Origin of the sequence: Nostoc sp. JL31 (assembly GCF_017114965.1) — a bacterium.
Lineage (GTDB): Bacteria > Cyanobacteriota > Cyanobacteriia > Cyanobacteriales > Nostocaceae > Nostoc > Nostoc punctiforme_A.
Window position 1 is genome coordinate 1 of the sequence record NZ_JABXKO010000035.1, and the last position, 57,344, is coordinate 57,344.

A 57,344-nucleotide genomic window follows, 5' to 3' on the forward strand; every position below is an offset into this window, starting at 1 on the left:
AGTTTACTTTGACGCATTCATTGACCTTGCTACAATTCATATCTGGATTAACAAAATATTATTAGTGGGATAGGTTCAAAAAAGAAGATATAAAAGAGCCACAAGACGGCATAGATGAATGGTGGGTTGATCATAGACAAGGCTATGTCAACCCACGACCTTTTGGGAGTTACTCGGTAGAACGTGATTTTGACAGAATTTTAAACACAGGGGGAGTCTTTGTAATTTTTGCAGATGCCCTTGAAATCCAAAATTATTACTTGGGTTACAAAAATTACTCAGTGTTTCAGCCTAAACTAGAAAGAAATTCTAATAATTGGAATTTTCTGACAATGCTTGGTGATCAAGCTCACTATAAAATTGGAAATGATCATGGTGCTATGCTCAACTTTCCTCAAGAGCTTTCTAAAAATTGGCCAATTATATTATTGCTATCGGAATATTTAGAAGAAGCAACTTATAATTGTACGCTTTCTTTAGGTTCATGGTTAAAAAAAGAATGGCTACCATTGTTAAAAAATAAATTTGGTAATGATGTCGCTGGCTTAATGTTCCCATCAGACGAAAGAAAAGGTTGGATTCTGATTTTACCTAATCTGAAGAGAAAAGCGGCTTTTACTACTGAATTAATTGAGCAGATATTACCCGATTTAGTACCATATCTATTTCCAGAACAAGAATATGCAAGTTGGATACATCGAGTTGAATATACTTTACCTCAAGTGAATAGATTACATCAAAAGATAGTTGAAATACGTGAAGAAACAAATTTAAAGGTAGCAGTTTTAGAACAAGAAATAGAAAATGAGAAAAATACTAATGCTTATCTATTTAATCTACTGACAGAAACAGGAGATGCACTAGTTCAGGCAATCATAAAAACTTTGCAAATATTAGGATTTCAACAAATTAAAGATGTTGATCAGGAATTAGCGGCGCAAGGTATTCAGAAGCAAAACAGGGAAGATTTGCAGATTCATGACTATGAAACAACGCTACTACTTGAAGTAAAGGGAATCAAGAACTTTCCTTCTGATGATGATGCTCTAGCAGTGCAAAAGTACGTTGTACTGCGGATGAGGGAATGGGAAAGCGTTAAGATTCAGGGTCTAACCATAATTAACCACCAGAGACATATTCCACCTCTAGAACGGGATAATGCTTTACCTTTTAGACAAGAAATTTTAGATGTAGCCAAAGAACAACAAATTGGACTTCTAACGACATGGGATTTGCATCGACTAGCAAGAAATTTTGTTCAGAATAAATGGAATCATAAACAAATAAAGGATTTATTCTACCAAGTAGGACGAATAAATATTTTGCCAATTCATTATGAGTTTATTGGCACAATAGAACGTTTTATAGAAAGTAAAGGAATTTTGGGTATAAAAATTGAAGCATCGTCCCTCAGACTTGGAGATAGGATAGCTTTTGAGCTTCCAGTTATCTTTGAAGAGCAAAAATGTGAGTCATTGGAGTTTGAAAAGAATCTTATTGAAGTTGCAGAAGCAGGAATGCTTGTTGGAACTAAAACCCATTTAACTAAGAAAGATGTTCGCATTGGTATGCACGTATACAGAGTTATCTACAACAAAATCGAAGAGTAATAAGTTCTATAACACCTGGGATGCGCTCGCCAATTAACCACAGGTTATCGGTAGATTGATAATTATTCAAATACAAGCGATCGCCATTTTCAAGAAATTCCCAGCCTATAATGACCCTAAACAGATCCAATAACAACCAAAAGGCAACAAAGAATCATGTTGGATTTGCTGATTCAAAACGGATTAATTTTTGATGGTTTAGGATCTGCACCTGTTCGCGGCGATGTTAGGATTGAAAATGGACAGATTGTGGAAATTGCTCCATCTTTATCTGTTGAAGCGCGTGAAGTAGTTGATGCTTCTGGGTTATGGGTTACGCCAGGATTCATCGATATTCATACCCACTACGATTTAGAGTTAGAAATTGCACCAGGATTGAGCGAATCAGTGCGTCATGGTGTTACCAGCGTGGTTATTGGTAACTGTAGCTTGTCTGTTGCGATCGCCCAACCCCAAATCCTGGCTGATATTTTTCAGAGGGTAGAGACACTTTCCCATCGGCTGATTGCAAAATGGTTGAAAAAGTCGGTTTCCTGGCAGACAGCAGCAGAATATTTACAGCATTTGCAACAGTTACCCCTTGGCCCCAATGTTTGGACACAGTGCCTTACGCGCTCATGTGATGGGATTAGAACGCAGTTTAACTGTTCAGCCAACAAAATTTGAACTAAATCTTATGCAGCGTATAGCCAGAGATGCTTTAGACGCTGGCTTTATTGGCATTTCTATTGATATGTTTCCCTGGCATCGGATGAGTGGAGAATGGCAAGGCTGTACAATTCCCTCTCAACACGCCAAATTTAAAGAATATGCAATGTTGGCGGATTTATGTCGGCGGTGCGATCGCGTTTTTCAAGTCACACCCAATTTACAACGACTTGTTTCCTTTGTGGATATTCTGCGTATGGGTTCAGGAATTGGACAAAAACCACTGCGGCTAACAGTCCTCTCAGCCTTAGATGCCGTACACGATCGCAAACTATGGCGAATATTTTCTCCCCTACTTTTTATTTGGAATCGGCTTCTAAATGGGAATGTGCGTTTTCAAACCCTAACTGAACCCTTCACCATTTACTCTGATGGATCTGTGACTCCCTTATTTGAAGAATTCTCCACAGGCGCACAACTCAATGGCTGTCAGTCACGAGAAGAAAGGCAACAATTATGGGCATCGGAAATTTTTCGTCGTCAGTTTCGCCAAGAATGGCTCAGTAAACGGCGTAAATCATTCCATCGTCAGTTAGATTTGATGGAAGTTATTCACTGTCCCGAAGCAAGTTGGCAAGGGTTAAGTTTTGCAGAGATTGCTCGTCAAAAGCAACAAGAACCACTAGATTTATTTATCCACGCATTACAAAAATACGATACAGATTTACGTTGGGTGGCGACAGGGGCAAACGATCGCCTAAAACCCCGTTTAGCGATGATGCAGCATCCCCATATTTTGCCTGGTTTTACTGATGCTGGCGCTCACGTCCGTAATCTGGGCTACTATGATGGAGCTTTATCTTTCCTCAAACAAGCAGTTGCAACGAAGTTTCTTTCACCTGAAGCTGCGATTTGCCGCGTTACCGGAGAACCTGCTGGTTGGTTTCGTCTTGATACGGGAGTTCTGAAAGTTGGTGCTAAAGCAGATATAGTTTTACTCGATCCCAATGCTTTAAATCAGCCAATTAGCCCGCAAGTGCAGATATCTGATCCCGTTTTAGATGGTGAACCTCGGATGGTTAAGCGTGGCTCGGATGAGATTGTACAAGGGGTTTATATTAATGGGGTTCAGGTTGTTTGTCGGGGTAAGGTGAGCGATCGCTTGGGGCGTGAAAAGTTGGGAACTGTTTTGTCTCCTTGTTGAATTATCTTATGCGGAGGCTTGAGAGGGGAGCATTGAATTGCTTTTACCCCACACCAGCAATCACCTGCCCAATATCTTGAGGAGTTGCACCTGTTGCTAACATTGCCCGAATCAACAATTCAATTGATACTGAAGCATCGCCATTTTCAGCTTTAGCAATCCGAGGTTGGCTGGAACTAATTTTAGCAGCGAGTTCACTTTGAGTCATCAGTTCTTGCCGACGGTCTTTCAAGTTTTGGCTGAGAGCTAGCTTAATTTCAACAAAGATAGTTTGTTCGGGTATTATGCCAGTTCTGTATGAAGATGCGCCTATGGTGTAAGAAATAAAGAACGAACCGCCATCGCGCAGCGTCTCGTTAGAGAAGAGCGCCAAGTACGCCTTCTCTACGAGAGGCTTCGCCAACGCGAAGCGTCTCGAAGAGAAGAAATAAGAAATTAAGAGATTTGGCGCAGCTTCACAAAGAAACGGTATTAACTCCAAAAAATCTGAAACTGTGCCAATTTTCCAGCCTTTAGATTCCAAACGTTCTCTCTTTGCTTGCTCCATCACGTTACTCCTGTTGATCGGTATCATATTTGCTCAGACGCTTTTTGCAAATCTCAATTATCTTCTTGGATGTTGTTCTTGTTGTTTTATTAAAAACTTCAACAATCAAAATTGCATCGTCATCTTTAATAACAAATACAAGACCCATTTTTTTCTAATAGTATAGGTTGCATTGATTGCCTCATAAGGCTTCTAGCGATCGCCTGGAGAGTGACAGAAGAGGGCTATCTTGCCCCTGATATCAGCTATGCTATATTTACGCTAATTGATACCTGCTTAGACAATCAATTTCAGGGTAAATAGGTAGAAAAAACTTAGAAAGTTTGTTGATAACTTTAAAGAAATCCTGCAAGACTATAACTAATTCATGATTTTTTTATAAATATTGTTTATATATATAAACACATGAAAAATATTGCATATTGAAAAGCTTGATAAATCTAGTAATAAAGACTATATACCGAATGAAATTCCATAGATTTACTTACTAAGCTTAGATCGGAAAAATAATCCAAATAAATACTGAATCAAGAGCAAAAAAATTGTTATGTTGGCTGCTATCTTTCATAAGTTGGATTGTCAAGTCTGTGTATATACATTCTTTTGGATTAATCTAATTAATAGTTAGAGCCAGAAAGAGTATGATTTTCTTGCTCAAGAGTTAACAAGTTAACCTTCGTATTTATTTATTTTGGAGAATAAGCATGTCTATTAACAAAAATCAAAGCCTAACAATTGAAAATCAAGAAGAATTGTTTGAAGTCTTATCAGATGAATGCTGCGAACAATTAGCAGGAGGTAAAAGTTGGTGGAAGAAAGTTACAAAAACAGTTTCACATGCCACAATAAAAACTTTGAATAATGCAGGCGGCGCAGTGACTCAGGCTGGAGGCATGACAGCACTTGGACTCTACACAGCAGGTGAGCTAGCTTTAGAAGCAACTGGAATGGTGGGAGAGAACCAATTAGACGGAAATTAGACTAATAAAAATTAAACAACTTATTTACCTCATTTCTCAACTCTAGCCGAGAAATCCAATTACTCAAGCTCTGCCTCCTTCAAACAACTAAAGGCAGAGCTTTTTGCTTACTACACTTCAAGTGCAACTGGAAAATTTATAGCTTCTAAAACTCGTCTTGTTCTACTTAACTATGACTAATATTGATATCTCTTTCATCCCAAATTCTCATTCCTTCCCCAAGGTAGAAAAAGTAATACCTCACCCAGAAGAAATTAATCTTAACTCTCTAGCTGCTGCTACTCCAGAAGATTTTTTACCTCCTATCGGTAAATGGACAACTATTGGCGGTTTGGTACTTATAGCTACCTTTGTTGCAGGCGTTACCCTTGCAAGTATCCTCAAATATAAAACCACAGTTAAAGTAGCTGCTACCATTCGTCCAACTGGAGAACTCCGTCTAGTACAAGCTGCTACGGAAGGGATAATAAAAGATATTTTAGTAAAAGGAAATCAGCAAGTTAAACAAGGAGATATCATCGCTATACTTGATGGCTCTCGCCTACAAACGAAGAAAAGCCAACTTCTTGGCAATATTCAACAAACTACCGTTCAATCAACTCAAATAACTGCTCAAATTTCTGCTTTAGATAAACAGACTCAAGCAGAAAGCGAACTAACAAAGCGTGCCACATCTGCTGCTCAAGCTGAACTGCAACGCACTCAAACGGAATATCACAATAGTCAAATTAGCACCACTACGGAAGTAGAAGAATCAGTAGCTAACTTAAAATTAGTTCAAAATGATTTAGAAACAGCCAAAGCAGAATTAAAGTCGGCTCAAGCGAATTCACTTGCAACCCAAGCTTCATTCAAAGCAGCGATAGTCAAAAGCGATCGCTATAAACCGATAGTCAAATCTGGTGCGCTTTCTCAAGATGCATACGAAGAAGTAACTCTCGCAGTTCAACAACAAAAACAAACACTCTTGTCTCAATTAGCAATAGTAGAAGCTCACAAGCAAACTGTAGAAAAGCAACAAGGAGCTGTTGAAGCAGCCCAATCAAGGTTAAACAAAGCCAAAACTACCCTTAACTCCATAGCAGGAATTGCGATCGCTCGTGAAAGAATCGCTCAAGAAAAAGCTAGAGGGGGAGCAACTTTATCTAGACTTCAGCAAGAAAGAGAACAGCTTATTCAACGACAAACAGAATTAGAAAACCAATTAAACAGCTTCAAAAAAGAACTCAAACAAATAGAAATTGAACTTCAAAATATCATAATTCGTGCTTCTGCCTCTGGCACAATAGCACAACTCAATCTACGAAATATCTCTCAAGTCATTGCTTCTGGAGAGATGATTGCCCAAATTGCTCCTAGTGAAGCACCACTGGAAATCAAAGCCGATATTCCTTCTGAGGAAATCAGTAAAATTCGGCTGGGACAAAAAGTGTATATGCGCGTATCTGCTTGTCCCTATCCCGACTATGGCTCTTTACAAGGTACAGTGAGCAGCATTTCTCCAGATGCAATAGAACCTCAATCTAATTTGAATTCTTCTAACTCTTCTTTAGGGATGGGGGGAATTTCACAAACAGGTAGTTACAAGGTGAATATTAAACCAGAAAACTATATATTGAAGATTGCAGGAAAAGAATGTGCTATCCAATTAGGAATGGAAGGAAGCGCTGATATTATCTCTAAAGAGGAAACTGTATTGCAATTTATTTTGAGAAAAGCAAGATTAATATCCAATATATGATACGTATAAGGCAGGAGCTAGAAGGAGAAAAGATAAACAATAATCATTCATAACTCCTCTAAAATAAAAACTTTTGCTTGAGAATATTAGGGAGTTAAAAATTTCAAGTGCTGACCAGGTAGCTGACGTAATTCATTGGGAGTACCAGTCAGCTTCAACTCTCCTGTTTCTAACAGAACAATGAAGTCAGCCCGCTCAATTACTCTAGGACGGTGACTAATCATAATAGTTGTTTGACCCTGACGCTCCGCTAATAAATTATCTAAAACTTTAGTTTCTAATACTGGGTCTAAAGCGCCTGTAGATTCATCTAAGATTAATACTGGTGGATTAGTAACAATTGCCCTGGCTATTGCTAATCTCTGCTTCTGTCCTCCAGAAATATTTGCACCAAATTCTCCTAATATAGTTTGATATTTATCAGGTAAATTGCTAATAAATTCGTCTGCACCAGCTATCTGACAAGCTCTAACGATTTGTTCAAAATTAACTGAAGGATAGGCAAAATGGAAATTTTCAATAATTGAACGACTCCAAAAGTGCGGTTCTTGAGGAATTAATATTATTTGTTGACGGCGGCATTCTAAAGATATGTCTTGCTGATTATAAATTCCATAACGAATATTACCAAATTGCAAGTCATATAATCCGGCTATTAACTTTACCAAAGTGCTTTTTCCACAACCTGATTGTCCGATTAAGGCTGTTACTTTTCCCCCAGGAATGGTGAGAGAGAAATCTTTTAATAAATCAATTCTACCTTGATGATGAAAGTTCAGATTAGTACAAACAACATCTGTATCAGCAGTAATTTCCGCCCAAGGTTTTTTACGATCTTTCTCATCCTCTGCTGTAGCATCTAGGACTTCTGTAAGGCGCTGAATTACTACTTGAGCAGTAATAAATTCATTAACTAAGCCTACCACCGAACTCAAAAAGCCTAAGAAATTTCCACTCATGCCGTTAAAAGCAAGTAATTGACCTATACTTAGGGTGCGATTAATTACAAAGTAGCTGCCTAACCAAAGTAAACCAATATTTGTCAAACTATTGAGTAGAGTTGTAACGGTGGTGCTGTAAAACCCTAGCTTCATGGTACTCCACTTTAAATTAGCGAGGCGACCGTAATTAGCTTGATACTCTTCCCAAGCTTGAGGAGTACCTTGGGTAGTCTTAAGTATTTGGATGCCGCGAAAAGTTTCTACAAGAAAACCTTGAATTTCTGTATTTAAAACAATAGAAGCACGGGTTTTTTGTTGTAAAGCTGGTAAAAACAGCCAATTAATACCCATAACTATCATAAAGACAAATAAGGAAGCTAAAGAAAGCTGCCAACTATAAAAAATCATTATTCCTAAAGAGATGACAGCGATAAAAAATTGACTGGGTAAACCTAAAACAATTTGAGAAACTAAGTTATGAACCCTTTCTATATCATCAATGCGGCTGACAACTTCCCCACTGCGACGGGCTTCAAAATAAGATAAAGGTAAGCGGAGGAGTTTATACCCGTAATCTAAAATTAATCCCAACTCTAGCCTTTGAGCGTATTGTCCTACTAAGTGAGATTGAACAATACCTATAGCAGCTCGAAAAATATTTAAAGTAATAACCGCAATGGCTACGGTAGTTAATAGCTGCATATCTCCCCTCACCAAAACATCATCTGTGAGGAGCTGCATCATTAAAGGAGCAGCCAGAGAAAGAAGTCCAACGACAATATTGATTGCGATCGCTTCCGCAAGTATTTTGCTATAGGGTAAAACTCTTTTGAGGAAACGTCCAAAACTGCCTATATTATCCGATCCCTGTTGATAAAAACGAGTTTCATCTGGAGTTAATAACAGCATGACACCATTCGCCCAACCCTCTAATAACTCTTGACGGTTGAGCTTGCGAATACCTACTGCTGGGTCGGCGATAACATATTTCTGATCTTTTTGTGCGTACAATACAACCCAGTGATATCCTTTCCAGTGAATGATGGCAGGGAGAGAAATTCTATCCAAGCGTTCTATTAATTCAGGAGTTGCTCTCACTGGACGGGCATTAAAACCCAAGTTTTCCGCCCCTCGTCTTAAACTAAGCAGAGTAGTGCCTTGCTTACCTGTACCTACTAATTCTCGCATTTTGTTGATGCCGAAGGTTCTACCGTAGTGTTGTGCTATGGTTGCAAGGCAAGCAGCACCACAATCTTCTTCACTATGTTGTAAAACCGCTTTCATGACAGAAAAATACCCAATTTTTTACTTTATGTTTCCCAATTGGGTTCTGAAATTAACACAACGCTTCCCCTAATTACCACTGCTATACGCACTTTCAATGCCTCCTTTCCCTCTCCCCCGCACAATTATCATTTTCAATAAGATTATTTTGAGTATTTTTACTGATTGACAAAAGATACTTTACCTTAACCTCTCACGGATGATATAGCAGTCACAAATGCAAAATTCTTCATCAGAAAGTCAATCAAACTCAGAATCCTTCAAAAATGACTTTCGTGGAGCAAACGTGGGCAATTTTGCAAACCAAGTTTCCGGTGACGCACGACAGCAAGCAAATCAGCATATCCATTTATCCGAATCGAAGAAGACTCTTGCGGAAGCAGCCGAGGAGATTCAGCAACTCTTGAACCAGTTAGAACAAACGAATCCGACTGCAACAGAGCTAGAAAAAGTGGCTTATGTTAACGATGAAACTACTCCAAGTTTCAAGCGTCGTGTCGCTGGTACGCTCCAAGCTAGTGGGGAAACAGCAATTGACGAGTTTATCTTAGAGAATAAGTATCTTAAAGTTGTCAAAGCGGCTATCAAGGGTTGGTTGCAGCCATATAGTTGAGTGCGATCGCTTTTCCTGTACGCTACCTTAACGAAACATAACGCACTATTTTTATAAGAGTAATACCTACGGCGGGTGGAGCGATCGCTGATTAGGAATGTTAGGCTTAATTCGGGATAAAAGTTAGTATCTCTTCAAGTGACTCTTGATCCCAAAGTGGGATCAAATTATCATAAATGCTATGCGTATTTTATCCCGCAGCGCCCTGCGAAATTTCTGGGAATCTCATCCAGATGCTGAAGAAGCACTAAAAACTTGGTACTATGAAGCCTCTCACGCCGATTGGCAGAGTCCAGTTGATGTTAAAGCCGCTCATGGTAATGCCAGTATTATTGCTAACAACCGTGTCGTATTCAACATCAAAGGCAATAACTATCGGCTCATTGTCGCAATTCGTTATGATATCGGTATTGTTTTTATCCGGTTTATTGGCACTCATATCGAGTATGACAAGATAGATGCAGAAACTATCTAAATAGAGGTTGATGTATGGAATTACGTCCAATTAGAACCCAAGCTGACTATCAAAACGCTCTTCGAGAAATTGAATTGCTGTTTGATGCCGTCCCTAATACACCTGAATGCGATCGATTAGATGTGTTGAGTACCTTAGTAGAAGCTTACGAAAAGGCACATTTTCCCATTGAAAAACCCGATCCTATCGAAGCAATTCAATACTACATGGATACCCGTGGCTGGTCTCGTCGTGATTTGGAGTTATGTCTTGGCAGTCGAGCGAGGGTATCTGAGATACTATCTCGTAAACGCTCCTTGACCTTGGAGATGATTCGGAAGTTAAATCAAGAGTTAGGTATTCCGGCTGAGATTTTGATCCAGCCTTATGATTCAGTGCAAACCTCTGCTTAATAACGGTCAGAAAAAAGCGACGAAATATTAAACCGTGAAAAATTCCTCTATTTTTATGAATGTCAAACTTCAGACTGACAAAGACAAGCTACAGGAAAGCACTAGTATAAACATAAATAAAGAAACAGAAAAAGAGAAGGTTCTATGTTCTCATTGTCAGCGCACTACTACGAATGGTATTAAATGTAAAGGTATTTGTGTAGCTGATAATGACTATTAAAGTATATTTGAGTAAAATTTTTGATGCAGCGAGGCGAAAATTTGTAAGGTTTTGATATGAATTATAATCCTCGACAAAGTTTGAGAAATAGGATTAATAATCAAATTATAGATCATCCTTTTATAGACTATTGGGATATTTTTATTCTTAAACACCAGCATCCAATTAATATTACTCTACACATTCTGGGAATATTCTTTTTTTACAGTTTACTCTTTTATACTTGGAAGTTGCAAAACTTTTGGTTGCTCTTGGGCTTACCGTTAACTCAATTATTGGGATTAACCGGACATTTTTTATTTGAGCGTAGCCATATTGATTTACAAGATGCTGTATTTTCTTGGCGGGCTTCTTATTGTTTAGGTAAAATGTTATTTAGAATTTTGACAGGTAAATATCGAGATGATATTCGCCAACAGCAAGAAATATTCAATAATTATCTATCAAACAATTATGCAAATATTCAATAATTGGAATGTAATTGCTCAGGGTTGGTATATTGCCTGTCCTAGTCATGAAATCCCTAAAAAAACAGCAAAATCTGTAGAAGTATGCGGTCATAAAATTACCATTTTTAGAGGTGAAGATGGGCAAGTACGGGCTTTGGATGCTTACTGCCCTCATTTGGGAACAGATTTAGGAATTGGGAAAGTTGACGGTAATTGGATTCGTTGTGCATTTCATCATTGGGCATTTGATGAAACAGGGCTTTGTCAAAATATTCCCTGTCAATCAGAAATTCCTACTCAAGCCAAATTGCAAGCTTATGCAACAGAGGAAAAGTATGGATTTATCTGGATTTATCCAGATGCTAAAGCACCAGAGGGAGTGGTTGATTTTGATGAATTGAAAGGTAAAAAAATTGTTGCACAAGCTGATATTGCATTTGAAAGAAGTTGCCATCATCATATTTGTATGATGAATGGGATTGATGCTCAACATTTAAAAACAATTCATCATTTAGACATCAAAATGGATCTGTCGCTACTTCGTAGCAAATTAGGGACGCAAATTGACTTTACAATGCGGGGACAATTCCCTCAAACTACTTGGAGAGAAAAGTTAGGTCAAATATTTCTGGGTTCTACATATCAGTATTCAATGCGTTATGCTCATGGTTGCATTGGCTTGTTAACAATGATGAAAGATGTTAGGCTTTTTCCGCCACTGTATATGATATATGCTTATACTCCAATTGCACCTGAAAGAACTATAATTCAACCGATTTATGTAACTGAAAAACGTCAAGGTATTGTGGGATATCTGCTTAGTCAGTTTTTGCTATTCTGTACTCGCTTGGCTTACTATATGCTCAGGGATGAGGATGGCAAAATTTACGACAACATTCGTTTTAATCCGAAGTTGCTCCTTAGTATTGATCAGCCATTAGCTGAATATATGGAGTATGTAAATCAGCTAAAACCGTCTCGATGGTCAAAAAATAGGGGTGTAGAATAGTAGGTTGGATTAGCGACAGCGTAACTTAACAAGAACTTTGGTAATCTTAGGTTTCTTAAGCTAACTACATCTTAATTCTTTGTAGAGTGGGCAATTTCTATCAAACCTTATTGAGAACGCGCAAGATGTGAATATGAGATTGTAGCGTAGATAACCATTTTGCAATCTGTCACATTACACCGTAAATTTACCAAATTGGTCGATAAAGTTTTAAATAAATACATCTTACCAATCGATTTTAGGTAATTTCCGAGTAATGAAGAGTTTGCTGATTCCTGTTCAAAAGTTGCAGCCAAGCGATCGCATCGCCATGTATGCGTTGCTGCAAAATCACTTCCAAGGTATAACCTGGGATGGGTTTCAAATGGATCTAGAGTGCAAAAACTGGGTTTTGTTGTTGAGAGATGAAACATCCAACGCACTCAAAGGATTTTCAACTCTCATGTTATGCCAAACGACTTTTTTGGGAGCAAAAATTAGTGTGGTGTATTCCGGCGATACTATTGTTGATCCTAGTGCTTGGTCGAGTACAACACTACCACGTAGTTGGATTGCCGCCATCAATTTTCTGCGTCAACACTATGCAGAAAATAAACTTTACTGGCTGCTAATTTGCTCTGGTTTTCGCACTTATCGTTTTCTCCCTACTTTTTGGCAAGATTTCTATCCGCGTTATGATGTTACAACACCTGCCGATGTAACAAATCTGATGGTGAGTTTAGCACGGGAATACTATGGTAGTTTATACCAAGAAGCGACTGGTATCGTCCATTTCCCCCATCCCCAAATTCTCTGTGAGGCGTTAATTGAAATCCCCACAGGAAGACAGACTAACCTCCATATCCAGTTTTTTGAAGAAATAAACCCCGGCTATCGATTAGGGGATGAATTGGTTTGTTTAACTGAAATTAACTATGACAATCTCACTCGTGCTGGAAAACGGATGTGGGAGTCAGAATCATCGTTACAATTTGTGCAAGATTGTGTCCTAATTTAACTTTTATGGTATCTACAAACCCAAAATCCAACTTTAACAATCCGACACAATTTATAGAGGGATGGTACTGGACATTACCATCAAAAAAATTAAAGCCTGGCAAAGTAAAAGCTATAACTTTGCTAGGTAGAAATCTGGCAATTTATCGGGGAGTTAGTGGTCAGGTAATAGCTATAGATGCTTATTGTCCACACATGGGCGCTCATTTAGCAGAAGGTAGGGTAGAAGGTGATGGAATTCGCTGCTTTTTTCATAATTGGAAGTACGATAGTCGCGGAATTTGTGTAGATGTTCCTTCTCTCGTAAAACCGCTACCTGTGTGTATTAAAACTTGGCACACAGCAGAAAAATACGGCATGGTTTGGGTTTGGGTGGGAGAAGAAAATCCCAGTTCGCTGCCTTTTGTACCAGAGTTAGAACAGGCAGATTGTGATTATATATTGGGGACTCGCTTTGTCAAAAACTGTCATCCCAATGTCTTACTAATTAATGCGATTGATGCTCACCATTTCAACACAGTACACAATTTGCCTTTAGAGATTGTATTTGATTCTCAAAACCTCAACCCCAATGCTATTACCTTCAGCAACACTACACGCGGAGGGGATGATTCTTGGTTAATTCGCCTGATTCGTCCTCTATATCGCAACGAAGTTACTTATAGTATGTGTTACTGGTATAGCAGTACTGGCACTGTGACGCTAGGCCCGGATTTTCTGCACTTCTACATTATATTTACACTGCGAATGATCGAAGGTGGTAAAACTGAAGGGCAAACAATTCTTGTGACTCCCAAACGTCCGGGATTTTGGGGATGGGTTTTAAATCGTAGTTTGTTATGGTTAACTCAGCAGGTTGGTAATTACTTCGCCAAAGGGGATACACAGGTATTTCAAACAATTCAGTTTGATTTAAAAACTCCTACTAAAGCAGATCAATCTATTCTGGAATTTATTCAGCACGTTAATCAACAAAAAGCCTTAAGCTGGGGAAAGTGGGAAACTGTTAATTATCCAAATATTCAAACTTTATCAACACCTAATAGTAATTCGCTATGAAGATGCAGTTAATTATTAAACGAACCGCCAAGTACGCCAAGTACGCCAAGAGAGAAGGAGTAATCATTAAGTACAAACTCACGGAGAATTGATATAACCCTGAATTCACATTAATTGAACAGGAAAAAAATGGATTTAAAATATAAAATTGTCGGTTTTAACCTACCGCATACAGATAATGATGACCGTTTGCGACGGATATTAACAGCAGCGTTACCTAATCAGAATAATTATGATAGTTCTCCGCAATTAAATTATTGGGATGCTGATTTTTTTAAGTTACATCAAGTCAAAATTTTTCAGCAATCTAATATTAATGAACAATCTGCTATTTTGGAACTTGCTAACCGCAGTCTGTTAGAAGAATCATATTTTATTGAGAAAGCAGGTGTTGGCTACATGGCAAAAATGGTACTTTTAGCAGAAACAGTTGAAGAGCAAATGCTTTATGCATTGTTTACGGCTGATGAAGCTACCCATCTTCACCAAATTAGCCATTTTTTGCCAGAAATAGAAGTAACTAGCACGGACGATCCGTTTTTGCGCTTACTATCAGAAGTGGTTGAAAGTCCAGATAAAACAGTTTTGTTGTTTGTGCTGCAAGTGGTTTTAGAAGGATGGGGTTTAAGCCATTATCGGCGTTTAGCGAAGGAATGCCGCTATCCAGTTTTAGCAGAACTTTTTTCTAATTTTTTACAATCTGAATCCCGTCATCACGCTACGGGAACCACCTTGTTTAATCAAATTACTGTTTCAGCATTTAGTCAAACAACAATTCTTGATGTATTGGCACAGTTTTTGTTTATGGTTCAGGTGGGGCCACAAAGCGTACTTGCAGCAATCGAACAAGTGAAAGGACATCTGACGCGATCGCAAAAAATCAAAATTTTAGAAGAACTAGATACAGAGACTCATAGCGGAACACGATTACAAATATTGCGATCGCTCATGGGGGGAAAATCAGCCCAGTCTATCCTGCAAAATTTAGAAGAACGCGGAGCCTTTGAACCACTCCCCGCCCATCAATGTGTGTAATAAATATCAATCTTATCTCTGCGTTAAATAAAAACGGATATGGAAAAAACTATTCATCGCAAATTACAAATCAACCACACCCGCAACAAACAGCAAGATCATACTGCTTTAATGGATGAAGAAGTTAGCAATTTTCGCTATGAGGATTGCCAAAACGAGTATTGGAACCCAGAGGAATTTTCGCTGCTATATGGTACACCTTTATGGGAACAATCCAGCCAACATCAGCGTATAATTTTGAACCAACTTTACTGGGTAGCTTACTACTCACAAATTGTTTCTGCTGAAATTGCAACTATCTTTTTCAATCAAACCAGTGCAGCCGGACTTTACGCCCAAGAAGATTTTCGCTTAATCTGCGATACCTTAGATTTGGAATCCTCCCAAGAGCGATCGCACATTAACGCCTTCCGCACAATTGCCAAACAGGTTGAACAAGCGTTGTTTGGGGAACTTATCTTTACCTACCCCATGCGTGGCCCCTTTACAGAAACGATGGTTTATGCTGACACCAATGCCCTGAAAACTTGGTGGAAAAAAATTCAACTTCAATACTTTGGGCTGATTTCTGCGAATAATACTTTTTTGGCTTGTCAGTATTTCACTGTCCGGGGAGTGCGGACACTAAACGGCAAGTTAGTACAGCATAAACTCAGCAATTATTATCAAAAACATCCCCATCCTGAAGCTGCTCCAATTCCTGCTAAAATTTCCTATTATCACTTCATGGATGAAAGTTTTCACTTCAATAGTTCGACAATTATATCTCACGATGTTATCACTTGTCTTAAGCCACCAACTGCTTTTGAGCGACTGGTTGCTAATTTAGGATTGCTAGGATGTCAGCGCGATCATTTTCATTTTTCGGCTGCGATTAACGGGATTTTTTGGTACGATCCGGCGTTGTATAGTAATATTTATCGGGTGTTGCGATCGCGCATTTTTGAGATGAGTGACAGGGATGCTAAAGAAATGATGCGGCGTTGTTTTACGGAGGAGTCGGAAGGATTACAACGCAGTTTTTCAACTCATCAGGAGGCGATGAAATCTTATCAAGTGTATGTTGAAAAGCTCGATTATCTTTGGCAACGTAATCGGGATATGTCACTGATGGCTACTAATTCAATTTCTCGATATTTGGCAACTCAAAACAGGGCTTTTCAAGGTTTTGAACATCAAGAGGATTTGATTTTATCTCATGCAGATACGCAGAAGCCCAGAAAGGAATGGAAGAGTGTTGTTTAGGTAAAATTATTGCGTATTATGGCTGACTTCTGTAAAATATCGTTTCCAGGAAGTGATTTTGTTCCTATAACTTTGGAATGTCATCAAAGTTTGTCTGAACATCTCACGATTCAAAATTCACCTGTTTTGTTTGGTTGTCGGACTGGTATTTGTGGCACTTGTTTGGTTGAGGTTATCGGTGATATCTCTCCTTCCCAACGTGATGAACAGGAAACGTTGGAAACTTTAGCAGCTAATCATCCTCATGCGCGGTTAGCGTGTCAAGTTGATGTTACAGGTAATGTTGAAATTCGTAGGATTTAGATGGTGATTTAAACACAACTAAAAGAGCAAGTATGGATTGGTTAGAGCGTGTCACAGAAATTCGTACAACTTGTAACGTGCCAGCACCAGCCCGAAACATTGCTATTGCTAGAATATGGGTAGATGAATCAAGTACGGAACAGTGTCAGCGCCCCATCTGTCCTATTCTGGAGATGGATAAATCAATAGTGTTGTGGGTGAGACTGTGTTTTTCAGCGTTGTGATACCGACTTATAATCGCCAACCGATTTTAGAAAAGTGCCTCCGCGCCTTGGAGTTGCAGGAGTTAAGTCAGCCAAGTTCAGTTACTGATTACGAGATTGTCTTGGTAGATGATGGTTCTACTGATGGCACATTGGAGTGGTTAGCAGCACACAAAGAAGAGTTTACCCATGTGCGCTGCTTTCAGCAAGATCATGCTGGCCCTGCTGCGGCTCGGAATTTGGGGGTAGAACAGGCGTGGGGAGACACAATTATCTTTATTGATAGTGATTTAGTAGTATTGAAGAATTTCCTGCAAGCTCATGCTGACGCCCTAGTAGAGGGGAAAAAGAAATTGGGGAGCGATCGCTTTTTCACTTACGGTGCAGTTATTAATACTTGTAATTTCAACAATCCAACGGCTGAACCCTACAAAGTCACAGATTTTTCAGCAGCTTTTTTTGCTACGGGAAATGTAGCAATTCCTAAACATTGGCTAGATAAAGCGGGACTTTTTGATACTAGTTTTCAACTCTATGGCTGGGAAGATTTAGAATTAGGTGTGCGGCTGAAAAAACTAGGTTTGACACTAATTAAATGTCCAGAAGCCGTAGGATATCACTGGCATCCAGCATTTAACTTAGAGCAAATTCCCCGATTAATTGACCAAGAAATTCAACGCGGACGTATGGGAGTTTTATTTTATCAAAAGCATCCTACATGGGAAGTGCGAATGATGATTCAAATGACTTGGCTGCATCGCTTACTTTGGGGAATTTTGTCACTTAACGGCGCATTGAATGAACGAACAATGGCTCCGTTGTTGCAATGGCTAATTAACTTAGGTAAACCGCAATTAGCTTTAGAAATTGCCCGAATTTTCCTCAACTGGTATAACGTGAAAGGTGTTTATCAAGCTTATGCCGAAATGCAGCAAGTATCGTATCGTGATTGAATAGTGAGGAGTGCAGAGCTAGGTCTAATACCATTTCCAAAAAACTTTGTAACACATGAATCGGTTGTAGGGGCGTATTGCAATCATTGGTGTCAACTTAACGTTATTGGCTAGTTTTAGGGTGTGTGGCGAGGGTTTTGCAACTTGGTGACAGAATACACATCTTGAGAGTTATCGCTTGCTGTGGGTGATTTTGGTAGCAGTTGACAGGGTTGTGGGGTTGTCTTGCTGGTTACAATGTAATCTAGTTTTGCGATCGCACCCAACCCCAAAAACAAACCCCACAGCTAGAGACGCGCTACGGGGTCATAATTGGTGTTGCAAAAACTTTTGTACTCACTACATAAAGTAGATTACTAGAAAAGTTTTAAATTTCAATCTTCTATATCTAGTGTGTATCTGATTGTTTGCAACATAACCAAGACGTTAAAAAAGAAAATGTCCGTTACTAAGTGCATACGTTACCCAAAACCCTCCCTTGTTATCTCTACAAACAAGGTCGTAGTAGTTGTCGCTGCTATTGTACCTTACGGCTTGGATATATGAACCTTCGTGAGTACACCAAGATGTTTTTACATACCATTTCTTACCATTGGCGTAATTAAACCATTTAGAACCTGCCTTATCATAACAAAGAGCATCTCTGCCGCCTTTACCGTCAAAGTTTCCCAATACTATCCGTGCGCCAGAATGTATACACCAATCAGGGGGGGTAACATCTACAGCAGATGCTGACTCTTGGTTCATCAAATTCATACTAAATAATGAAATTGTAACTGCGCTTGCTAAACTAAAAGCTTTAAAAAGTTTAGATGTCTTCATGATTAAATTTATCCACAAAAGTTATTATCCATACACTTAAATTATTTTCAGATATTTGTAGAAAATTAATTAAATACATTACAAAATTTTACACCCTGATTTTATTCCTGTAGCTGTAAGCGTATCGCCTATGGGTGTACGTTATTTGCTGCAAACATCTAAGGATAAAGAGGATACTAAATAACTTAAGTTTGACCGTAGGTATTCTTACACGTTACCTGCGGTCGTTAACTCCAATGATCGCATTTCAAGAATTATTTTTAATCAACTGCAACAAGATAGACTCAAGACTTTGTAATGCAGCGTTTGTGGTGCGCTGATGTTCTTCAAAATTACGTTGATGTTGTTCATGGCTATCACGTAATTCAAGTAACACATCATCCAAAATCGCACTACGACCCAAAACACGATCAACGTTACTGGTTAGCTCTCTCATTTCTTGGCTTAGTTCATCCAGTTGTGCCTGTGTGTTAGCTTGTCTAATGGTTAAATTGTCTAATTGTTCTTGTGTACTAGTTTGTCTTTGTGCCAACCCCAAGATTATTTGTTCAATACGGTCTATTCGGTTAGGGAAATATTCGGGTGTATCAGTCATTTTCCTTGTGTTGAACTCCTACAATTTTACTTTCTCCTTTGATTCAATGTCCTCAAACACCGATAAATATTGTTTTTAGGGCGGCGTGATAGTTAAATTATTTAATCGCTAGCACTACAAACCTGATACAAATAACGCGATTTTCTACTGAGATAACCCTACTAAATAACAATTCCCCAAAGCCATCGCTACAGGGAATCAAAGGGTTATGCGGGTTAGGGGGAATTATTATATATATTATGTCAAATTATGTCAAAATCGCCCCACCCATTAACCGTTCATACCGATACTTCAACTCTTCTTTCATCAAATACCAGCGCTCTAAAGTTGCATCCATTTCTATTATTTTCTCAGCTGCTTGCCGTGCTAAAAGTAAAACTTCCTCATCGTCAACCAAACTCGCCAACGTAAAATCTGGCACTCCCGACTGACGAGTTCCCAGTACTTGCCCTGGCCCACGAAAACGCATATCCATTTCAGAAATGAAAAAGCCATCCTGAGATTGTTCCAACACCTTCAGACGTTGTTGAGCATCAGGACTTCTGGAACTGCTCATCAATAGACAATAAGACTGAGCCGCGCCACGACCGACACGCCCGCGCAGTTGGTGGAGTTGTGATAAGCCAAATCGCTCTGCATTTTCAATGAGCATAACTGTAGCATTAGGTACGTCTACACCAACCTCAACAACGGTAGTAGAAACCAAAATTTGTGTTTGGTTATCACGAAATTTGGTAATCGCTTCATCCTTATGGGCTGAACTCATGCGACCGTGCAGCAGCCCCACTTGAAAGTCTGGAAAAACACTTTCTTGTAGCTTTTGATGCTCGTCAACAGCCGATCGCAGATCCAGTTTTTCTGATTCTTCCACTAATGGCAAAACCACATAAACTTGTCTACCTTGGACAATTTCTCGCCGGATCAGGTCGTAAGCATGGTTGCGTTGCTGACCAGACAATACTGTTGTCTGAATCTTTTGTCGTCCTGGTGGTAACTCATCAATTTGGCTCACATCCAAATCCCCATGTATCGTCAGTGCTAAGGTTCGGGGAATTGGGGTAGCTGTCATAGTTAACACATGAGGTTGATTGCCTTTTTGCTGCAAACGTGCCCGTTGTTCTACCCCAAAGCGATGCTGTTCATCTATCACTACTAACCCTAATTGCTGAAAGTTTACAGGGTCTTGAATTAAGGCATGGGTTCCTACTAACAGAGGTAATTCACCAGTTTCTAACTGGGAGTGTATTTGTCTTCGTTTAGCAGCTTTAGTCGAGCCTGTCAGTAATTCCACTGGTAAATGCAAGAGGTTAAACCAACCAACTAACTTGCGATAATGTTGTTCTGCCAAAACTTCTGTGGGAGCCATCAGGGCCGCTTGGTAGCCAGATTGAATTGCTGCGAGGATAGCTAACACTGCGACGACCGTTTTACCAGAACCGACATCACCTTGCACCAAACGATTCATTGGCACAGGTTTTTGTAAATCGTTGAGAATGTCGTTGAGAACTCGTTGCTGTGCGCCAGTGAGTTTAAAAGGCAGTATTTCGTGAAATTTCTCTACAAGTTGACCGCGTGGAACAAGAATGGCGCTGGTTTGAATCGCTCTTGCTTGCTGTTGACGTTGTAATAAACCGAGTTGTAAGTAGAAAAATTCGTCAAAAACTAGGCGACGACGGGCAACTTGTAGGGCGGCGCTATCACTGGGAAAATGGATATTAGCGATCGCATCTTTTAATTCCATCAAACCATACTTCTGCCGCAAACCACTTGGCAAAGGGTCTTTCAGGTTAGCCGCAGCAGGTAAAGCAGCAATTACCGCCTGTCGCACTGTATTCGCCACCACGCCTTCAGTTAGTCCATAAATTGGTACTACCCGCCCAATATTTAGCGATTCAATCGTATCTCCTGGATTTGCCAAAACCTCTAGTTCTGGATTATCCAGTGTCAAGCCGTATTTACTTTCTTTCACCAATCCACAGGCCGCCAGAATGCTACCTACTGCATAACGGCGTTTTAAACTTTCTTGCCAAGCGCGACTGCTAAAGCGCGTACCTGCGTAAAAACGGCCAATTTTGATTTGACCGCTGTTATCTTTTACTACCAGTTCTAAAATTGATAATTTTTGATTTTTAGGGCTAGAAAAGCAGTTGCAACGCTTCACTGTAGCCACTATTGTCACCGTCTCACCCGCCTGTAACTCGCGGATATTCACCTGACGCGCATAATCAATATGATCGCGAGGATAGTAGAAAAGCAAGTCACGAACGGTATGTAAACCAAGCCGTGCCAAATTATCAGCTTTTTTAAAACCTATTTCAGGTAAATCACTGAGTTTTTGCTCAATTTTTGGTGCAAGTCTCCGACTTACCTCAGTAACAATTGAAGACTTTGGATTTTTAATTTTGGATTGATAAATTCTCCCTTGCTCCTCTGCTCCTCTGCTCCCCTGCTTCCCCTGCTCCCCCTGCTCCTCTTGCTGTAATTGTGATAGATACCTACGAGTCTCTGCTACTAAATGCTGCCTTTCTTCCTGTGCTAGATGTGGATAACTAGCAAATTGCACCGCTAGTCCTTGCCAACGGCGGCGTTCACTATGGGGTAAGCCTGTTGGGAATTTACCCAAAGTTAGGCTCAGAAATTCACTGAAACGGTATTCTCTGCCCATCAAGTCTGTAAAGCCACGTTCAGCTTCTATTGTCAAGGCTTTGTGCAATCGTATCCAATCTGGTTTTTCATTAGTCATTGGTCAGCAGAGTGAGGAGTTAGGAGTGAGGAGTGAGGAGTTAAGAGTTAGGAATAAATAACTCATAACTCATAATTCATAACTCACAACTTTATTCAAACCAACTAGCGCGCCATGCAGCTTCCGCTTCAGCGATCGCTTTTTCTTTATATCTCTTTTTATACTCTCTTCCTAGTTTGTTTAGCTGAACTAAAATACTGCGGATTCGCTTGCGATCTGAGGAAAGTGTCACATCAGCAAATTCAATTTCTCCTAGCCGCAGGTTAATAGCCATGATTTGAGTCAGTCTAGAATCTTCTGACTGTTGCTCATTTTCAATTTCAATTACTAAGTTTAATAAATTGGGTGGCCCTGGCATGACCTCAGCAGATGCTTCTGATGCTGCCGCCGCTGCGGCTAAAATCGGTTCTGGTAATTTTTTCGGTAATACTCCAGCTTTTTGTAATAAAAGATTAGCATCATGCGAAAGTTTTTTCAGTATCTCTTGCGCGACTTCTTCTAATTTCTGTTGCCATTTTGCCAGTTCTATAGGATCTGAAGTGTTGGCAGTGAGATACTGAGAATTAGAAGTGTCCAGAAATAGTGAAGATGAAGAGGGTGTTACTTCCTCATCAACCTCATCGACCTCATCAATTTCATCTTCCTCATCCACCTCATCTTCCGCTGATTCTTCACTTGTAAGATAAATGAGCAATTGTTCAGCTGCCAGTTGACCCAACTTGCGGATGGCTTGTTGCAGTTGTTGGCGCTGATTCAATGACAAATGCAAAAAGTTTTCGGGATACCCTTGGGTACAGAGATGGTAACTCGCCAGAATCAACTGTTTGCGTACAGCTAGCCCCAAGCTATTTAGATAACTAGCATAAGCGCTTTGTAATTCGGTTGCGATCGCTCGGATCGCTTCTTGGAGTGCTGCAATATCCTGCTCAATTCGCTCGATTGCTCTTGCCATGTTTTTTCGCTCTTGCCCATCTGAACCATTACATAGTACAAATGTACAAATTTATTTTAGGATAACTTTCTAGAGAATTTTAGATTTTAATTAAATTAAATGCGATATTTTCTGTCTTTACTAAATAAAATACAGGTCAGGCTATTTGCTTGACCTGTCCTTTAAGCAATTAGGAATTAAGAATTACTAAGTTATGAATTATGAAGCTAACTTCCTATTAACTTCCTATTAACTCCTAACTCCTAACTCCTAACTCCTAACTAATATTACTTAGTGCCCATTTGTGCAGCAACTTCATCAGCAAAGCTCATTTCTTGCTTTTCAATGCCTTCGCCCAGTATATAACGGACAAAGCGAGTCACTTGAATCTCTTCGCCTAATTGTGCCTTCACTTGCTTGATCAAGTCTTCCACGGAAATACTCTGATCGCGAATGTAAGGCTGATCGAGCAAAGTCAATTCTTTCAGGCGTTTTTCAATCCGTCCCTGAACAATCTTTTCTTTGATGTTTTCAGGCTTGTTCGCCAAATCATCCTTGCCCATTTCAATGTCTTTTTCCTTTTGGGCAATTTCGGTGGGTATTTGGTCTACGCTCACATACTCGACATTGGGACAAGCCGCAACTTGCATTGCAGTGTTCCGTGCCAAGGTTTGGAACTCTGAATTAGCAGCCGCTGACTCAGTTTGGGAACCCAGTTCTACCAATACACCAACTCGACCGCCAGTGTGAATGTAGCTGTCTACTACGCCTTGTGTGCCTTCTGCTATTGCAAAATTAACAAAGCGGCGCACTTGGATATTTTCACCAAGAGTAGCAATGGTTTGCTTGATGGATTCTTCTACAGTCGCACTTTCATTCTCAATATAGGGTTGAGCCAGCAAAGACTCAACACTATCAGCTGTCGCTGCTTGCTTTGCTAGATTCTTAACTAAAGCTTTAAAAGCCTCGTTACGAGCAACAAAGTCGGTTTGGCAGTTGACTTCTATGAGTACACCCACTCGACCTTCGGGCTGAATGTAAGTGTCTACTAGACCTTCTGCTGCAATGCGATCGCTTTTTGCTCCCGCCTTAGAAATGCCTTTTTTGCGTAGCCAGTCTGCGGCTTCTTCTACGTTGCCTTCAGTCTCTATCAGCGCCTTTTTGCAGTCCATCATGCCGGCACCAGTTTTTTGGCGTAGCTCTTGGACGAGTTTTGCAGATATTTCCGCCATTTTGCCTCAATTCCTAACTTGACCTCGAGTTATAATCACTCACCTAATTTAGTACTGAGTACTGAGTTTTGAGTACTGAGTTTTGTTAGCGTTAGCGGGGCGTTTAGCCCGTACTGAGTTTTGAGTGTTCAGTTATCAATTTTATTCTTCATTGACAAATCACAACTTACAACTTCAAAAATCAAGACTCAGCACTATTCAATTTGCTGAGTCTTTCTATCTTACTCAGGACTTAGCACTCTTGACTCAGCACTATTCTTCTGTTTCCTCCTCGGGAATTACGGCATCAGTATATTCGGTTTCTTCGTAGTCATCGTCATACTCACTACCGTCGTAATCTTCGTAATCATCTTCAGCATCTAGCTGACCGTGACGACCTTCATAAATGGCATCTGCCAATTTTCCTACTATCAGCTTAATTGATCTGATAGCATCGTCGTTTGCTGGGATGGGGATATCTACTACATCGGGGTCACAGTTTGTATCCAACATGGACACAATGGGAATATTCAGCTTTTGGCATTCTTGAACTGCGTTATATTCCCGGCGTTGGTCTACGATTACCACGATATCGGGTACTTTCCGCATTGTTTTAATGCCACCCAAGTATTTCTGAAGCTTCGTCATTTCCCGACGTAGCATTGATGCTTCTTTTTTCGGCAATAAATCTAGTGCGCCAGTTTCTTCACGGCGTTCTAAATCTTTCAGACGGTCAACCCGTGTTTTGATGGTTGCCCAGTTGGTCAACATTCCGCCCAACCAGCGTTGGTTAATGTAGTGGGAACCACAACGGCTGGCTTCTTGGGCAATAATTCCAGCTGCTTGGCGCTTGGTGCCGACGAAAAGAAATTTCTTCCCTTGTTCTGCGTGCGATCGCATGTAGTTGTAAGCATTATCCATCAACTGGGCAGTTTGCACCAAGTCGATAATATGCACGCCATTGCGGGAAGTATAAATGTAAGGGGACATTTTTGGGTTCCAACGCCGGGTCTGATGCCCAAAGTGAACCCCTGACTCCATCATTTGAGCCAATGAAACTACTGGCATATAATTTTCAACTCCGATTCGGGTTAAACCTCCATCCAAGTGTATTTCCATTGGGAAACACCCGAATTCTTAGATGTGCGAGATTAGTTAACCATACTAGGTTAACACAGACTGCTAACCCAATAGGGAGAGTTATAGATTGATTATGTAGATTGAGGGCGAGAAAATAGGGCTGCCCACTCAACAATCGGGCAACGCTATGCTTTTAGCGATGAAAATGTTGCTATTCTAACATCTCATCTACTCGCGGTCTTCTCGATCTTGGGATTTAGGTTTTTGTCGCCGTTGTTCGATCTGATCGTCGATAGTTTCTCTCATTTTGCGATCGGCAGCGTCCATCGCAGAATACTTAAAGCGGTTAATTATGCCACTGAACAAGTTGCCAAAGAATCTTTCAATTTCTTGCATAATTTTATACCTCACTATTTAAAGGTAAATTCTTAACTCGACATTGATCTTGGACTTTCTAGTAGAAGTAGGAAATAAAACGCTAACCTATCCTTGAAGTATCTGTTAATCTCTTAGCGTCTCTGGGTACTTAAAGAGTTGGCGGTTTATTTATCCTTTGATTCAGTTTTGCTTGGAAATTACTGTATAAAACAGTCTTCTCAATTAAATTAGTATTGTTGAGACTTACTAGATTGAAACGCCCTAGAGATTCATCTATTGTATTCTGTCTCAGGTAATAAATGTAGCAAAAACACAGGTAACAAATTGTCTACTTGTTTATAACACCTACCATGTCTACGATGGGCGTAGCTATAGCAACTTCTGGTGTGTGTTACTCAATAGTATCGGGGTCTACATTGAGCGATCGCAATCTTGCCTTTAACTGTTCTATCTGCAATTCTGCCTGTTCTGCTCGTTGTCGTTCCTGTTCTGCTCGTTGGCGTTCTTGTTCTACCAGTTCTTCTGCCTGCTGTCTTGCTAAAACTTCCTGCCTTAAAGCCTGTGCCAGTTCACCAGGGATCAGTAATTTTTCCCCTGTATCCTCTCGATAAAATCCAATTAGCCTTTCCTCAACCACCAACCGCAGTTGTAACGGTTCACTACGTCCATCCTCTATAGGTTCGTAGATTTCTCCCCGCAGACGATAGCCACGTAACTGTTGTTCCACCCACTCGCTTTTCGGGTCAAATAGCCAGTATTCCTTGACACCTAGCTGCTCATAGAGGGTCTTTTTGAAGATTTCGTCTTGTCCTTTTGTCCCAAAGGATGTCATTTCAAAAATAACTGTGGGTACTTGACCCTCTTCCCAAACTTTATAGTTGTCCCGACCGCCGCAACATCAAAAATCACCATTACATCTGGGGCTACCCGCAATTTGGGAAAACCTTGTGCATAGTAAAGAAATTGATTTCCCAATACTGTTGCCTGACGATTTGCCAAATACTGTTTCAGGACTTCTAAGGTAGTTAGTAAAGCATAAAGGTGGTCGTAAGTTTCTGCCACTGGTTGACCATCAGCACTAGGGTAGAAGATTTCTGATTCGACACTAACAGGTAAAGTAGCCGTCACGTCGCTTCGCTCCGAATTCAAAATTCAAAATTCAAAATTCAAAATTAACAATCCCCATAAATAAATTCAGTCGCTCTGTATCATGAATGTGTTTCGGTTATGGTTGTAAAATCAGTGCTACGAGATTATTGTAGAACAACTCAACTTCTCTCTAACTTGAGATGTGCAAGCTTTTCAAAATATAACTAGATAACTCACAAAATCCTTCCCCTTCGGCAGCAGTGGTAATGTAAGCAGGCTGATATTTTAACTGATTCACATATTCCAGGACATTTGCCACGCCTATAGAAACAGGAAAATAGCGCCGATTAAATAAACTTTCATCATTGGGGCTATCGCCAACAGTGACAATTTGTTCTGATGAGTACTGGGGAAAATATTCGCGCAATACTTGCAACAATCCCACAGCTTTATCTTGATGGGGTTTAATGTGACACTGCACGTTGCTATAGGTAAATCCCCAACCCATTTGTTGACAGAGATTATCTAGGGTTTGTAGTTCGTCTTGACGCAAACCAGCTACATCAAAAGTCCAGTCGGTGACGCGAAAGCGATTATCAGCAGATTCTTGGATTTGGGGAAATTTAGTTTGTAAATTCTCAAAAGTCGTAGCCAACTGCTGGCGATGTTGAGCTAAATCGGGAATGGGTGTTAAGACTATTGGTTTCTGATTTCCAGGTGGAAAGTACAAACCGCCATTTTCTGCGATCGCACCTGCTACTGGCATCAAACTACTCAATCCACTTACCCACCCAGCAGAACGTCCGGTGACAATTAGCACTTTAATGTCAGCTGCGGCTAAATCCTCTAAAGCTTGTAGTAGTGCTGGAGTAAATTTTCCTCGTCTAGTCAGGGTGCCATCCATATCTGTGGCTATCAGACGAATATTGCTCAAGCTTGTAGATGAAACCTCAGATAGGGGAGCGAGGCTCAAATCTCTGGACATATACGGTTTGTAAAAGGCTGTAAAAAATATTAATCATACAGCAAGATGACCTTGAATATTTGGGCATCCTAAACATCAGGAGTCAAGTTTTTCAGTTTCCCACCATGTCCACTTCAATGTTTCTTGCCCAATCCTCCGGGAAAAAGACTACTAAAAAGGCATCCCAGGAAGTGCCAGCAAGTAATCCTCAAATACCACCATTATTGTTGGTAACTTCTGGAGGACTGGCTTTAGTGGTGATTGCTTTGATTGTGTATATTAAACTCCAGAAAGATAAGCTGGAGAAAAAACTTAAGTTTGAACAATTCCGCGCCCGAGAACTAGAGAAAAAGTTTAAGCTGGCGCTGGAAACAATTCGCAAAATGGAAACTAATCCCGATTTGGTGAACTCACGGGACTTTAACCTGGATTATCTGCGAATGCGGATGTCAGAGGAGGTGTTTCACTTTGCAATTCTTAATCAAATAAAGATTCAGATCAAAGAAAAAATTTCTCAAGCCCTGCGTCCAAATCAAGCACAACTTGGATCGGTTGGAATTGCTAATAGTGCTGGACGGCAAGTAGATGAAATTTTTGATGTCGAGTATGAGACTGGTAGTCCAGGAAATGCTGCTAAACGGGTGCTGTTTCGGATTCAAATCCGGTTAATGAAATTACCGACGCAAGCAACTTCTGCGACTATTAGTCAAATTATTGATTGTATAGAAACTTACCTAAGCCCGATAGAAGACGAAGATAGTTGGCAACCAATAATTCAAGGTCGGATTGCTACCATGCATTGGGATCAAAAGGCTAAACCTACGCCTCTACTAGTGATGGAACAATCGAATGAAGGGGTGAATGTAACTTTCCGTACTAGTCGCCAACCAAATACTCCAACTCCACCAAAGTCATCTGGAATTAAAAAATCAGGTTCGGCTAGACAATAAATTATGGCTGTCATTGGTCATTGGTCATTAGTCGTTCACAAAGGACAAATGACTAATGACTAAAAATCATGACTGAATAACTGTATTGGGAGAATTACGGGTTAAAAGACCATCTTCCATTTCGACGATGCGATCGGCTATGTCTAAAATGCGGTTGTCGTGTGTCACCAATAAGATAGTAGTTCCCTGATTTTTGGCAAGACTCTGCATTATTTCCACGACATCGCGTCCTGATTGTTTGTCTAATGCGGCTGTTGGTTCGTCTGCTAGTACCAAGGGAGGACGGTTCACCAAGGCGCGGGCGATCGCAATTCTTTGTTTTTGTCCACCAGAAAGATTGTCTGGGTAGTAGTCAACTCGTTCTTCTAGACCAACAGACCCTAGCATGGCTTTTGATTTAGCCATTGCTTCTGCTTGAGAAATATTATCGTTCAATTCCACTGCCATTTGCACATTTTGCTTGGCTGTCAAGAACCCTAGCAAATTGTGAGCTTGAAAAATATAACCAATGTTGCGTCGCATCTGCACTAATTTGTTTTGACTGACGCCAATAAGTTCTTCACCTAAAAATTTTAAACTTCCCTCTTGTACAGACCGCAAACCGCCAATTAAGCTCAGTAAGGTTGTTTTACCTGAACCTGATGGCCCGGTCATAATCACAATCTCACCTGGATAAATGTCTAGGTTGATATCAAATAATATCTGTTTTCTCAGTGAGCCTTTGCCATAGAAGTGATTGAGATTTTTAATGGCGATTACAGGTTCTTTTTCCATCATATTTTTGTTAGTTATAAATTATTAGTTCCAAAATTTAACTGTAGTGACTTTCAGAAAGGAAATTTGCTTAATTACGATTATAATTCAAAGTTATTACTAATATTTTTTAATTAATATAATATTAACTAAAAGATATCTGCTGGATCGGCAGAGCGTAGTTTTCTAACTGCGATCACACCAGAAATAATGCACATCATCATAGTCAAAATTAATACCATTACCGCTCGCTCAAAACTCATAAAAACTGGTAATAGTGTTGCACTTCTGGCGCTGTTATACATAAATAATGCAAAAACTATTCCAGGAAAGTAGCCTAAAGCTGCTAATAACAAAGCTTCTTGAAGAATGACCGTCAATAAATAGTTTTGTGTGTAACCTATCGCCTTGAGGGTAGCGTACTCAGCTAAGTGGTCTGCAACTTCTGTATAAAGAATTTGATAAACAATCACAGTACCCACAATGAAACCCATGACAGTCCCTAATGTGAAAATAAAGCCAATAGCTGTACTATTCGCCCAGTAACTCCGCTCAAAATCAATAAATTCTTGTTTAGTTAAAACATTTACTTCATTAGGTAAATACTTTCGTAATTGTTGGGCAACAACATTAGCATCTGCTCCCGGCTTTAATCTAATTAGCCCAATATCAATTAATCCTTTTTGACGATTGCTGAATATTCGGAAAAAGTTGATATCACTCGTAATTAAATTACCATCTGCACCAAATGATGCACCTAATGTAAAGAGTCCTCCTACTTTAATTCGCCGCCTTCGCACTTCTGCCGTTACAGGCTTTCCTTGGTCATAATTAACAGCGATCGGGCCATACTCTACCCTAGAAGAACGGTCAAATAGAACTACATCAGGTAGTTTAAGTTTATCTAAATTTTCCTGAACTCCAGGTAAGTTCACTAGGTTAGTTTCTGGGTTCATTCCAAAAATTAGGATACTCCGAGGACGGCCTGTTACAGGATTTTTCCAGATTGTAAAGTCCAAATAGATCGGATGTACTGATTGAACTGCTGGTAATTCTAATGCTTTATATAATCGCCGTTGAGAAAAGCTTCTCATTGCCAATATAGCGTTAGATTGACTATTAATTAAAACAATATCGCCTTGCAAGCTGTTATGGAATCGAACGTTACTATAATACAGAGCATCCCGAAAGCCGAGTTGCATAAACATTAAAATATCGGCAAAAGCAATTCCTGCTAAAGCCACAGCTAGACGAGTTTTTTCCCTTGTCAGTTGTAGCCACGATAGAGGTATTTTTTGATTCATTTTATAGGCGTCTCAACAAGAGTAGCAATTTTAGATTTTCAACCCATTATGGTGACACCCGTACCAGATTGATAGAATGTTTAAAATTGATTAAACAGACCATTCAAGAATATTTTTAATCCAAAATATCAAATTATGGATTAGGATTACTGCTCACCGACAACTTAATTAATTATTAATATCGACAATAACTTTGGCGTAAGTTAAACCAGAAACTTTCTGGCTATCTTCTGGAGACAGAGCAATTTTAACTTCTACAACTCTGGCATCTACATCTGCGGCTGGATCTGTATTCAGCACATCTTTTTTACCAATTTTTCTGCCAATATCAGTGACAGTTCCCTTTAATTCGCCGCTAAATGCACCGTTATCACTGGTGATAGTAGCATTTTGACCAAGACGCACTTTACCAATGCTGTCTTCAGCGACTTCAGCAATTACAAACATTTGGTTGGTTTGGCCAATTTCAGCAATACCATTTGCGCCGATCGCTTCACCCGATTTGGTGTAAACCTTTAAAATCTCTCCAGCGATTGGTGCTTGAACGTAGCTTAACCTTAGTTCTGCTTCGGCTTTTCTAACATTTGCGATCGCATTACTAACTTGGGCTTGTGCTACTTGCACATCGGTAGGACTAACATCTAAAATTCTGCTCAGTTTGGCCTTTTCTTCATCGATTTGTCTTTGCAAAGTTGCGACATTTTTATCGCGGTTAACTTTAGCTTCGATTAACTGCTGTTGCAAAGTTGCTGAATTTTGTATTTGGTTGGCTCTAGCTTCAGCAAGTTGCTGTCGCAAGGTTGCCAATGTCTGCTTTAGGGTAGCTTGGCTTTCAGCCACCTGCTGATTAGCAGTTATTGCACTCAAGCGTCTTCTATCCCGCTCTTGCTGAGAAATAGCACCTTCTTTGTATAAATAATCATAGCGTCCGGCATCGACTTGAGCATTACGCTGTTCGGCTTGAATACGTACAACGGTTGCTCTAAGAGCATCTCTTTGCCCACTAAGTTCAGCTTCTAGGCGATTCACGGTTGCTTGTTGGACAAGTTTATCACCACTTAACTGAGCTGCAACCCGCGCGATCGTTGCTTGCCCTGCATTCCTTTCGCCAATTAACTGCGCTTGTAGGCGAGCAATAACTGCTCTTTGAGCTTGAATATCTCTCGGAGAGCCAGCCCTGACTTGTGCTAAATTCGCACGGGCTTCTTGGACTTTCGCTTTTGCCTCTTGTAGTCCGGCTATTTGGGTATCGCGGTTGTCCAAAATTGCCACAATTTGACCTTGCTTTACCTGTTCACCCTCTTTCACCAGAAGTTGCTGAATTCGTGACGATGGCGCTAATCCTGATGATGGGGCGGACAATTTAACAACTTCGCCTCGCGGTTCCAAACGCCCTACAGCACTAATGCTATTGGTAGATGGCATTACTGGTACGGATGTAGCTAGTTTTCTTAACTGCTCGATTTTGGCCGTACCTAGTATCCCAGCAGCGATTACTACTGGCACAGCTACAGCGATACCCCACCAAATCTTAGGTTGTTCATGATTTAGTGTCTGTTCACTTGGCTTCGGCTTTTCAGTCACCCTTGACATAGTATGTTGCCCATTTACCTGAATTGTGCTGATGGAAGTAAAAATAAAAAGGTTTTTAATCAACAGCCAGCTGTTAGGATAAACAACAGTGGTTTCAAGCTGGGTATGGCTTAAAAATCCATTGTGTGATGAACGTTCAACACTATGGCTTTACAAAATGGTGTTTTCTATAGCCGCTCATTATGTATGCAATACACTTTGACCTCTCTCCAAACCTCTCTTTTAAAAGGAGAGAGGCTTTAAGGCTGACTAGGGCGCGGGGTTAGGTCTGTATTGAAACTGAGAAATGCTATAGTAGCTGGCTATTCAATAACTCTGAGTATTATTGAGACATGAGTGCAATGGGAGTTAGCAGAATTCACAAGCAGTATGAATCTAGATATAGAGACGCGATATATCGCATCTCTATAAAAAATTCTCAATTGGTATGATGCGGTACTTTACTGCTACATTTACTACGGCTATAGTTCGTCACAAAATTGAAAAGAAACATCAAAAATAGACTGTTGCCTTTGTTGGACACAATCTTGCTACAAAAGTTAGTCTTCCTTAAGTCAATCAACGATTAACTAACTAAAAAATGTCTGTCAAATTGAACATTCCTAACATCAGAGTTTCCTTAACTTTCTGGTCAATGAGTTAGCTGTCTCTAGTTGTTTGCACCTACCAAGACAACAAACCATTTTGTAATATTCGTTTCAAAGACCTTACTATTCTCCCTGTTGCTGTTTTGGAACTCCATTAAACTCTCGTTGAATGAATTCTACATTTATCCGTTAGCTGAAAACGTAGCAGAGCCTACAGATGGGGGAGATGAGGGAGATGCAGGGGATGATTAAGTTGGGAGGTCGAATAAAACTGTGGTCATGTAATTTTCTGCCCAAGCTGGCCCAAAGGCTTTTTCTAGGACGCGGCGGGTTTTATCGTTTTGCTGCTGTTTGGTGCAGTAGTTGTGTTGTCCAGCAAGATTTTGGGTGACTTGTTCAACTGAAACAGGATGTGAGGCGATCGCTTGGATGCAATGAATATCTAAAAATTCTCGCACCCGCGACAAAAACATTGTTTCTTCTTCAGGAGAACTGGGGCGCACAAAGATACAAAAATCCGAAAAAATATTTCCCCATTCTGGTAATTCACGGGGTTGGGAAAAATTAAGCACCGTTAGCTGTGTCAGTGCAGAAGTATAAGATTCTGGTAAGGTGCGTTCTACTTGGATAGGAGAAAGGTCTGCGATCGCAGCACTAATTTGACCTCTACCCCCAACTAAATCGCAACCAAACATCGGCAGGTTGTATTCTGGACGGGGAAACATGACGCAATGCAAAATATCCAGCATATTTCCGATTTTTGCCAGTTCCAAGTGCATTTTCCGAAACTGGGGCGTTTGATAGCAACGGTTTTCAATTATCAGTTTTTCGCCTTCTAGTCTACCTTCCACATACCCCAACTCATTAGGCAAATGGTAAGGGGATAAATCTAGGTGCTGATGCCAAGCTGCCTCAATACAATCAGCTAGCTGACGAATTAGGGGATGTTGTTGTTCACGCAGCGAGGGCATAGAAGTAAATGACATATTCTAGTTGGGAATGCGATCTAATGGCCAGTCTACAACTTGTCGTGCCATACCTGTTGTAGTCTGCAATATAAGCAAACACTTACACCCAGCCAACGTAAATTTATAAGACAGATACTTTTCACAAGGATTATTTATTTTGTAGTCTAGGTTACAGAAATATTTTTAGATTAGTCCATTTGTGAAGGCTAATAGAAGCTATGAAACTAGATTCTCATAGACCGGATTTTGCTGTGCAAGCAAGAAGGCACAATCTGGAAGGCTTACAGAGGTTCAGAGCTTCTACTTGGGTAAACCTTTTGCAACTTCCCAACCCCTTTAGTTTTGACGAAGCACTTTTATTGTGTCCGGTTTCAGTAGATGAGTGGCTAGTCTGGATTCCAGATCATGGGGAGGCAATACTCAATATCAGGCAATTTAGTTATTAGTCATTAATTCTGGACAAATAACCAATGACACAAGACAAATAATTAACAGCTTCTAAACTTAGCGAGATCATCGGTGAATGCCGATAACTAATTTACTCCTTTAAAAGGCTGACACTTAATAGGAAACCATCTGCTGCTCTTAAAACAACACAACCTTTTGTGTAAGTCAGAGTGGATGTTGGTACTCCTTGCCGAGAGGGGCGACCCCTTACCCGAAAAGTGCCCGAAATTTCCACTACACGCACCCGTGTATTGATGAGTGGATCGTCTTCTCTTAGTGGCTCTGGCCCTAGTTGGCAAGCTTCTTTATAGCTCATTAAACTAGACTTTATAACTTTTGAGTTACTTGCGTTAAAACGTTTTCCTATTACTATCTTGAGTGCTTTTTCAGCCGCAACTTGTTCACCAATATCTGCATTAGGATTCGCTGGAACTGAAAAATCTGGTAACGGATCATTATTTACAGGAGGTAGTTGCCCTTTAATATCTTCAGGATTTGGTGCTGGTTCTGCGTTCATAGGTGAAGCTTGAGAACTTGTCTGATTCTATTAGGGACTGACAACAAATAAATTATCCAATCTTGTGGGGTGGACATCTTGTCATTGGTGTCAACTTAACGTGAAAGCCAGCCTAGAACCAGCTTTTAGATATTGTCTCGTTCCCAGTCGGAGACTGGGAATGCCGTCCTAGAGGCTCCACCTCCCTTGCTGGCGGCAGAGCCGCTTTTGAGTTGCATTTCCAGCCTCTGGGCTGGAAACGAGATTTGAAAAGGCTTTTAGCTTAAGTTGACACCAATGACATCTTGTCTGCCCTTGGCTACGGGCGCTCGTGTCGCTCACCCCACAAGAAGTATGGAAGTCCCTTAAGGTTTGAAAGCTTTGATACAAGAGCATTATCAGAAGTCAACCATTTATTCAGTTTTTTAAGTTCTAATTTAACTGTGTATGCAGCTTTTAAAACACATCTACGGTCAGAGACATCAATGCTAATTGTCAAGTTTTTGACTATGGATTAGCCGTAGAGATTAATCTATGACCTGGGTTGCGTTTGCTTAACGAAAGAATGACTATTGCTGCCAGAAATCAGTGACATCGTATCCCAATTCACTTAGCATCTGCCGCAGCAGGGGTAAACTGAGTCCAATGACATTGCTGTGACAGCCTTCAATTTTTTCCACGAAGAAACTACCAAAACCCTCAATGGCAAAAGCACCAGCACACTTGAGTGGTTCACCAGTGGCAACATAAGCTTTAATTGCCTTCTCGCTCATTTGAGCAAAGTAAACCCTTGTAACTTGAGACTTGACTAAAGTACGGTTTTGGTTATGGTCAATTAAGGCGTGACCTGTGTACAAGTCGCCAAAGTTACCTTGCATTATCTGCCAACGAGCGATCGCTTCAGAGAAGTCTGCTGGTTTCCCATAAATTTCACCATTGATGGACAAAACTGAATCACAACCTATTATCAAAGCTGATTCAAACTGTGGGGCTACAGTTTCCGCTTTATACTGGGCAAGAGTTTTGACCAATTCTGCTGGCTCACTTAGTTCAATTTGCGACTCATCAAAGTCACTAGGTCGAACTATCGGTTCAATACCAACAGTTTGCAGCAAGCGGCGTCGGGCTGGGGAAGCTGAAGCAAGTACAAAAGGTGGAATTTTCATGAGATTTTAGAAAAATTTGTTAATTGGGCATTGGGCATTAGGCATTGGTGATTAAATATATTCTCTATCCCTATTCCCCATTCCCCATTCCCCAATTAATAAACAGAAAAAGAATTGACAACCTCATCAATCATTCGTTTAACTTTCTGCCAGCGTTTTTCAGGAATTGAGGCGTTGAAGGTAAAAAGTTTACCACGACTCACAGCAACGCTGGCGATGTTGTGTCGTTGCTGTTGATTGGGTAGTTTTACCTCATACTCTAAAAGGTAGTAGATTTTACCGTCTACTTCTCGCTGTGCGGCATTGACTAATTCCGCCGAACGACCAGAGTCAGGAGGCGCGAGAGCAGCTTTTCCTAATTTGTATCCTACTTCTGTTGGGGTTCCCAATTCTGACAAAGTTTTGCCTTCTGGAACTGGGCTAATCACAACCGAAACATTTTCAGACACCTCAATCAAATCGTGGAAAACCACATCTGGCCCATCGGCAACTTTAACTGGCAGCCAGCCGTTAGGATATAAAAACTGATAGCCATCACTAGTATCTACAAAGCTTTTGAGTCCAGCCGCAGCCGCTACATCCGAATTACTCAGACTGAAGCTTAACACCAATAGCAAAATTAATACAATTCGTTTCAACATTTCTACAGATTCCTTTGGGCTGGAGACAACACTAGGCTTGCATCATTTCTCGTCTTTATTGTCCCACCAAGCGGGACGCTTCGGATAATGCATTAGATCGTGAAGCTTCAATCCCCAAATGTCGGCAAATACTTCCTGAACTACTTAGGTTCACGTCTAATCGTAATGTTGCAACCGAACCTGATATTACTTCTTGTAGTATTATTCCTCTCTTAAAAAACGTAGAGGCACACAGAGAATAACTCCGCGCCCCTTTGCGTTTCAAAAAAAATTTAGTAAATAGGAGAGGCAGATAATTCTACCTCTCCTATGGGGATAAACTAAATTACTTAAAGCTAGCTAGCTTTAGTATCTGTTAGCTTTGTTGGGTTTGTGAACAAGAAAGCTGAGAATTTGGCACTGCTTGATGTTGTCAAAACCGACAACACGGATATAGCTGGTGTTGAATTGAGAACGGCATCCTTGGACTTCGCTCAATACTTCTTGAGTGGATTTAGCACCGAACAAAGGCAGCTTCCACATTGTCCAATATAATTCTGTTGGCTCAGAAGTTTCGTTGAACTCGATCGCTGGAATGTAACCTTGATTCAAAATGTACTGGATCTGCTTGGCAATTTGAGCGTCAGACAGAGGGGGCAAATAAGAAAGGGTTTCGTAACGACGCTCTTTTGGTAAAGTTTGCATAGCTTTTGATAATGGGTTGCGATTTTTTACTACTAGGTTGACCGAACTAATTGGATAAGTTATCCAAATTCTGATCTGAAGTTGTTTGCTGTTCTGGTTGCAGACTGGGGTTAGATGTGTCTATTCGTGTGATGCGTTCTAAATGCTGGCGACGCTGCTCCATGTTGGCTTGTTGAATGCCAGTACGAACCATTTCCGGTAAAAATTCTGCAATTTCTTCCGCAATGTGTTCTCTGACAGTCATGATTCGCAAAGCCAAATCTGGTTTTTCTCGCAACAGTTGCTCAATGAATGACTCACCATTTTGAATTTTGCCAGACGAAAAGTTATGCAACCAAAGTTCTAATGGCGGATTAGTTTCGCCTAGCTGTGCCAATACTGTCCTTAGAGCCTGATAAGTCAGATAGCTTTGGAGAGTTTTGGCTGTGTCCTTCGCAATTTGCTTAAGATTCATGCTTGACCCCAGCCCTGAAGAGTTATGAGTTATGAGTTATGAGTTATGAATTAATGCAAATCCTAACTCTTAACTCTTAACTCTTAACCGTTAACCCAGATCAGACGGTATCCATTGCTTCAAACTCGAACTTGATTTCTTTCCACAGTTCGCAAGCAACAGCCAGTTCAGGAGACCACTTGGCAGCTTCGCGGATGATATCGTTACCTTCACGAGCCAAGTTACGGCCTTCGTTACGAGCTTGAACAACGGCTTCTAAGGCGACACGGTTAGCGGTTGCACCAGGAGCGTTACCCCAAGGGTGTCCAAGAGTACCACCACCGAATTGTAGTACGGAGTCATCACCAAAGATTTCTACCAGCGCGGGCATGTGCCATACGTGGATACCACCAGAAGCAACTGCCATTACACCAGGTAGAGAAGCCCAGTCTTGGGTAAAGTAGATACCACGAGACTTGTCTTGCTCAATGTAGTTTTCACGCAACAGGTCAACAAAGCCCATTGTGATGCCGCGCTCACCTTCCAACTTACCAACTACTGTACCAGTGTGGATGTGGTCGCCACCAGATAAACGTAGGGCTTTAGCCAATACACGGAAGTGGATACCGTGGTTCTTTTGACGGTCAATTACAGCGTGCATAGCACGGTGAATGTGCAGCAAGATACCGTTATCACGGCACCAACGAGCCAATGTGGTGTTGGCGGTGAAACCTGCGGTGAGGTAGTCATGCATGATGATGGGCATTTTGAGTTCTTTAGCGTACTCAGCCCGCTTCAGCATTTCTTCACAGGTAGGAGCGGTAACGTTTAGGTAGTGACCTTTAATTTCACCGGTTTCTGCTTGAGCTTTGTTGATAGCTTCAGCTACGAACAAGAAGCGATCGCGCCATCTTTGGAATGGTGCGGAGTTGATGTTTTCGTCGTCTTTGGTGAAGTCCAAACCACCGCGTAAGCACTCGTATACAGCACGTCCGTAGTTCTTAGCGGAAAGACCCAATTTGGGCTTAATGGTACAACCCAGCAAAGGACGACCGTATTTGTTTAACTTGTCGCGCTCAACTTGAATACCGTGAGGAGGCCCTTGGAAGGTCTTGATGTAAGCTACTGGGAAACGGATGTCTTCTAGACGCAGTGCCCGCAAAGCTTTGAAACCAAATACGTTACCGACAATTGAGGTCAATACGTTGGTTACAGAACCTTCTTCAAACAAGTCCAGAGGATAGGCAACGTAACAAATGTACTGGTTGTCTTCGCCGGGAACTGGTTCGATGTCATAGCAACGACCTTTGTAGCGATCGAGGTCGGTGAGCAAATCTGTCCACACAGTTGTCCAAGTACCTGTGGAAGATTCAGCCGCTACAGCCGCACCTGCTTCTTCGGGAGGAACACCAGGCTGGGGTGTCATACGGAACGCAGCTAGAAGATCGGTATCTTTTGGTGTGTAATCCGGTGTGTAATAAGTTAGTCTGTAATCTTGAACCCCGGCTTTATACCCAGATTTGCTCTGAGTCTTCGTTTGAGCGTAAGACATATTTTATCCTTCCCTGAAATCACTCTTTTTAATTATCAAATCACGTTTCGTGCAACTTCCCCTCACCCCGCCCCTGCCCCCTTGAGCGAGGGGAAGATCGGGAAAACATTTTGTTAAGAGTTGCCTTTGGCAGAGATTAGCAGTTTTTTTGCGGCGGACACTTTGGTAGCGGTGGTAGCCCTCCTCACCAGTGTTTTCCCCTTCTAGGGGTACACGACCTAGCGCTTCTACTGTTTCCTCTTGCTAAAAATCAAAATTCTTTTTTACCTCTTCTTCGCACCCAACTAAACCTTCTCAATTTAACCAAAACTTCCGACTTTTGCGGCTTGATTTAGATAATTACTCCATAAACCGGGGTATTCAGGGGATTGGTCTGGCTGGCACACATTCCCGCCTTTACACTCCTCATATCTTTCCCTTTGATGGAAAAGATACCAGAAAAGAATTTACTTGAGAGAGATTTAGCAGAGTGTTGAGTGAAAGATAAAAAATTGCACACCGCGTAATTTGTAACTTGTTTCACAATATATCAAGAATTCGATAAGTTATTCTTTGAAAGTTTTTAACTTATCTATTTAATTTTGTTATTACATAAAGATTTAAACTTTTTGTTACAAAAGCTTTACAAATTGTCATTAATAACTGTAAAGGACTTAAAAGATGAGGGAGATGGAGAAATCCCCAGTCCCCAGCGATGCACTGACTTGTACTGAGCGCAGTCGAAGTAGCTTGTCTTTGGCGCAGCCTCTTGTAGAAAAGTGTCCCCAATTCCTAATCCCCAATGTTTAAAAAATCCCAACTAGGGGAACACTGAAATTAACCCAAAGCCAGTTTAGGTAAATGCTGTGGGTACTGTCTCCAAAGGAAATGTCACCGTGGTATTGTTTTACAAGCGTACTAGTTTATTAATTACTTCTATCTTGCTGGGGTTGATAGCTTTGCCAAATATGGGATGGGCGCAAAAAACCCCTGACATTAATTCATCTGATGTTACCCCCGCTTACCCATCTTCCGCACCGCCACCGCGAGTAGAACCTTTGCCTGATGAGCGGGGAGTTGAAGAAAATTCGCCAAAAACTGATTATCGTGTTGGTAACTTACTAGGAGATGTTACGGGTAATCTTTGGGTAGGTTCTTGGCGCGGACTATCGCGGATTGATCCTAAAACCGGCAAGATTATTTCTCGTGTTAGCTTACCAAATGTTGCCATTGGTGCTTTAGCCCAAGACAAGGTAGGACGTTTGTGGGTAGGAAGTTATGAGGGACTAGTTCGAGTTGACCCCCGCACTAACGAAATCACCGCACAAAATTTATTTTTGCCTTCTAAGCGCGTATTGTCACTGTTACTTGACAAACGGGGTTATTTGTGGACTGGAACTGATAGCGGTTTAGCTCTCATTAGTCCCGACCAAGGCTTAATTATGACAACATTAAAGAATCTGCCTGGTGTCAGCGCTAATGCCCTGACTTTAGATGCTGAAGGTCAATTGTGGGTTGGTACTCTAGATGGATTGGTACGGGTAAATACTGCTAGTGCTGCGATTATGAAGCGAATAGCAGATTTACCAGGGACAACTGTACAAGCTTTAGCTATTAGTCCAGAAGGGTTAATTTGGGCGGGAATGCCGAATAATTTGCTAGTTATTAACCCAAAGACTGGTGCAGTGTTGCGGTCTGTAACTCGCCTGCGTGGGCGTGATGTGACAGCGATACGTTTTGCTAAAGATGGTAGTCTCTGGGTCGGGACTAATAATGGTTTGTTACGATTAAATCCAAATACAGGAGCTGTATTAGACGGAGAAGTTGCTGGACTTCCTTCTAGTCGGGTTATTACTCTTGCACCTGACATCGGCAATAAATTATGGATTGGCACTAGTGAAGGTCTAGCTTGGTTAATGCCCAAAACGGACAGTGCAAAACCTCATATTGCTTTCAGCCGCGCCGTGAAGTAACAAGTTAGGAGTTAAGAGTTAGGAATTAGAAGTTATGAATTAAATTAAATCCTGAACTATTTACTCCTAACTCAGCACTTCTAATTCAGCACTCAACACTAAAAAAATGGCAATTACTACCCAGCAATTAATTCAATGGAAACAACAGGGACGTTCAATTGTCGCGTTGACCGCTTGGGATTATGCGATCGCTCAACTTCTCGATGCAGCTGGTGTAGACTTAATCCTCGTGGGTGACTCGATGGCAGTAGTTTTAGGGTATGAAACAACACTGCCAATCACTTTGGATGAAATCATCTATCATGCAAAATCTGTGCGCCGTGGGGTGAAACGGGCATTAGTAGTTGTAGATTTACCATTTTTGACGTATCAAGAAAGTCTGCAACAAGCGATGCACTCAGCTGGGCGGGTACTAAAGGAAACGGGCGCTCAAGCGGTAAAATTAGAAGGTGGCTATCCAGCAATGGCCGAAACTGTGGCTCGTCTAGTACAAGCCGGAATTCCGGTTATGGGTCATGTAGGTTTGACACCACAATCAATACATCAACTGGGTTTGCGACAACAAGGAAAGACGCAAGAAGCCAGTGAGAGGATTTTACAAGAAGCGATCGCTCTCGAACAAGCGGGTGTATTTTCTCTAGTGTTAGAGCATATACCCGCAGATTTAGCAATGCATATTTCACAAAAATTAAGTATTCCCACAATTGGTATCGGTGCGGGAATTCACTGCGATGGACAAGTTTTAGTTACCTCAGATGTCCTCGGACTGGCAGAAAAGCATCCACCATTCGCCAAAGTTTACACGAATTTGCGCGAGACGATTACCAAAGCTGTGCAAGATTATGCCGTGGAAGTGCGAGAGCGGAAGTTTCCTTGACTTCATCATTAACTATGGCTGAAACTGAAGCAACAAATTTGTTAAGAGTTCTACTTCAAAAAGATCCAGAGCAAGTACAAGCTTGGTTGAGAATGGTTTGGGCAGAGCAACAGCAAGTACCAGAAAAATTTAATTGGCTTGGTTTAGCTGAAGTCTCTACTTTCAGAGCGCAAGAACTAGCCAATGAAGAATCTAATGAATCTCATTCAGAAAGCCTTGCTTGGGCAGAGATAGCAACTTCAGTTTACGAATTTTTAGCTGAAAATAATCCTAGCTTTTCTGAACGATATCTAGATTCTTTAATGACATTACGAGCTTACATGATCCTAAAATTTGGTGCTATTCCAGAAAATCCAGTTCTCGATATATATCTGATTATTAATTGGTTTTTCGATAATTTACATATTTCCTACCAAGAAGCATTAATTAAAGCAGCAGATTGGAGAGAAGCTTTAGCAGCCAAGAATCCAGAAGAAACTCAAAAAAAGTTTGATAGCGAACTTGAAGATTTCAGAAAATTAAGGTTTATTAAGAGTCGCTTAAGAATCATTAAATATTTATCTAAGAGTAAACATTTTCTTCCAAACGAGGAACTGAATACTTGGATTTCACTTTGGGAAAAATTGCCCTAAGCCATGTTGATTCAGTCTTTCGGAAATCCTTTAAGCAGTACTGCAACCTAAATCAACAGTAACTACTAAAGAAAATTTAAATAAGCAGCTAATGAAGAACATAAAAAACCCCGACTTGATAGCCGAGGTAGATGGGAGAAGTCCAAATGTCGATGGGATATTTCAAAACCGAAGTCTGTTTTTCTTAGTTAACACCCAATGCAACCAAAACTAGATAGGTAATAGACAAGGTGCAATTTTAGCTATGCAGCTTTCTTTGGGGCTTTACTAAGCTATGTAAATAAATATAACAATAATATTACAAATGGTCAACTAGACTTGACAAACAAAGGCTGATATATTTTATAAGGACTACTTATCAAGGCAGTACGATCCGCAAATAAAACGGGTGTGCTGGGTAAGATAGTGGAATAAAAACGAGAACCGATCTTTTGGGGAGTAGAAAAAGTAAGCGATTAGCTGCACAATTCAGGGTAGTGGAATTAAGCCAGAGATTTGAGAAGCTAGCTACTAGATCGCGAAAGTCTTTACAATTCCCTTGTTGACTCAAAAAGTATTTCTCGACCTATGACGAATCAAGCTCCTATCCCGGTTATTGTCAACGGTGCTGCTGGCAAAATGGGCCGTGAAGTGATTAAGGCGGTGGCGCAAGCACCTGACTTAAACCTAGTGGGTGCAATTGACCACAGTTTGGAACATCAAGATAAAGATGCGGGAGAGTTAGCGGGTTTAAGCGAACCTTTGGAAGTGCCGATTACCAATCAATTAGAACCGATGTTGGGCTATGTGGCTGGCGACAGACAGTCTCCTCCAGGAGTGATTGTAGACTTTACCCATCCCGATTCAGTTTATGACAATATTCGCAGTGCGATCGCTTACGGTATTCGTCCTGTAGTCGGCACCACTGGCTTAAGTCCAGAACAAATTCAAGACTTGGCAGACTTTGCCGACAAAGCTAGCACAGGTTGTCTAATTATTCCTAATTTTTCCATTGGGATGGTACTGTTGCAACAAGCTGCGATCGCAGCTTCAAAATATTTTGACCATGTAGAAATTATTGAACTGCATCACAATCAAAAAGCTGATGCTCCCAGTGGTACTGCGATTCAAACGGCGCAGTTATTAGGAGAATTGGGTAAAACTTTTAATCCTGCTCTTGTAGAAGAAACGGAAAAATTAGCAGGAGCGAGAGGCAGTATCGCAGATGAAGGGATTAGAATTCATAGCGTGCGCTTGCCAGGATTGATTGCCCACCAAGAAGTGATTTTTGGCGCAGCAGGACAGATTTATACTTTACGACATGATACGAGCGATCGCGCTTGTTATATGCCAGGAGTGCTACTAGCGATTCGCAAAGTTTTAGCGCTAAAGTCGTTAGTATATGGATTAGAAAAGATACTTTAAACACACAATTGGGCATTCATTACTTAGCACTCATGTTAGTACCACTGACTCGCCAGAAATTTGAACAAGTTGTCCCCCTAATTGCCACTGGTTTGCAGTACAAGTACTATTGGGGGAAGTTCTCAAATTTTTTGCAACGGCTGTTAATTTCTGTAGTTGCAGTAGTTGTTATTTTGCTTGCAACAGTTGTTTTCAAGCTTGAGTTTGCTTCAATAGTATTTGTGCTAGGGGTAATTAGCGCTTTTTTTTGGTTGTGGTATCCAGTGTTTCAAGCAAGTATGCGGAATTTACAATGCCGCCGTTACAAGTACGGCGGCTTTTTCCGTGGTCGAGTCCTAGATTGGTGGATTACAGACCAGTTGATGGGTAAAACCGAAACAGTCAACAACAAAGGCGAATTGGTGATTATAGAAAACCGAGAAAAACAGATAAACTTAGAGGTAGGTGATGATACGGGATTTACCATTGAGTTTGTAGCACCATTACGTCCTGCCCACAAAGTTATTACTCGCGGCCAAATTGCAGAAATGGTAGTGATGTCAAATCGTCCAGATTTGAGCAGTATTGAAGAATTCAGCGATATATACTTTCCCAATCGTGACCTGTGGGTTAGCGATTATCCTTATCTGCGGCGGGATTTCTTTAACGAAGTCGGTCGTCGCTTGCGTGAAGACCAACAACAAAAACCGCGTCGGCGGCGTCGTAGAGTAGAGGATTGAAGAAGTAATTAATACAGGCTTCTCTTTCAGAAACATATAGATAGACCTACGCCCTGCATTTATGCAGGGTTCAAGTCATTTAATAATTACGAGATGTAATCGCAAATATTTCGGCAGTTTGCTCTCAACTGCAAAACTTCTCGATGGTCGCCCAGGAGGTTCAAGCATTTAGATTCGGGATAAATCTCTCCTGTCTTCTTGCTAACGAGAGCATCCTGCTTTGATGAGTTTTCCTTGCAAACGATAAGTCACTGTCCCACAGGTAAAACCTGCCGACTTAGGTTCGACATAAGGCCGTGTTGGCGGATTTTGTTTATCTAACCGCGATTTCCAATTGCCAGATATTTTTTTTAGAGTAGGATAATTGCTTAAAAATTGTGAGCCTGCAACAATATCGTGAGGCCCCTTAACATTTATCTTAGAGCTATTCATGTAGATATTATAATCATAAATAACGTTTTTATTTTTAGTCTTATTATTAATATTTTTTCCAGGAAAAGCATAGAGGATGTTCCTTAGAATTTTGACATCAGATGACGTATGAGCAAATATTTGCCCACCATTAAGTTCTGGACTCTGATTATTTAAAACAGCTGTGTTATTTACAATATCAACATGTTCGCTTAAAAATGCATGAATACCCGATCCACCATTATTAAATGCCAGATTATTTTTAACTAAAGTATATCCTTTATATGCATCCAATTTTGGGTTTTCATCATTTCTTGTACTATCGATAATAATGCCATTACCATCTGTGATTTTTCCGACTGCAATCCAAGGGATGTACATACGATTGTTATAGGTTTTATTGTTAGTAACAAACATCTTGTATCCCCGCTTGTTGTCAGAATTCCAATTATTCAACATCGAAATCCCACTGGTACCATAAACGCTATACCAGGCATTATCAAACACTTCGTTATTATCTATTGTCACATAGTCCGATTCAATCGCTGAAATGCCTGCTCCTCCACACTTATGTACCTTGTTGTTGACAATACGTATATGGTGACTATGACCATTTGTTCGTCCATCCACACTGATACAGTTTCCATTCGTTAGTGGGTTTCGTTTGTTAGTCTTCTGACTCATCGCATAATCAAGGGTTATATTGGCATTATTTCCTATTACCTCCAGCCCATTTATCTCGATATATGAAGCTCTATTTGAAATCGAGATACCGTTCCATGTATTGTGCCGAATTTTTGGGACATGACCAGGATATGCTTTATACTTAATCCATGCTTTTGCAGTTCCAGAACGTTTAATACTTACTGCACTACCAGCTTTGCTTAAATTTGTGTACACTCCGTTCATAATCAATACTGTATCGCCAGGGTTAGTCAGATTTGCTGCCTTTTGAATTGTCCTAAAGGCGGATGAAGTAGAGAGTCCGCTATTTGTGTCATCTCCAGTACCACTAACATAGTATGTTTTTGGAGTTGCCCTAGTGCTGATTAGCTCACCCTTGGATAGGATAATTTCCTTGTTAGTAGATACCTGACGAACGTTTTTAACTAAAGATACTTTTATTCCTTCTCCATCACCCAAAAGACTTAATATCACAGGAATTGTAAGATATGCGCTTAAACTGAAACCTTGAATTACCACAAGAAAAGGCTCCTTGAACAGCACGACTTCACAAAAATATCAGGATATTCAATGATTTATGAATACTCTTTTGGATATAAAATATAATAGAGCCTACTTTCCTAGCTCCCCCGATTTCCATCTTGTCCATAGGCTTGCCAAGCTAAGTCTACCAACCCATCAACGATCGCAGCTGCTACAACTGCATTACCTTTGCGGCTGTCAATTATAATGTGAGGCACTAGAGACTCTTGTAAACGCTCCTTAGCTTCATCAACATTTACAAATCCTACTGGAGTTGCGATTATTAAAGCAGGTCTAATTTCCTCAACTTCAATTAAATCCACCAGTGCAGTCAGTGCCGTTTGCGCTTGACCTACCACAAAAATGCCCTCTGGATAACGCTTTGCTAAGGTTTCTATTCCCCATGCTGCGCGAGTCTTTTCTTTTTGAGGGCGTGTTAGAGCTTCCATGCTGCAATACACTGGATTTGCAAAGGTGTTTTGAATGTCGTAAGCAATACCTACTTGTACCATTGGCACATCTACCACAATTGTAGTACGTGCGGCTAGCGCTGCTGCTCCAGCTTGCAAGGCACGCTCAGAAAAGCGAATCAAAGACTTATACTCAAAGTCAGCCGTGGCGTAGATTACCCGACGCACAATCTCATACTCTGCGGGTGAAAAGACATGATCGCCAATTTCACTATCAATGATTGCTAAACTTTGAGCATCAGTTACGTGCCATTCCATTTTTGTTGAGCTTCTCAAATATTAGCTTTCAGCTTATCAGCTTCAGAGAGTTAAGAGTTAGGAGTTAGGAGTTATAAGTTAATTAAACTACTCACTCCTAACTACTCACTCATAACTCATTACTAGAAGAAGACCGACTGAAAATAGGAGATAGGTAGGCAACCAAGACGCCAATGAGAAACCCAGAGATATTGCGAACTAAAGGCAACCAGTCGCTTGTACGCGTTACAACTGGCCCAATGCCGAAGGCAATAAACAAGATTCCCCACAAAGGTGAGAAAATTAATGCCCATTGCCAAGCAAAAACTTGTCCTTTTTGGCGGGGTTGAGCTGCAAATCCACAAATCACCCCACCAATAACTGAGGTAATCAAGGTGAGAATCCACTGCTCTCGTGGTAGTCCGGGGACAACATTGCAGCCCCCTTTGAGCAAACAGCCTTTAACCGATTCTAAGGCTTGTAGAATGGCTTGGTCTTCGCCTTGTTCGCGGACAAAATACAAATTACCGAAGCGGGTTTGCAGTTCTATCCAAAAAGTCCGAGGTAAAAGTTCATAAACAGCATCACCAACGCTAAAACTGAGGATGTTACCGCCACGAGAATCAGCAACTAGTAGAATGCTTTTGTCATCCAAACCCCAATATTTGATAACCGCGCGACCTGGAGTGCGGTCATATTGGGTTAAGACTCGCAGTTTCCAGCCCGTGTCGGCTTCAAACTGCTCTAAATCTTTGACAAGCCTTTCTTCTTGCAGCACAGGCAGAGATTTAGCTAAATCTACAACTGGGGTAAAGGTGTCAGGAAGTAACTCAGGATTGTCATAAGCCAGTGCTGGGGAAGAATGCATGACCCAAATTGACCCAGCCAGGAAAAATACTGCAATAGATAATAGAATTCGTCGCCAAAAACAAGATTGCATGGACGTTTTTATACAAATATTAACGGTAAAAGCGAACAAGTTGTTTTAAAAGAGTACTAGAAAAATGATAGTTCTTTACACTTGTTTACTTTACTCTAATCTAAGGGATCAAAGCAAAAGGTTTTTGGGGAGTGTGGAGAATACGTAAAGCAAAATGCTAATTTTGTCAATCAGTTAAAATACTCAAAACATCCTTAATTAAAATAATAATCGGTCTGAGGAGAGGAGAGGAGCCTATAGAAACTAGAATCATCCACCCTCTTTTTAATTATTATCGTCAAAGTTTTTAACAACTGAAAATTGACTAAGCCATAGCGGAGTTCCCCATACAATAAAAGGGGAATGATTAGAGGTGAGAGATGACTATAGCAATCCTAAATCATTTGTGAAAATCAATCATACATAAATATTTTTGGGAAATTAAATATTTCATGGTGAACAGCGAGTTCAAATAAACGCTTGACAATAGTAAAAGATTTACATAGATGATAAAATTCTTTAACAAACTTTTTAGCAGACAACCAAATATCTTCCACTGGGTTTTGTGTCGGGTCATTAGGAGCGAAGCGAATACAAGTAACTTTCCATTCGTTCTCGTTTAGCCCCTGATTTACAGATTTTAAATAATCTTGAAATTCAACTGAACGGTGATAACTAGCTCCATCCCAAATCAAACTAATGCGGCTTTTAGGATATTGAGTAAGCAGGTATTCTACGAATGCAATTGCCGATTTAGAATCACCTTTTTTGAACGGCTTAATTAAAAATTCTTGTGTGTAATAATTCAGTGCGCCTCCATTATGTCTGTCTTTGTCTTTCGTTAAGAACTGGAACTTCAATTCTTTCTTGAGTATTACCCCAAATATAACCACAGATGTCTCCCCACAACAAATGACACTCATCCTCAAAAAATACAACCATTTCTCCAGACACAATCTCACTTTGATGTGCATTGAGCCATGCTGTAATTTCTAGTTTTTTTTTGCTACTAACTCCTCGTCTTTGCGTGGGTTCTTTTTTTGTGTTTTTTTCCAACTTATAGATGCTTCTTTAAATAGGTCATAATAGCTTTGATTTGACTCAAATGCTATATTGAAACTCTCTTCTATGTACTTTTTTAGTTCATTTAAATGCCAGTAATCTTTTTGTTTAAGCCATTCAATCACTGTTTGTTTTTGTTTGCTATCAAGATAACCCCTCGAACCTTGATATTTAAGTTTTAACCCTGCAACCCCCTGTTCCACAAAAATATATTTCCACTTATTGACAAAGCCTAAAGATACGTGCAAAATTTCTGTAATCTGAGAATGAGTGTAACTTTCCATCACCATTTGTACAGCCAGCGCTCGTTTCAATTCTCTTTTATCTGGGTTCCCTTGGATAAAATCTATCAATTCTTTCATATAGGGAGTTGTGTATTTTCTATATTAATTAGATCCAGCTTATCGTTATGTGTAATTTTTCACAACTCATTTAGGATTGCTATAACAAAGAATTATTAATCCAAGAAATAGAAACTTTACCGCCGGAGTTGCTAACAGAAGCACTCGATTTGATCCGTTCTATTAAGGTTAAATATACACAAAAAGAGTTAGAATCAGATACACTTAAAGTTATCTCTTTAAGGGATTCTACAGAAACTTCTACTGATAAAGAGCAACTTACATACCGTCCTGCTTCTGGACGCTCCATCCTTCGACATGCTGGCACTTGGGAAGGTGACGACTTTGAAGAATGCCTTCAAGCAGTATATGCTACCCGTGGTCAAGCTAAATTTGATGACGAAAACCTATTTGAATAATGTATTTACTTGATACAAATCATTGTAGTGCCATTATTTTAGGCGATGCTAATATTGTCCGTCGCGTGAACGAAGTTGGAGAAAATAACATTGCTACTTGCGTAATTGTCCAGGGTGAAATGACATTTATGATGGAAAAATCCCAACGCAAGGAAAATAATCTGGTTCGCTTGACAGAATTTTTAGAAGATATTCGTACATACCACATAACATAAGAAACAGCAACAATTTACGGTCAAATTAAAGCAGCTTTATTCAATAAATTTGCACCCAAAGATAAAAATAAGCGGCGAAAAACTAAAATTGTTGATTTAGGTTTTGATGAAAATGACATTTGGATAGCTGCTATTGCACTGCAAAATAATTTAACTGTTGTTTCCAGTGATAGTGACTTTTTGCGAATTCAGCAGGTGAGAAGCTTTTCGCTGTCATCTTGGGTTTGATTTGTAGCATAGAGCTATAGCTGCATAATTAATATTTTGGTCAATCTTCGTCATCGAAATTTGTTTCCCAGCTAGCAGTGTCGTTGTAACCGTCATTAGCACGGTACACTTCTGCTTTGATTCGGCGATTTTCTTGCTTCAGCACTTCTCGTTCTCGCAACGTTACAGGTGGCTTTTCATTGCTTGGTAAGCGATCGCTCGTGCGCCTTACGGGTTTTTGGCGCGTGAAGTTTTTCCAAGCAGCTTTCGCGCCAATCAAGATGCTGCGCGTACCTACTTGCAAATTTTGAGCCTGAATTCTTGCGCTATCAAGACTTTGGTCAACTTGCTTCACTACTTGACTAGCACTTTTTACACCTTCACTGACATCATCAGTTAAGTCAGTGATTTCTAAGCCAGTCACGCGGATAGCTTCTAAAGTGGGTGGTAACTCCCGCGAGAGAGTATCAAATAGCTTTTCTGCACTGCGAGCTGCGCGTGCTAACTCCTGCAAAGCCGGTATTGCCGCCACTAAAACCGCAGTCAAGCTTGTGGCGACTAAAAGTAAAGAAAGTCCCAACCAAAACAGGGGTTCAATCACGGTTATATCATTTATGAGCGTTCTAATTGCTGGGGAAGCGAATCTGAGTCTTCAACAGATGTTTGTCGCTTTAAGACTTGGTTTTCTCGCTGGCTGGCATCTACACCTGCTGCGATCGCTTCCCGTAATCTATCTAAAGTCTCATCCCAGTTTCGCAGTGCGCTAGCAGAGAGACGATCTGCCTGAATTTGCACACTCATTGATAAATCTTCTGCCAATTCTGGGATAGCATTGGCAGATTTTTTCAAAATTTTACGCGTTTCGCGCCCTGTGCGTGGAGCCACGAGTAAACCGGTCAAAGCACCGATGGTAGCTCCCAGCATCAAACCGCCAATAAATACTCCAGAACGGTTATTAGACATCTTATTGTTTCTCTCCTTACACCCATTTTAGGTGGGTTTTCTCCCCTTGCAAGACTCAACTGATTTTATTCAGTCAATCTATGGTGACAAAATATCAGCCAGAAATGTTGCTTTTATTCATTAATACTAAAAGCATTAATTGCTTATAATTCAAAACTCCCCATATCTCCCAAAGTTTTGATACCTCTGGTGGGCATCTCTTTGGGTTGTGTCTTGAGTAGTTCCGTTCCCTTCTACTGATGGAGACGCTCTTAGTAACAAGCTTTGAGGGTATGGAAAGGGGAAGCGATGCCTGCGGCGGGCTATGCCTACGCTAGAAGTCAATGCACTCTATGGGATCTTACTACGGACTTCTCTGCGTTTTCCCCCGTCAGCCTTAATCATCAATGTTCATCTGAACCTGACATAGAGCAGATTTGAAGTTGGTGAGGTACACAAGCTAATTCTGCTTCCCAGATATAAAGCGTGTTTTACTCCTGAATTCGCAATTCTGAATTCTGCTGTAACTCATTTTGCAGCTGTTCTTTTCCCAGATATTAACTCTAGCTTCAGAAAATAACGCTGCCAAATTTGCCGTCCTAGCAAAAGTAGACTGATAATTTGCCGCACTTGTTGAATTTGTATTTGTAGCGCTTGATTTCTCTGCCGTAAGTTATAAATATTCTGTTGGCTGAGATAAATATTTTCAGGTGCTTTATTCAGTGCTGCATTGGTACAACTTTCATAGGCGGTTAACCTATCTGCTATATATGCTAGCTGCTGCTTAAGTTGCCACACCCGCCAAGCCACATAGAGTAGTGTCAGCGAAATCAGGGTGTTAATTATGACAACTAAAATTACCATTGTTTATCTTGACCAATATTAACTTTGAGGAATTGTTCTATATACTTGATTTGGCTCTTATTGAATGATGAAGAAACTAGAGGATAAAATTTATGGCACAAAGTACATCTGGGTTCTGGCAATAAAAAGTAGTTAGATGATGCTCTAACCAATATTGAAAGACTTTACTAGGTGAAAATTAGTGTAACAAAGGCTGATGGCTAAAAAATCGCCAATTTGCCAATTTTGTAACAATGATATGTCCACACCTCGCAAAACCACAGCTACAATTGCCTTAGATTCACGACTCGGTTTGCGAAATCAACCCGTATGCTCCATAAGCCCCATCATTACTACCTCCGACTTCTTAACTTGATAATCCTAGTCAATTTGGAGCTTTGTGGGATGTAAGCACAATGGTATAGATCCTTCAACAGATGGTGAGAGAACTACACTACCCTCTTTGGATACTCCCCAGCATTGCCTTTATTATTGTGCTCCTACCTCTACCAGTTTTCCAGCCTGTCGTGTGCAGTTAACTAATATTTTGCCTGTAAAAACCTCACTAGTGGTTCACCAACCAAAAATTGCTGGGTGTGGACTGGAGAAACAGATAAGCGAAGCGATCAAGGAGAAAGTCTATTAATTCCTCTTCCATTAACCTTTACCCTTTTCTTTCCCGAAGGCTTCCCCCTCAGCCCTTAACCTCTTCCCTGCTGAAGACTTTCCCCTGGTATTTTACTAATACTTTACCAATAATGATTATCTTTTTTTATACATCCAGTAGGAGTTGAGGATGTCAAAAAAATCACCATTGAATAATTTCTTCCGCACTATTCTTGCGGCCTTGACAATTGGATTTGTTGGATGTGGAAATCAAGCTGTAAGAACTACATTCACTCAGACTAACACCCAGGTAAATGAGAATCTTCCCCAAGTTGTAGCGACTACAAGCGTACTGTGTGACTTAACCAGGCAGGTTGCTGGAAATACAGTTAACCTCACCTGCTTAATTCCCTCTACTGCCGATCCCCAATTTTATAAACCAAAACCGGAAGATCGTAAAGCCATTGAGCAAGCTAATCTTATTCTTTATAATGGTTACAATTTTGAACCAAATCTGATCAAGTTAATTAAAGCGACTAAAAACCCTACACCAAAAATAGCCGTCGCTCAACTGGCAGTGCCTAAGCCACAAAAATTTCAGGCAGGTGGTAAGAATGTAACCGATCCTCATGTTTGGCACAATACCAAAAATGCTATCAGAATGGTGCAGGTAATTAATAGTAATTTGAGAAAATTACCATCTAGTGATGCAGAGGTTTATAGCAGTAATACTAAAAAAATTACCAATGAACTCACTCAACTAGATAATTGGATTAAGTCAAGAATTGCCAGTATTCCTACCAAAGAACGTAAGTTAGTTACAACCTCTGATGCACTGAGTTATTACGCCAAAGCATACCGTATTTCATTGACAGGAGGATTGCAAAGTATTAGTACTAATGAAAAGCTGACAGCAGAACGAGTCAAAAATTTGGCTACAAACATTAAACGGGCTAAAGTCTCAACAATTTTTGCTGAGGTGGAAATTAATCCTAATTTGATTCAATCTGTAGCCAAAGAAGCTGAAGTGAACATTTCTGACAGAAAGCTGTATGCTGAGGGGCTTAGTGAACCAGGAAGCGACGCCGACACTTATCAGAAAATGATGATTGCCAATACACGCACAATTGTAGAAGGGCTAGGAGGAACGTATTTGATGTTTGAAACGAAAGCTGCTAGGTAGCTATAACATCAATTCAGTAATCCTATAAACCGGGTTTTTTGATATTTCAGAAAACTTGGTTTATTAGTCTATCTTTGGAATACAGAATTGGAGTTTTAAATGTTACGGGAGATGGGTAAAAGAGATTGTGTTATTCAGATTTATTCAGTGTCCACCATACCAATGCTTTCTTTTGCATTTCTTTGATGAACCCATCTTTCCCATCCATATATCCGATGATATCGTTAGCATATTGTTTTGCTAACTTACGTTTTAATTCACTATATTTTTGTGCATCTTCGGGATATGCAATCATGTAATCCCGAAATGCTAAGTGTCGTTCTACTTCTGGCTATCTGGCTGTAAAGGTGTGGACATGATGCGTTCTTGTACCTGTTTCATTATCTTTACGAAAGTAGCGGCGAACTGGTATGCCAAACTCGCCCATTACTTCATAACCTAATGCTTCCATACTCAAACTACAATCATCTACTTTGGTAATGTTTTCAACTTCAACCAGCAAATCAATAATGGGTTTGGCGCAGATATGTGGAATTGCTGTGCTGCCAATATGGTGAATAGCAACTACATTTTCACCTAGTGTAAGCGCAACATACTTTGATTCATCGTCGAATTTGCCGTGCTATGTTGGATTATGTGGTAGTACTTCTACTTTCATCTGGATTTAGAAACAACATTCTTGAATTTGAATTCAAAATTTAAAATCCAAAATCGGCTTACCATCCCCAAGTACCAGGAGCGCCTTTAAATGGCCCTACAATATCACTGGTTATCCAACCGCCGTAGAAGTTACCTGGTTGTGGTTGCACCTCTTCGCCATTAACGTAGCATTTATCCATTAAATGAGCATAAAAAGCTACATAGTCCTTCATAGATTCAAAGGCTGGTGTGGGCTTGGGGTAGAACCAGGCAGCATTATGGACTTCTTTTTCACCAACTCGGATTGTGTAGTAACCAGCACTTCCCTTCCATTCACAAAAGCTAGATTGCGGAGTCATCTGTAGATATTCCATTTTGATATCCGCTGGGGGAATGTAGTAAGAAGGAGGATGACTGGTTTCTAAAACACGTTTGGCGCTGTGAGTATCTACAATTACTACTCCGTTAAAGATTATTTGGATATGTTTGGTTGTATCCTCCAAAAGAGGAGGACGGGGATAATCCCAAACTGATTCTTGTCCGGAAGCGGGTTCGATGCGTTGAAAATTAACCATCATTAAGAGTGTTGAGTGCTGAGAGAGGAAAAAGTACTCAGTACTGATGTACTTAGTGAAGTAGCAACTCTCCTTGTGGAGTCACTGCGGTCTTTTAACTCAACCCTCTTTATCGTACCTCTTTAAGAGCATCAACTTGCTTGGTAAACAATTCAGTGAATAAACTAAGCACAGTCCGTTCTTCGCGCACTTTTATATTCGCACTGATGGACATACCTGATTGCAAGTTAACTTTTTTGCCTTTAATCACTAGGGATTGTTTATCTAATGAGACTTTTGCCGGAAATCTGTAAAACTGATGGGTTTGGTCTGGCGGTAATGCATCTGACCCTATCCCAGTCACTTCTCCCTTGATATCGCCAAACTCGCTGTAAGGAAAGGAGTCAATTCTGACATCTACTTTCATACCTTTTCGCACAAACCCAATATCTTTGTTAGTGATGAAAACTTCAGCGATATAGTTTTCATTGGGGACAATTTGCAACAGTTTTGTAGTTGGAGTTGCGACAAATCCAGGATTTTTTGCTTGCAAATCGAAAACTGTTCCAGCTACAGGTGCGTGGAGTTCTTGATATTTAACATTTAACTGTGATTGAGATATTTTACTATTGACATCTGCCAAACGCTGCTCATTTTCCAGCACAACTTTCATGAATTGGCTATCGATTGTGGCAATCTGCTGTTTGTTCTGGGCTATCTTATCCAAAATGTTTTTATCAGAAACAGCCACCGTATTGCTTAACTCTTGTTGTCCTTTTTCTATATCAAACTCAAGGCGTTTCAGTTCCTCACCTAGTTGCGCTACTTCTGCCGTGCGGTTTTGAACTTCTTGTTGCTGATTGAGATACTGAAGTTGAGAAATCCCACCTTCTTCTGCTAATATCTTCAGCTTATTTAAAATCCCCTCTTGAATAGCTAAACTTGATTTACTATCTTCCAGCTTAATTTGATTTTGAACCAGTTGTTTTTTGGTTTTTTCTACTTCCAATCGTGCTGCGGAAGACCGAGAGTCTAATTCCTGTTTGGCAACTCGTAGAAGTTGTTGTTCATCAATTCCTACTCCAGAATCTTGACCAGAATTTTTTAATTGAGTGCGGAATAGCTCATTTTCTGCTACTAATGCTGCTCGACTTTTCAGCAAAAAAGCAGTTTCTTGTGGCAAGTTACCGCGCAAATATAACAGTTCAGATCCATTGGCAGTACTTGCACCCATCAATCGGCGATAAATCTGGTTTTCTTTCATTAATGCAAGGCGAATTTTATTCAAAGAATTTAATTCGGCAACAGAGGCTATGGAATCAAAAGTTAGCAGTAAATCACCTGGCTTTACTTCTTGTCCATCTTTTACATTAACTGTCTTGACCACTCCACTCACAGGAGCTTGAACTTCTTTGACTGTTCCTTGGGGTTTTAATTGCCCGGTTGCTGGCACTACTTGTTCAATTTTTGCAAAATAAGTCCAACCAATACCAAAGCAGGCTAGCCCCACTAGTGTAATCATGATTGTACGCGACCAAATTGGAGATTGGCGCAAGACAATAGATTGCTCAAATTCCTGATTGTTTAAGTTAGTGAAAGACTCTTGAGCAGCTTTCTGTTGTTTTGTCAGTACCTGTGAATCGTGCTTCACTCCATTTTTGTGATTGCCGTTTTTCTGATTGCCGTTGAGGTGATTCCCATTAAGTTGAGTCATAACAATTTTGGGTTTTGGATTTTGAATTTTTTGTAGAGTGGGCAATGTTTCCCGATGCCAAAAACCTTTGCCCTCAAGAATGACTAATTACAAGTTTACATCTTGTTGCTGATACAGGTAATAATAATGACCCTTGGTAGCCATTAATTCTTGATGGCTCCCTTGTTCTATAACCCTGCTGTTATCCATGACAACAATCATGTCTGCATTACTGACGGTATTCAGTCGGTGGGTAATAAAAAATACTGTATCGCCCTTGAATGCTTTGGCTAAGTTGAGACATATTTGGCGTTCTGTGGGATAATCTAATGCGCTAGTTGCTTCATCTAAAACTAATAATTTTGGTCGTTGTAACACAGAACGAGCGATCGCAATTCTTTGTCTTTGTCCACCGGAAAGTGCAGAACCTCGTTCTCCCACCCGCGAGTTGTAACCGTTGGGTAAGTTCATGATAAACTCGTGGGCGCACGCAACCTGAGCCGCTTCGATAATTTCTTC

At 40.4% G+C, this 57,344-nt stretch carries 58 protein-coding genes and 3 pseudogenes (1 of these 61 running past the window's edge); 28 read left to right on the forward strand and 33 right to left on the reverse strand.

Translation table 11 applies throughout. From position 1 onward, the window contains the following. Positions 1-332 precede the first annotated feature (332 nt). The 3 genes from HWQ43_RS07390 to HWQ43_RS07400 all read left to right on the forward strand — a co-directional run bounded on the left by HWQ43_RS07390 (position 333) and on the right by HWQ43_RS07400 (position 3,462). Positions 333-1,610: a hypothetical protein gene (locus tag HWQ43_RS07390; RefSeq protein ID WP_292731757.1), complete on the forward strand. Its 1,278-nt coding sequence runs from the start codon at positions 333-335 to the stop codon at positions 1,608-1,610. Positions 1,611-1,766: 156 nt separating this feature from the next. Next, a complete protein-coding gene (locus HWQ43_RS07395) occupies positions 1,767-2,276 on the forward strand; it encodes an amidohydrolase family protein (RefSeq protein ID WP_292731759.1) in 510 nt (169 codons plus the stop codon). Then, the gene (locus HWQ43_RS07400) at positions 2,200-3,462 is read left to right on the forward strand and encodes an amidohydrolase family protein (RefSeq protein WP_292731761.1); all 1,263 of its coding nucleotides are present in this window, start codon (positions 2,200-2,202) and stop codon (positions 3,460-3,462) included. Before HWQ43_RS07395 ends, HWQ43_RS07400 begins: the two co-directional genes overlap by 77 nt. A 43-nt stretch (positions 3,463-3,505) precedes the next feature. Here HWQ43_RS07400 and HWQ43_RS07405 read toward each other — a convergent pair whose 3' ends face one another. Next, positions 3,506-4,009, reverse strand: a complete 504-nt coding sequence (locus HWQ43_RS07405) for a helix-turn-helix transcriptional regulator (protein ID WP_292731763.1) — start codon at positions 4,007-4,009, stop codon at positions 3,506-3,508. Between the two features lie 704 nt (positions 4,010-4,713). On the opposite strand from HWQ43_RS07405, the gene HWQ43_RS07410 reads away from it, so the two are divergent. Both HWQ43_RS07410 and HWQ43_RS07415 read left to right on the forward strand, forming a co-directional pair. Next, a complete protein-coding gene (locus tag HWQ43_RS07410; protein ID WP_292731765.1) occupies positions 4,714-4,989 on the forward strand; it encodes a hypothetical protein in 276 nt (91 codons plus the stop codon). Positions 4,990-5,161: 172 nt separating this feature from the next. Then, positions 5,162-6,730 carry an HlyD family efflux transporter periplasmic adaptor subunit gene (locus HWQ43_RS07415; RefSeq protein WP_292731767.1) on the forward strand — a complete coding sequence of 523 codons (1,569 nt, stop codon included), beginning with the start codon at positions 5,162-5,164 and terminating at the stop codon, positions 6,728-6,730. 86 nt (positions 6,731-6,816) lie between these two features. Here HWQ43_RS07415 and HWQ43_RS07420 read toward each other — a convergent pair whose 3' ends face one another. Continuing rightward, entirely contained in the window at positions 6,817-8,955 is a 2,139-nt protein-coding gene (locus HWQ43_RS07420; protein WP_292731768.1) for a peptidase domain-containing ABC transporter, read from the reverse strand. 217 nt (positions 8,956-9,172) lie between these two features. Between HWQ43_RS07420 and HWQ43_RS07425 the strand changes: the two genes are divergently transcribed. The 12 genes from HWQ43_RS07425 to HWQ43_RS07480 all read left to right on the forward strand — a co-directional run bounded on the left by HWQ43_RS07425 (position 9,173) and on the right by HWQ43_RS07480 (position 17,907). Continuing rightward, positions 9,173-9,568: a hypothetical protein gene (locus HWQ43_RS07425; RefSeq protein ID WP_292731770.1), complete on the forward strand. Its 396-nt coding sequence runs from the start codon at positions 9,173-9,175 to the stop codon at positions 9,566-9,568. Between the two features lie 181 nt (positions 9,569-9,749). Beyond that, positions 9,750-10,043 carry a type II toxin-antitoxin system HigB family toxin gene (locus HWQ43_RS07430; protein ID WP_292731772.1) on the forward strand — a complete coding sequence of 98 codons (294 nt, stop codon included), beginning with the start codon at positions 9,750-9,752 and terminating at the stop codon, positions 10,041-10,043. Positions 10,044-10,057: 14 nt separating this feature from the next. Further along, complete coding sequence (locus HWQ43_RS07435; RefSeq protein WP_292731774.1) at positions 10,058-10,435, forward strand: helix-turn-helix domain-containing protein; 378 nt, start codon at positions 10,058-10,060, stop codon at positions 10,433-10,435. Positions 10,436-10,711: 276 nt separating this feature from the next. Next, complete coding sequence (locus HWQ43_RS07440) at positions 10,712-11,125, forward strand: Mpo1-like protein (RefSeq protein ID WP_292731777.1); 414 nt, start codon at positions 10,712-10,714, stop codon at positions 11,123-11,125. Then, complete coding sequence (locus HWQ43_RS07445; protein WP_292731779.1) at positions 11,109-12,113, forward strand: aromatic ring-hydroxylating dioxygenase subunit alpha; 1,005 nt, start codon at positions 11,109-11,111, stop codon at positions 12,111-12,113. The genes HWQ43_RS07440 and HWQ43_RS07445 overlap by 17 nt, the downstream gene beginning before the upstream one ends. A 256-nt stretch (positions 12,114-12,369) precedes the next feature. Continuing rightward, the gene (locus tag HWQ43_RS07450) at positions 12,370-13,110 is read left to right on the forward strand and encodes a hypothetical protein (RefSeq protein WP_292731781.1); all 741 of its coding nucleotides are present in this window, start codon (positions 12,370-12,372) and stop codon (positions 13,108-13,110) included. 5 nt (positions 13,111-13,115) lie between these two features. After that, on the forward strand, positions 13,116-14,168 hold the full coding sequence (locus HWQ43_RS07455; RefSeq protein WP_292731783.1) for an aromatic ring-hydroxylating dioxygenase subunit alpha: 1,053 nt from the start codon (positions 13,116-13,118) through the stop codon (positions 14,166-14,168). A gap of 129 nt (positions 14,169-14,297) precedes the next feature. After that, a complete protein-coding gene (locus HWQ43_RS07460) occupies positions 14,298-15,203 on the forward strand; it encodes a ferritin-like domain-containing protein (protein ID WP_292731785.1) in 906 nt (301 codons plus the stop codon). Between the two features lie 39 nt (positions 15,204-15,242). After that, the gene (locus HWQ43_RS07465) at positions 15,243-16,448 is read left to right on the forward strand and encodes a P-aminobenzoate N-oxygenase AurF (RefSeq protein WP_292731787.1); all 1,206 of its coding nucleotides are present in this window, start codon (positions 15,243-15,245) and stop codon (positions 16,446-16,448) included. 18 nt (positions 16,449-16,466) lie between these two features. Next, positions 16,467-16,751: a 2Fe-2S iron-sulfur cluster-binding protein gene (locus HWQ43_RS07470; protein WP_292731789.1), complete on the forward strand. Its 285-nt coding sequence runs from the start codon at positions 16,467-16,469 to the stop codon at positions 16,749-16,751. Between the two features lie 32 nt (positions 16,752-16,783). After that, positions 16,784-16,975, forward strand: coding sequence for a hypothetical protein (locus HWQ43_RS07475; RefSeq protein ID WP_292731791.1), 192 nt, complete (start codon positions 16,784-16,786; stop codon positions 16,973-16,975). Continuing rightward, positions 16,957-17,907, forward strand: a complete 951-nt coding sequence (locus HWQ43_RS07480; RefSeq protein WP_292731793.1) for a glycosyltransferase — start codon at positions 16,957-16,959, stop codon at positions 17,905-17,907. The genes HWQ43_RS07475 and HWQ43_RS07480 overlap by 19 nt, the downstream gene beginning before the upstream one ends. Before the next feature lie 116 nt (positions 17,908-18,023). Here the strand turns inward: HWQ43_RS07480 and HWQ43_RS07485 are convergent, their stop codons facing one another. The 10 genes and pseudogenes from HWQ43_RS07485 to HWQ43_RS07530 all read right to left on the reverse strand — a co-directional run bounded on the left by HWQ43_RS07485 (position 18,024) and on the right by HWQ43_RS07530 (position 27,741). Next, the gene (locus HWQ43_RS07485) at positions 18,024-18,185 is read right to left on the reverse strand and encodes a hypothetical protein (RefSeq protein ID WP_292731795.1); all 162 of its coding nucleotides are present in this window, start codon (positions 18,183-18,185) and stop codon (positions 18,024-18,026) included. Between the two features lie 148 nt (positions 18,186-18,333). After that, on the reverse strand, positions 18,334-18,663 hold the full coding sequence (locus HWQ43_RS07490; protein WP_292731797.1) for a hypothetical protein: 330 nt from the start codon (positions 18,661-18,663) through the stop codon (positions 18,334-18,336). 313 nt (positions 18,664-18,976) lie between these two features. After that, positions 18,977-19,324 (reverse strand): hypothetical protein, encoded by a 348-nt coding sequence (locus HWQ43_RS07495; protein WP_292731799.1) that lies wholly within the window; start codon positions 19,322-19,324, stop codon positions 18,977-18,979. A 247-nt stretch (positions 19,325-19,571) separates the two neighbouring features. Then, entirely contained in the window at positions 19,572-22,067 is a 2,496-nt protein-coding gene (recG, locus tag HWQ43_RS07500; RefSeq protein WP_292731801.1) for an ATP-dependent DNA helicase RecG, read from the reverse strand. Between the two features lie 91 nt (positions 22,068-22,158). Next, entirely contained in the window at positions 22,159-23,019 is an 861-nt protein-coding gene (locus HWQ43_RS07505) for a hypothetical protein (protein ID WP_292731803.1), read from the reverse strand. Between the two features lie 266 nt (positions 23,020-23,285). Further along, the gene (gene tsf / locus HWQ43_RS07510; protein ID WP_292731806.1) at positions 23,286-24,230 is read right to left on the reverse strand and encodes a translation elongation factor Ts; all 945 of its coding nucleotides are present in this window, start codon (positions 24,228-24,230) and stop codon (positions 23,286-23,288) included. 252 nt (positions 24,231-24,482) lie between these two features. Beyond that, positions 24,483-25,277, reverse strand: a complete 795-nt coding sequence (rpsB, locus tag HWQ43_RS07515; protein ID WP_163934263.1) for a 30S ribosomal protein S2 — start codon at positions 25,275-25,277, stop codon at positions 24,483-24,485. Between the two features lie 240 nt (positions 25,278-25,517). After that, positions 25,518-25,685 carry a hypothetical protein gene (locus HWQ43_RS07520; protein ID WP_292731808.1) on the reverse strand — a complete coding sequence of 56 codons (168 nt, stop codon included), beginning with the start codon at positions 25,683-25,685 and terminating at the stop codon, positions 25,518-25,520. A 373-nt stretch (positions 25,686-26,058) separates the two neighbouring features. Further along, a pseudogene (locus HWQ43_RS07525) lies at positions 26,059-26,795 on the reverse strand (Uma2 family endonuclease). 151 nt (positions 26,796-26,946) lie between these two features. Then, positions 26,947-27,741: an HAD family hydrolase gene (locus HWQ43_RS07530; protein WP_292731810.1), complete on the reverse strand. Its 795-nt coding sequence runs from the start codon at positions 27,739-27,741 to the stop codon at positions 26,947-26,949. Positions 27,742-27,845: 104 nt separating this feature from the next. On the opposite strand from HWQ43_RS07530, the gene HWQ43_RS07535 reads away from it, so the two are divergent. After that, on the forward strand, positions 27,846-28,670 hold the full coding sequence (locus tag HWQ43_RS07535) for a hypothetical protein (RefSeq protein ID WP_292731812.1): 825 nt from the start codon (positions 27,846-27,848) through the stop codon (positions 28,668-28,670). A 66-nt stretch (positions 28,671-28,736) separates the two neighbouring features. Here the strand turns inward: HWQ43_RS07535 and HWQ43_RS07540 are convergent, their stop codons facing one another. The 4 genes from HWQ43_RS07540 to HWQ43_RS07555 form a co-directional block, all read right to left on the reverse strand. After that, a complete protein-coding gene (locus HWQ43_RS07540; protein WP_094350512.1) occupies positions 28,737-29,444 on the reverse strand; it encodes a DevA family ABC transporter ATP-binding protein in 708 nt (235 codons plus the stop codon). A 128-nt stretch (positions 29,445-29,572) separates the two neighbouring features. Then, entirely contained in the window at positions 29,573-30,727 is a 1,155-nt protein-coding gene (devC, locus tag HWQ43_RS07545) for an ABC transporter permease DevC (protein WP_292731814.1), read from the reverse strand. Between the two features lie 168 nt (positions 30,728-30,895). Further along, a complete protein-coding gene (locus tag HWQ43_RS07550; protein ID WP_292731816.1) occupies positions 30,896-32,320 on the reverse strand; it encodes an HlyD family efflux transporter periplasmic adaptor subunit in 1,425 nt (474 codons plus the stop codon). A gap of 835 nt (positions 32,321-33,155) precedes the next feature. Then, positions 33,156-33,893 carry a phycocyanobilin:ferredoxin oxidoreductase gene (locus tag HWQ43_RS07555; RefSeq protein ID WP_292731818.1) on the reverse strand — a complete coding sequence of 246 codons (738 nt, stop codon included), beginning with the start codon at positions 33,891-33,893 and terminating at the stop codon, positions 33,156-33,158. 200 nt (positions 33,894-34,093) lie between these two features. On the opposite strand from HWQ43_RS07555, the gene HWQ43_RS07560 reads away from it, so the two are divergent. Further along, positions 34,094-34,321 (forward strand): hypothetical protein, encoded by a 228-nt coding sequence (locus tag HWQ43_RS07560; protein WP_292731820.1) that lies wholly within the window; start codon positions 34,094-34,096, stop codon positions 34,319-34,321. Between the two features lie 92 nt (positions 34,322-34,413). On the opposite strand, the gene HWQ43_RS07565 is transcribed toward HWQ43_RS07560, so the two are convergent. The 6 genes from HWQ43_RS07565 to HWQ43_RS07590 all read right to left on the reverse strand — a co-directional run bounded on the left by HWQ43_RS07565 (position 34,414) and on the right by HWQ43_RS07590 (position 39,294). Further along, positions 34,414-34,839, reverse strand: coding sequence for a hypothetical protein (locus HWQ43_RS07565; protein ID WP_292731821.1), 426 nt, complete (start codon positions 34,837-34,839; stop codon positions 34,414-34,416). Between the two features lie 548 nt (positions 34,840-35,387). Then, on the reverse strand, positions 35,388-35,984 hold the full coding sequence (locus HWQ43_RS07570; RefSeq protein ID WP_292731822.1) for a nucleoside triphosphate pyrophosphatase: 597 nt from the start codon (positions 35,982-35,984) through the stop codon (positions 35,388-35,390). A 95-nt stretch (positions 35,985-36,079) separates the two neighbouring features. Next, positions 36,080-36,625: a photosystem II reaction center PsbP gene (psbP, locus tag HWQ43_RS07575; protein ID WP_292731824.1), complete on the reverse strand. Its 546-nt coding sequence runs from the start codon at positions 36,623-36,625 to the stop codon at positions 36,080-36,082. Between the two features lie 345 nt (positions 36,626-36,970). Next, a complete protein-coding gene (locus HWQ43_RS07580; protein WP_292731826.1) occupies positions 36,971-37,309 on the reverse strand; it encodes a ribulose bisphosphate carboxylase small subunit in 339 nt (112 codons plus the stop codon). Between the two features lie 46 nt (positions 37,310-37,355). Beyond that, entirely contained in the window at positions 37,356-37,763 is a 408-nt protein-coding gene (locus HWQ43_RS07585; RefSeq protein WP_292731830.1) for a chaperonin family protein RbcX, read from the reverse strand. Positions 37,764-37,863: 100 nt separating this feature from the next. Next, entirely contained in the window at positions 37,864-39,294 is a 1,431-nt protein-coding gene (locus HWQ43_RS07590) for a form I ribulose bisphosphate carboxylase large subunit (protein ID WP_292731832.1), read from the reverse strand. Between the two features lie 845 nt (positions 39,295-40,139). On the opposite strand from HWQ43_RS07590, the gene HWQ43_RS07595 reads away from it, so the two are divergent. The 5 genes from HWQ43_RS07595 (at position 40,140) to HWQ43_RS07615 (ending at position 44,878) form a co-directional block, all read left to right on the forward strand. Then, positions 40,140-41,246 carry a two-component regulator propeller domain-containing protein gene (locus tag HWQ43_RS07595; RefSeq protein WP_292731834.1) on the forward strand — a complete coding sequence of 369 codons (1,107 nt, stop codon included), beginning with the start codon at positions 40,140-40,142 and terminating at the stop codon, positions 41,244-41,246. A gap of 106 nt (positions 41,247-41,352) precedes the next feature. After that, positions 41,353-42,123 carry a 3-methyl-2-oxobutanoate hydroxymethyltransferase gene (panB, locus tag HWQ43_RS07600; RefSeq protein ID WP_292731836.1) on the forward strand — a complete coding sequence of 257 codons (771 nt, stop codon included), beginning with the start codon at positions 41,353-41,355 and terminating at the stop codon, positions 42,121-42,123. A gap of 14 nt (positions 42,124-42,137) precedes the next feature. Further along, complete coding sequence (locus HWQ43_RS07605) at positions 42,138-42,755, forward strand: hypothetical protein (RefSeq protein ID WP_292731838.1); 618 nt, start codon at positions 42,138-42,140, stop codon at positions 42,753-42,755. A 567-nt stretch (positions 42,756-43,322) separates the two neighbouring features. After that, on the forward strand, positions 43,323-44,159 hold the full coding sequence (gene dapB / locus HWQ43_RS07610; protein WP_094350135.1) for a 4-hydroxy-tetrahydrodipicolinate reductase: 837 nt from the start codon (positions 43,323-43,325) through the stop codon (positions 44,157-44,159). 32 nt (positions 44,160-44,191) lie between these two features. Then, positions 44,192-44,878 (forward strand): phosphate ABC transporter permease, encoded by a 687-nt coding sequence (locus HWQ43_RS07615; RefSeq protein ID WP_292731842.1) that lies wholly within the window; start codon positions 44,192-44,194, stop codon positions 44,876-44,878. 201 nt (positions 44,879-45,079) lie between these two features. Here HWQ43_RS07615 and HWQ43_RS07620 read toward each other — a convergent pair whose 3' ends face one another. The 4 genes and pseudogenes from HWQ43_RS07620 to HWQ43_RS07635 all read right to left on the reverse strand — a co-directional run bounded on the left by HWQ43_RS07620 (position 45,080) and on the right by HWQ43_RS07635 (position 49,545). Then, positions 45,080-46,492, reverse strand: a complete 1,413-nt coding sequence (locus HWQ43_RS07620; protein ID WP_292731844.1) for a right-handed parallel beta-helix repeat-containing protein — start codon at positions 46,490-46,492, stop codon at positions 45,080-45,082. Between the two features lie 101 nt (positions 46,493-46,593). Continuing rightward, entirely contained in the window at positions 46,594-47,223 is a 630-nt protein-coding gene (locus HWQ43_RS07625; protein WP_094350132.1) for a precorrin-8X methylmutase, read from the reverse strand. Between the two features lie 109 nt (positions 47,224-47,332). Further along, entirely contained in the window at positions 47,333-48,142 is an 810-nt protein-coding gene (locus HWQ43_RS07630) for a TPM domain-containing protein (protein ID WP_292731847.1), read from the reverse strand. A 392-nt stretch (positions 48,143-48,534) separates the two neighbouring features. Beyond that, positions 48,535-49,545, reverse strand: a pseudogene (locus tag HWQ43_RS07635) (IS630 family transposase). 128 nt (positions 49,546-49,673) lie between these two features. Between HWQ43_RS07635 and HWQ43_RS07640 the strand changes: the two are divergent. The 3 genes from HWQ43_RS07640 to HWQ43_RS33740 all read left to right on the forward strand — a co-directional run bounded on the left by HWQ43_RS07640 (position 49,674) and on the right by HWQ43_RS33740 (position 50,386). Further along, the gene (locus tag HWQ43_RS07640; RefSeq protein ID WP_292731849.1) at positions 49,674-49,943 is read left to right on the forward strand and encodes a DUF2281 domain-containing protein; all 270 of its coding nucleotides are present in this window, start codon (positions 49,674-49,676) and stop codon (positions 49,941-49,943) included. After that, positions 49,943-50,158 carry a type II toxin-antitoxin system VapC family toxin gene (locus HWQ43_RS33735; RefSeq protein ID WP_366932798.1) on the forward strand — a complete coding sequence of 72 codons (216 nt, stop codon included), beginning with the start codon at positions 49,943-49,945 and terminating at the stop codon, positions 50,156-50,158. The genes HWQ43_RS07640 and HWQ43_RS33735 overlap by 1 nt, the downstream gene beginning before the upstream one ends. Before the next feature lie 87 nt (positions 50,159-50,245). Continuing rightward, positions 50,246-50,386 (forward strand): PIN domain-containing protein, encoded by a 141-nt coding sequence (locus tag HWQ43_RS33740; protein WP_366932799.1) that lies wholly within the window; start codon positions 50,246-50,248, stop codon positions 50,384-50,386. A gap of 40 nt (positions 50,387-50,426) precedes the next feature. Here the strand turns inward: HWQ43_RS33740 and HWQ43_RS07650 are convergent, their stop codons facing one another. From HWQ43_RS07650 to HWQ43_RS07660, 3 genes are all read right to left on the reverse strand, one after another. Continuing rightward, complete coding sequence (locus tag HWQ43_RS07650; RefSeq protein WP_292731851.1) at positions 50,427-50,966, reverse strand: DUF948 domain-containing protein; 540 nt, start codon at positions 50,964-50,966, stop codon at positions 50,427-50,429. 11 nt (positions 50,967-50,977) lie between these two features. Beyond that, positions 50,978-51,328: a YtxH domain-containing protein gene (locus tag HWQ43_RS07655; protein WP_292731853.1), complete on the reverse strand. Its 351-nt coding sequence runs from the start codon at positions 51,326-51,328 to the stop codon at positions 50,978-50,980. 507 nt (positions 51,329-51,835) lie between these two features. Next, the gene (locus HWQ43_RS07660) at positions 51,836-52,171 is read right to left on the reverse strand and encodes a hypothetical protein (protein WP_292731855.1); all 336 of its coding nucleotides are present in this window, start codon (positions 52,169-52,171) and stop codon (positions 51,836-51,838) included. A gap of 775 nt (positions 52,172-52,946) precedes the next feature. On the opposite strand from HWQ43_RS07660, the gene HWQ43_RS07665 reads away from it, so the two are divergent. Continuing rightward, on the forward strand, positions 52,947-53,939 hold the full coding sequence (locus HWQ43_RS07665; RefSeq protein ID WP_292731857.1) for a zinc ABC transporter substrate-binding protein: 993 nt from the start codon (positions 52,947-52,949) through the stop codon (positions 53,937-53,939). Positions 53,940-54,069: 130 nt separating this feature from the next. Here HWQ43_RS07665 and HWQ43_RS07670 read toward each other — a convergent pair. From HWQ43_RS07670 to HWQ43_RS07685, 4 genes and pseudogenes are all read right to left on the reverse strand, one after another. After that, a pseudogene (locus tag HWQ43_RS07670) lies at positions 54,070-54,543 on the reverse strand (GrpB family protein); the annotation flags it as partial. A gap of 112 nt (positions 54,544-54,655) precedes the next feature. Further along, complete coding sequence (locus tag HWQ43_RS07675; RefSeq protein WP_292731877.1) at positions 54,656-55,153, reverse strand: DUF427 domain-containing protein; 498 nt, start codon at positions 55,151-55,153, stop codon at positions 54,656-54,658. A gap of 109 nt (positions 55,154-55,262) precedes the next feature. Next, entirely contained in the window at positions 55,263-56,846 is a 1,584-nt protein-coding gene (locus HWQ43_RS07680; protein ID WP_292731859.1) for an HlyD family efflux transporter periplasmic adaptor subunit, read from the reverse strand. Between the two features lie 87 nt (positions 56,847-56,933). Beyond that, positions 56,934-57,344 carry the final stretch of a peptidase domain-containing ABC transporter gene (locus HWQ43_RS07685; protein ID WP_292731861.1) on the reverse strand. Its footprint extends 2,601 nt past the window's final position, so only the last 411 of its 3,012 coding nucleotides appear in the window; its start codon lies off the right edge, out of view; the stop codon is at positions 56,934-56,936.

What these genes read in the sequence shown, in the direction of transcription:
- HWQ43_RS07390 (WP_292731757.1), top strand. Translation starts at nt 333, where the DNA reads ATGCTTGGTGATCAAGCTCACTATAAAATTGGAAATGATCATGGTGCT.
- HWQ43_RS07395 (WP_292731759.1), top strand. Translation starts at nt 1,767, where the DNA reads ATGTTGGATTTGCTGATTCAAAACGGATTAATTTTTGATGGTTTAGGA.
- HWQ43_RS07400 (WP_292731761.1), top strand. Translation starts at nt 2,200, where the DNA reads ATGTTTGGACACAGTGCCTTACGCGCTCATGTGATGGGATTAGAACGC.
- HWQ43_RS07405 (WP_292731763.1), bottom strand. Translation starts at nt 4,009, where the DNA reads ATGGAGCAAGCAAAGAGAGAACGTTTGGAATCTAAAGGCTGGAAAATT.
- HWQ43_RS07410 (WP_292731765.1), top strand. Translation starts at nt 4,714, where the DNA reads ATGTCTATTAACAAAAATCAAAGCCTAACAATTGAAAATCAAGAAGAA.
- HWQ43_RS07415 (WP_292731767.1), top strand. Translation starts at nt 5,162, where the DNA reads ATGACTAATATTGATATCTCTTTCATCCCAAATTCTCATTCCTTCCCC.
- HWQ43_RS07420 (WP_292731768.1), bottom strand. Translation starts at nt 8,955, where the DNA reads ATGAAAGCGGTTTTACAACATAGTGAAGAAGATTGTGGTGCTGCTTGC.
- HWQ43_RS07425 (WP_292731770.1), top strand. Translation starts at nt 9,173, where the DNA reads ATGCAAAATTCTTCATCAGAAAGTCAATCAAACTCAGAATCCTTCAAA.
- HWQ43_RS07430 (WP_292731772.1), top strand. Translation starts at nt 9,750, where the DNA reads ATGCGTATTTTATCCCGCAGCGCCCTGCGAAATTTCTGGGAATCTCAT.
- HWQ43_RS07435 (WP_292731774.1), top strand. Translation starts at nt 10,058, where the DNA reads ATGGAATTACGTCCAATTAGAACCCAAGCTGACTATCAAAACGCTCTT.
- HWQ43_RS07440 (WP_292731777.1), top strand. Translation starts at nt 10,712, where the DNA reads ATGAATTATAATCCTCGACAAAGTTTGAGAAATAGGATTAATAATCAA.
- HWQ43_RS07445 (WP_292731779.1), top strand. Translation starts at nt 11,109, where the DNA reads ATGCAAATATTCAATAATTGGAATGTAATTGCTCAGGGTTGGTATATT.
- HWQ43_RS07450 (WP_292731781.1), top strand. Translation starts at nt 12,370, where the DNA reads ATGAAGAGTTTGCTGATTCCTGTTCAAAAGTTGCAGCCAAGCGATCGC.
- HWQ43_RS07455 (WP_292731783.1), top strand. Translation starts at nt 13,116, where the DNA reads ATGGTATCTACAAACCCAAAATCCAACTTTAACAATCCGACACAATTT.
- HWQ43_RS07460 (WP_292731785.1), top strand. Translation starts at nt 14,298, where the DNA reads ATGGATTTAAAATATAAAATTGTCGGTTTTAACCTACCGCATACAGAT.
- HWQ43_RS07465 (WP_292731787.1), top strand. Translation starts at nt 15,243, where the DNA reads ATGGAAAAAACTATTCATCGCAAATTACAAATCAACCACACCCGCAAC.
- HWQ43_RS07470 (WP_292731789.1), top strand. Translation starts at nt 16,467, where the DNA reads ATGGCTGACTTCTGTAAAATATCGTTTCCAGGAAGTGATTTTGTTCCT.
- HWQ43_RS07475 (WP_292731791.1), top strand. Translation starts at nt 16,784, where the DNA reads ATGGATTGGTTAGAGCGTGTCACAGAAATTCGTACAACTTGTAACGTG.
- HWQ43_RS07490 (WP_292731797.1), bottom strand. Translation starts at nt 18,663, where the DNA reads ATGAATTTGATGAACCAAGAGTCAGCATCTGCTGTAGATGTTACCCCC.
- HWQ43_RS07495 (WP_292731799.1), bottom strand. Translation starts at nt 19,324, where the DNA reads ATGACTGATACACCCGAATATTTCCCTAACCGAATAGACCGTATTGAA.
- recG (WP_292731801.1), bottom strand. Translation starts at nt 22,067, where the DNA reads ATGACTAATGAAAAACCAGATTGGATACGATTGCACAAAGCCTTGACA.
- HWQ43_RS07505 (WP_292731803.1), bottom strand. Translation starts at nt 23,019, where the DNA reads ATGGCAAGAGCAATCGAGCGAATTGAGCAGGATATTGCAGCACTCCAA.
- tsf (WP_292731806.1), bottom strand. Translation starts at nt 24,230, where the DNA reads ATGGCGGAAATATCTGCAAAACTCGTCCAAGAGCTACGCCAAAAAACT.
- rpsB (WP_163934263.1), bottom strand. Translation starts at nt 25,277, where the DNA reads ATGCCAGTAGTTTCATTGGCTCAAATGATGGAGTCAGGGGTTCACTTT.
- HWQ43_RS07520 (WP_292731808.1), bottom strand. Translation starts at nt 25,685, where the DNA reads ATGCAAGAAATTGAAAGATTCTTTGGCAACTTGTTCAGTGGCATAATT.
- HWQ43_RS07530 (WP_292731810.1), bottom strand. Translation starts at nt 27,741, where the DNA reads ATGTCCAGAGATTTGAGCCTCGCTCCCCTATCTGAGGTTTCATCTACA.
- HWQ43_RS07535 (WP_292731812.1), top strand. Translation starts at nt 27,846, where the DNA reads ATGTCCACTTCAATGTTTCTTGCCCAATCCTCCGGGAAAAAGACTACT.
- HWQ43_RS07540 (WP_094350512.1), bottom strand. Translation starts at nt 29,444, where the DNA reads ATGGAAAAAGAACCTGTAATCGCCATTAAAAATCTCAATCACTTCTAT.
- devC (WP_292731814.1), bottom strand. Translation starts at nt 30,727, where the DNA reads ATGAATCAAAAAATACCTCTATCGTGGCTACAACTGACAAGGGAAAAA.
- HWQ43_RS07550 (WP_292731816.1), bottom strand. Translation starts at nt 32,320, where the DNA reads ATGTCAAGGGTGACTGAAAAGCCGAAGCCAAGTGAACAGACACTAAAT.
- HWQ43_RS07555 (WP_292731818.1), bottom strand. Translation starts at nt 33,893, where the DNA reads ATGTCATTTACTTCTATGCCCTCGCTGCGTGAACAACAACATCCCCTA.
- HWQ43_RS07560 (WP_292731820.1), top strand. Translation starts at nt 34,094, where the DNA reads ATGAAACTAGATTCTCATAGACCGGATTTTGCTGTGCAAGCAAGAAGG.
- HWQ43_RS07565 (WP_292731821.1), bottom strand. Translation starts at nt 34,839, where the DNA reads ATGAACGCAGAACCAGCACCAAATCCTGAAGATATTAAAGGGCAACTA.
- HWQ43_RS07570 (WP_292731822.1), bottom strand. Translation starts at nt 35,984, where the DNA reads ATGAAAATTCCACCTTTTGTACTTGCTTCAGCTTCCCCAGCCCGACGC.
- psbP (WP_292731824.1), bottom strand. Translation starts at nt 36,625, where the DNA reads ATGTTGAAACGAATTGTATTAATTTTGCTATTGGTGTTAAGCTTCAGT.
- HWQ43_RS07580 (WP_292731826.1), bottom strand. Translation starts at nt 37,309, where the DNA reads ATGCAAACTTTACCAAAAGAGCGTCGTTACGAAACCCTTTCTTATTTG.
- HWQ43_RS07585 (WP_292731830.1), bottom strand. Translation starts at nt 37,763, where the DNA reads ATGAATCTTAAGCAAATTGCGAAGGACACAGCCAAAACTCTCCAAAGC.
- HWQ43_RS07590 (WP_292731832.1), bottom strand. Translation starts at nt 39,294, where the DNA reads ATGTCTTACGCTCAAACGAAGACTCAGAGCAAATCTGGGTATAAAGCC.
- panB (WP_292731836.1), top strand. Translation starts at nt 41,353, where the DNA reads ATGGCAATTACTACCCAGCAATTAATTCAATGGAAACAACAGGGACGT.
- HWQ43_RS07605 (WP_292731838.1), top strand. Translation starts at nt 42,138, where the DNA reads ATGGCTGAAACTGAAGCAACAAATTTGTTAAGAGTTCTACTTCAAAAA.
- dapB (WP_094350135.1), top strand. Translation starts at nt 43,323, where the DNA reads ATGACGAATCAAGCTCCTATCCCGGTTATTGTCAACGGTGCTGCTGGC.
- HWQ43_RS07615 (WP_292731842.1), top strand. Translation starts at nt 44,192, where the DNA reads ATGTTAGTACCACTGACTCGCCAGAAATTTGAACAAGTTGTCCCCCTA.
- HWQ43_RS07625 (WP_094350132.1), bottom strand. Translation starts at nt 47,223, where the DNA reads ATGGAATGGCACGTAACTGATGCTCAAAGTTTAGCAATCATTGATAGT.
- HWQ43_RS07630 (WP_292731847.1), bottom strand. Translation starts at nt 48,142, where the DNA reads ATGCAATCTTGTTTTTGGCGACGAATTCTATTATCTATTGCAGTATTT.
- HWQ43_RS33735 (WP_366932798.1), top strand. Translation starts at nt 49,943, where the DNA reads ATGTATTTACTTGATACAAATCATTGTAGTGCCATTATTTTAGGCGAT.
- HWQ43_RS07655 (WP_292731853.1), bottom strand. Translation starts at nt 51,328, where the DNA reads ATGTCTAATAACCGTTCTGGAGTATTTATTGGCGGTTTGATGCTGGGA.
- HWQ43_RS07660 (WP_292731855.1), bottom strand. Translation starts at nt 52,171, where the DNA reads ATGGTAATTTTAGTTGTCATAATTAACACCCTGATTTCGCTGACACTA.
- HWQ43_RS07665 (WP_292731857.1), top strand. Translation starts at nt 52,947, where the DNA reads ATGTCAAAAAAATCACCATTGAATAATTTCTTCCGCACTATTCTTGCG.
- HWQ43_RS07675 (WP_292731877.1), bottom strand. Translation starts at nt 55,153, where the DNA reads ATGGTTAATTTTCAACGCATCGAACCCGCTTCCGGACAAGAATCAGTT.
- HWQ43_RS07680 (WP_292731859.1), bottom strand. Translation starts at nt 56,846, where the DNA reads ATGACTCAACTTAATGGGAATCACCTCAACGGCAATCAGAAAAACGGC.